A 57,671-nucleotide genomic window follows, 5' to 3' on the forward strand; every position below is an offset into this window, starting at 1 on the left:
CGTTTCTTGCGACTTTCATCGGCCAGGCGATCGGCCATTACGGTCCCGAACAAGGTGCCGGCTTCATCACCGCCACGATCGGCGCTCTGGTGGTGCTGTTCATCTGGAATCGGCTGGTCGCGGCGCGCGTGATCCCGGATATCGGAAACAGGTGACGCCGTAGGCGTCATCCCGGAGCGATGCGAAGCATCGAATCCGGGATCTCGAGATTCCGGGTTCGATGCTAACGCATCGCCCCGGAATGACGGAACAACGACAGGTTCAAAATCAAAATGCCCGGCCAGGCCTGGGCATTTTTCATTTGTGCAACGGCGCTCCGTCACTGAATCAGATGCATGCCGGCGTCCATGCGGACGAACTCACCGGTCATGTTGCTCGACGCCGGGCTCGCCAGGAAGCAGACCAGGTTGGCGATGTCTTCGGCCGTCGAGGCGACCTTCAGCGGCACGCGCGCCACCACGGCATCGCGCACCTGCTTGGCGCCGGCCTCGCCGCGGCCCTTGGTGAACCAGGGCGTATCTATATAGCCCGGACACACCGTGTTGACGCGGATCAACGGTGCCAACGCGCGCGCCAGCGACTGCGTCATGGTGTTGAGCGCGCCCTTGCTCGCGGCATAGGCGACCGACGAACCACCGCCGGAAATGCCGGCGACCGAGGAGACGTTCACTACCGCCGACGGACGGCTAGATGCCTTCGCGCCGGCTTCGAGCAGCGCGCGCGCGGCACGAACCATCTGGAACGGGCCGATGGTGTTGACGGCATAGATGCGCTGGAAATCTTCCGCGGTCAGGCCGTCGAGATCGTGATGCGGCACGTGCTTGGTGGTGCCCGCATTGTTGACGAGCACGTCGAGGCGGCCCCAGCCCTGCGCGGCGGCTGCGATCTTCTTGCAGTCCTCATCGCGCGAGACGTCGCCCTGCACCACCAGCACCTCGGCGCCCTGCTTGCGGCAGACTTCCGCGGTCGCCTCGGCTTCCGCCCTGCTGTTGGAATAATTGATGACGAGGCGCGCGCCCTGCGTGGCGAGGATTTGCGCGGTGGCGGCGCCGAGTCCCGATGCCGATCCCGTCACGATCGCGCACAAACCATCCTTGGACATCTGCATTTTCCTTGTTGTTGTGAGCCAGATGAACTCCGGCGGCGGCACACCATATCGCGTGGAACGACATCTGCAAGCCGCGCCAAATCCTCACGTATACGCGTTCGGCCCCTTTTGCAGGCTGGCCCACTGCGCCTCGTCATGGCCGCAGATGACCTTGACGCCGGACGCCTCGAGCCTGGCGATCTCGTCGAGCGACTTCAGGAACTGGTCGACGTCGAGGCTGTTCCTCGGCGAGGTCCGCTGGTCGAGATTGGCGCGCACACTGAGCGCGTCGGAGGCGAGCAGGAATTCGCCGCTGTTGTCGAGCTTGACCAGCGCGCCGGTCGTTCCCTTCGAGTGTCCGGGCAGCGGGACCAGCGTCAGCTGGCCGTCGCCGAACACATCCATCTGCTTATCGAAGATCTCCATCTTCAGCGGATGATCCCAATCCGCCTTGATGTATCCGCGATCGAACGCGTTATCGGCATTCGCGGCCTCGATCTCGAGTGCGTGGACGAAGATCGTCGCCTTCTTGAAGAAGGCGTTGCAGCCGCAATGGTCGGTGTGCAGGTGGGAGCAGATCACCACGTCGATGTCGTCAGGGCCGAGGCCAACGGCCTTCAGGCTCGTCAGCACATGATCATCCGCCGGCATGATCGGGCGCATGTATTTGGCCAGCGTGCCGAGCCGCCCTTCAGGATCGGTCGCGACATCGGGATGGCATCCGGTATCGAACAGCACGTTGCCCTGCGCATGCCGCAACAGCACGCAGGCGACCGGCAGATCGATCATCTCGCCGCGCGCCGCGTCAGGCAGATAGGTCCGCTTCGACATCTGGAGACGGCCACCCGACAACATATGCATCTTCATCTCGTTACCTCCGCTTTTGGCTTCAAACCACATATGAGTTTTATGGAAACTCATAATGGATTTGACAGCATATTATTCGTCCTTATAGCTTCCGCGCAACGTCGCGATCGCATGACAAATGCGCTCAACGAAGCACCCGGCTCCTTCGGATCGGCATCGTTGGCATCGATCAGCGGCCGTCAGAGGGAAGTTTCGCCACGATGTACACCGTGTTCAGCACGTTCGCTGCGACATCCGATGCGGCAGCGTTCAAGCCCTTTCTCTGCATTCCCGCGCGTGCCGACCGCGCATACTTTCCCGATGGCGCCGAACTGTCCTATGGCGACATTGCGCGGCAGGTCTGCGCATTGCGCGATCAGTACCGCGCAGCAGGCTTCGGCCACGGACACCGCGCCTGCCTGCTGCTGGAGAACCGCCCCGATTTCATCGTGCACTGGCTGGCGCTCAACGGCATCGGCGTCTCGATCGTTCCGATCAACCCGGCCTATCGCGCGGCGGAAATCGCGTACCTGATCGCGCATGCCGAGCCCGACCTGATCGTCACGCTGGCCGACCAGAAGGAATTGCAGAAGGCGCTGACCGGCGACGTTCCGCTGCTCATCGTCTCCGGTGACGATCTCGGCGCCGGCGTCGAGAAAGTCCCGCCGGCCAAGCGGCCACCACCCCGCGCCGGCGAGCCGGGAAGCGAGACCGAGGCTGCGCTGCTCTACACGTCAGGCACAACGGCGCGCCCGAAGGGATGCATCCTGACCAATGAATACGTGGTCTCGACCGGCCGCTGGTACGTAAGCCACGGCGGCGATGCGACGTATCATGCCGGAACGGAGCGCCTGTACAGCCCGCTGCCGCTGTTTCACATGGCCGGCCTGACGCTGACCCCGATCGCGATGATGCTGACCGGCGGCTGTCTGATCCTGCCGGAACGCTTCAACGCGAAACATGCCTGGCGCGACATCGTCGCGTGCCGGGCAACCGTGCTGCACTATCTCGGCGTGATCGTCGCGGCCCTGCTGGCGCAGCCGGAGACGCCGGACGAGAAGGCCCATGCGCTGCGCTTCTCGATGGGCGTCGGCGCCAATCCCGAGCAGCGCGCGCGAGCCCGCGAACGCTTCGGCATCCCCTTCGTCGAAGGCTGGGGCATGACGGAGACCGGACGCAGCCCGTTCAACACGGTCGAGCCGCGCCATCTCGAGACCAACACAATCGGCCGCAGCGTCCCCGGCCTCGAAATGATCATCCTCGATGCCGACGGCAATGCGCTGCCACCGGGCTCGGTCGGCGAACTCTGCGTGCGCCATTCGGAAGCGACGCCGCGGCGCGGCTTGTTCTCCGGCTATCTGAAGGACCCCGAGGCCACCGAGCAGGCCTGGCGCGGCGGCTGGTTTCACACCGGCGACAGCGGTTGGCAGCACGAGGACGGCGCCTTCGTGTTCGTCGACCGGCTGAAGCATCTGGTCCGGCGCGCCGGCGAAAACATCTCGGCGGCGGAGGTCGAGGCCGTGCTGACGACGTCGCCTCTGGTCAAGCAAGCCGCAGTCGTCGCCGCGCGCGATCCGATCCGCGACGAGGAAGTTGCGGCCTTCATCGTGATCAACGACGGCACCGATGCTTCACGCGAGCTCGCCCAGGACATCTTCCACTTCTGCCGCGAACGCCTGGCGGCGTTCAAGCTGCCGGCGTGGATCGCTTTCGTCGCCGAGTTGCCGCTGACCTCGACCAACAAGATCCAGAAGCACGTGCTGCTCGGCGCGGACAGGGATCCGCAGTCGCATCCGGGCATGATCGACCTGCGGCAAGACAAGACCAACGCCATAAGGCAATCGAACTAGAGGAAACCAAGGACAATGACATCGAGATACGGATGGATCGCCGCGAGCGCTGCAATCCTCTCAGTCGCCTTCGCCGCGCCATCCCACGCGCAGATCTCCGACGACGCGGTGAAGATCGGCGTGCTGACCGATCAGGCCGGCCTCTACGCCGACGCCGCCGGCCCCGGAGCGGTCGAAGCGGTCCGGATGGCGATCGCGGATTTCGGCGGCAAGGTGCTGGGCAAGCCGATCGCGATGGTCGATGCCGACCATCAGAACAAGGCGGACATCGGCGCCGGCATCGCGCGGCGCTGGTATGAGCAGGAGAATGTCGACGTCATCGTCGATTTCGCCAATTCCGCCGTCGCCTTCGCCGTGCTCGAGCTCACCAAGCAGAAGAACAAGGCGATGCTGGTGTCGTCGGCCGGCTCCTCCGATCTGACCGGAAAGGGCTGCTCGGCGAATTCGGTGCAGTGGACCTACAACACCTATGCGCTCGCCAACAGCACGGTTCGGGCGCTGGCCAAGTCGGGCGCGAAGAGCTGGTACTTCGTCACGGTCGACTACGCCTTCGGCCACGCCCTGCGCAACGACGCGGCCAGGACCGTGGAGAAGGTCGGCGGCAGCATCGCCGGCGAGGTGCGGCATCCGCTCAACAGCATGGACTTCTCGTCCTATCTGCTGCAGGCCCAAAGCTCGAAGGCTGACGTGATCGCCTTTGCCAACACCGGCGGCGATCTCGCCAACTCGATTCGGCAGGCGCAGGAATTCGGGATGGCACACACGCAGAAGCTCGCGGCCTTCCTGATGCAGACCAGCGACATCCACGCGATCGGTTTGCAGGCCGCCCAGGGGCTGCAGCTCGCGACCGCCTTTTATTGGGATCTCGACGACAAGACCCGCGACTTTGCCGCGCGCTTCATGGCCAGGACCAAGAAGCGGCCGACCATGGTGCAGGCCGGCCTCTACTCCGCGGTCATGAACTATCTCAAGGCGGTCGAGAAGTCGGGCACCGACGACGGCCCCAAGGTGATCGCGCAGATGAAGGACATGCCGATCGACGATTTCTTTGCCCGCAACGCATTCCTGCGCGAGGACGGCCAGCTCATCCACGATATGTATCTCGTGCAGGTGAAATCGCCGGCCGAATCGAAGGGCGCCTGGGATTACGAGAAGCTGGTTCAGGTGATTCCGGGCAAGGAGGCGTTTGCGACGCCGGAGGAGAGCGCCTGTCCGCTGCTGAAGAAATGACTGCGCGCACGAATCCACACACCACAGGCAAGAAACCACAGGCAAGGCTGGACATCCCATGACTGAGCTGCCGCTGCTGTTCACCCCGCTGCAACTGCGCGACCTCGAACTGAAGAACCGGATCATGGTCTCGCCGATGGCGACCTATTCGGCGCAGGAGGGGCGCGCCACCGATTGGCACACCGCGCATATCGGCAAGCTCGCCGCCGGCGGCGCCGGCCTCGTGTTCGTCGAGCAGAGCTCAGTGAACACCCAGGGGCGCATCACCCATGGATGCCTCGGCATCTGGGACGATGCACACATCGCGGACCACGCCGCCCTCGCCGCGCTGATCCACAGCTTCAACGCCAAGGCCGCGATCCAGATCGCCCATGGCGGCCGGAAAGGCTCCTCGCAGCGGCCGTGGGAAGGCGGCAACCCGCTCGGCGAAGCCGACATCAAGGCGCGCGGCGAAGGCCCGTGGCAGATCGCGGCCTCAAGCGGCATTCCCTTCGACGACGGCTGGCCGGCACCGCAGATGATGACGTCAGAGCAGATCGATGCTCTGGTGGACGACTATCGCCAGGCGTTTCGCCGTGCCAGGGCCGCCGGCTACGACGTCATCGAGCTGCACTGCGCGCACGGCTATCTGATGCACTCGTTCCTGTCGCCGCTGGCGAACAACCGCAACGACGAGTATGGCGGGTCGCGCGAGAACCGCATGCGCCTGCCGCTGCGGATCGCGGCGATCATGCGCGAGGAGTGGCCCAGCCATCTGCCGGCCTTCGTCCGCATCTCGTCGGTCGACGGCGTCGACATCGGCTGGTCGATCGAGGACTCGATCGCGTTTGCGACCGAGCTGAAGGCGATCGGGATCGATATGGTGGACTGCTCGTCCGGCGGCATGAAGCTGCCGCGCGGCAATTCGCTGGTGTCGCGCACCCCGGGCTTCCAGGTGCCGTTCGCCGAACGTATCCAGAAGGAGGCCGGCATGCCGACGGTGGCAGTCGGGCTGATCCGCGAGCCGGACTACGCGGAGGCCATTTTGCGTGATGGCAAGGCGACGCTTATTGCGCTCGGCCGCGAACTGCTGTGGAATCCGAACTGGCCCGCGCAGACGGCGCTTGCGCTCGGATGCGATCCGGAGTGGACGAGTTGGCCGGAGCAATATGGCTGGTGGCTGAAGCGGCGGGTGGCGCAGCAGGGACGATAGCGATGCCGGTGGCGAAGAAGGATGTAGCGAAGGCCGGCACGGCTGCCGGCGCGCGGACTTTCGACCGCCCCGATTTCCCCGGCGACACCTCGCGCGACCTGCCGAAGATGGACAATGCAGTCAAGTCGGCGCGGCGCGTGTTCGACGTGCTCGAATTCTTCGAGGAGCACCAGCGCGCCGCCTCCGCCATCGAGGTCGCGGCCGCGCTCAAGTTCCCGCAATCCAGCACCTCGGCGTTGATGCGGACGATGACGGCGTTCGGCTATCTCCACTATGACACCAGCCGCCGCACCTATATCCCGACGCCGCGGATCTCGATGCTGGGGCACTGGCTGAGCCCGGCGTTGTTCACGAAGGGACGCCTGGTCAATCTGATGGAAGAGCTCTCCGCGCGGACCGGAGAGACCATCATGCTCGCGGTGCGCAACGGGCTCAGCGCGCAGTATGTCCATATCATTCAGGCCAAGCTGCCGATGCGGCTGTATGTCAAGGCCGGAACGCTGCGGCCGCTGGCGCGATCCGCGTCGGGTTACGCGCTGCTGTCGGCCTATCCGGACAAGGAGGTGCGCCGCCTGGTGCGCCTGATCAACGCCAACGAGAGCCGGCCCGATCGTCAGGTCGACATCAAGGCGCTGCTGCTTGAGCTGAAGAAGGTCCGCGCCAAGGGGCACGCCTTCTCGCTCGGCCTGGTCACGCCGGGCGCGGGCGCCGTCGCCATGAACCTGCCGCCGATTGCGGAATCGAACGAACCGCTGGTGCTGTGCGTGGCCGGATTGAACGACGCGCTGGTCACCCAGGAGACCGAGTTCGCCGACCTGATGCGGAAGGCGATCGAGTTTCATCTGGCGGACTGAACTTATGTCGGCGGCCGGTTTGCGCGAGTGCGTGGCATACAAACGGGGACAATCGAAAGTTCACTATGCGGAATTCATGCGCCGCGTCGGGCTTCATGCCGTCCGCGCAAGTGGCCCTGCGGGCAGCGCTTGTCACGGCTATGGCTTTTCCGCATCATTGAGCGCAAGACAACATCGCAAGCAGGGCATGGCCGAACAGCCAGCCCGAGCCAATCAACACGAGGAACGCTGTGGCGGAGAGTGAAAACATCGTCGCCGAGACCGCGGAAAAGATTTTCGCCGATCTCGCGGATGCCCAAACCATCAATCACGACAAGCAGGGCGCGTGGAAGGCGCCGCTGTGGCAGGCGCTGACCGAAGCCGGCCTGCCGCTGTCCTGGGTGCCCGACGATCTCGGCGGCTCCGGCGCCAGCCTCGCCGAAGGATTCAGCGTCCTCAACGTCGCCGGGCGGCATGCGATCGCTGTTCCGCTGGCCGAAACAATGTTGGCCGGCTGGCTGCTGACGCAAGCCAGGATCAACTCCCCGGACGGCGAGATGACCGTGCTCCCCGCAAGCCCGAAGGACCGCGTGACGCTCAACGCCGATGGCTCGCTCTCCGGCCGTGCCCGCGGTGTGCCGTTTGCCAAGGACGCAAAACATTTCGCGGTGCTGGCAAGCGGCAATGGCGGCGTGTCGGTCGCGCTGGTCGATGCCGCGAAGTGCCGGATCGAATCCGGCGTCGGGCTCGGCGGCGATCACAACGACATTGTCACGCTCGACAAGGTGCAGCCGGTCACCACCAGGCCGGCGCCGAAGGGCTTTGACCAGACCACGCTGATGCTGATGGGCGGCGTGGTGCGGTCACTCCAGATCGCCGGCGCGCTGGAAGCGATGCTCGACATTTCGGTGCGCTATTCCAACGAGCGTGTCGCCTTCGAGAAGAAGATCTCGAAATTCCAGGCGGTGCAGCACAACCTCGCCCGGCTCGCCGGCGAAAACGCCGCGGCACTCGCCGCCGCGACCTCGGCGGCGGACACGATCGTGAACGCCAGGTCGCTGGACACTGATGCGGTGTTCCTGGAAGCCGCAGCGGCCAAGGTCCGCTGCTCGGAAGCGGCAGAGAAGGGCAGCGGCATCGCGCATCAGGTGCATGGCGCGATCGGCTTCACCATCGAGCACATCCTGCACCGCTATTCGCTGCGGGCGCTGGCCTGGCGCGACGATTTCGGCTCGGAGAGCTACTGGGCGGTCGAGCTCGGCAAGCTCGTCGCGAATCGTGGCGCCGATGAATTGTGGCCGCTGGTGGCTTCGCGCTGAGATCAGGCAGATAGATCAGGACTGGACATCATGACTGCAGCCCTTCGTTTCGATCCGATCCGCCTGCCGGAAAAGTGCGAGCAGCTCCGCAAGGAAGTGCGCGCCTTCCTCGCCGAGGAAATCGCCGCCGGCACCTTCGATCCCCACGCGCCGAACCGCGAGGACAATGACGCGCCGGAATTCTCCCGCCGCGTCGGCGCCAAGGGCTGGCTCGGCATGACCTGGCCGAAGAAATATGGCGGCCAGGAACGCTCGTTCCTCGAGCGCTACGTGGTGACCGAGGAGATGCGGGTGGCGAACGCGCCGACCCGGCGCTTCTTCGTCGCCGACCGCCAGAGCGGGCCGGTGCTGCTGAAATACGCGCCCGAGCACATCAAGATGGATATCCTGCCGCGCATCTGCCGCGGCGAGGTCTGCTTCGCCATCGGCATGAGCGAGCCGAACTCCGGGTCCGACCTGTTCGCGGCGAAGACCCGCGCGACCAAGACCGACGGCGGCTACCTGATCAACGGCACCAAGATCTGGACCTCGTCGGCGCACATCGCCGACTACATGATCGCGATCTTCCGCACCTCGCCGCCGACCAAGGAAAACCGCCGCCACGGCCTGACCCAGTTCCTGGTCAAGATGAAGCAGCCGGGCATCCAGGTGAATCCGATCGGCCAGATCACCGGGCAGTTCGAGTTCAACGAGGTCGTGTTCACCGACTACTTCGTGCCCGACGATCACGTGCTGGGCGAGGTCGACGGCGCCTGGAAGCAGGCAACGTCGGAGCTCGCCTATGAGCGAAGTGGTCCCGAGCGGTTTCTCGAGACTTATTACGTGCTCACCGAGCTCGTACGCGCGGTCGGCAAGAACCCGGACACCCGCAGCGCCGAGGGCATCGGACGCCTGGTGGCGCAGGTGCACACCATGCGCCGCATGTCGGTGTCGGTCGCCGGCATGCTGCAGGCCGGCAAGGAGCCGGTGGTGGAGGCGTCGATCGTCAAGGACATCGGTACGGTGTGGGAGCAGCAGCTGCCGCATCGCGTGCGCGATCTCGCCGCGTTCGTCGAGGAGACCGCGACCAACCGCGAGACGCTGGAAAAGCAGCTCGATTTCGCCATCAAGACCGCGCCCAAGCTGACGATCCAGGGCGGCACCACCGAAGTGCTGCGCGGCATCATCGCCCGCGGACTTGGTCTGCGCTAGCCGCGCGGGCTCGCCTGCGCTAATTCAACGAGGACAGATCATGACCAAGTACACTGATATCGGCGTCGAAACCCACGGCCATGTCGGCCTGATCGAAATTCGCAAGCCGCCGCTGAATTTCTTCGACGTCGCACTGATCAACCAGATCGCCGACGCGCTGGAGGAGTTCGACAACAATATCGAGATCCGCGCCTCGGTGCTCGCAGCCCAGGGCAAGGCGTTCTGCGCCGGTGCCAATTTCGGCGATCCGGCCCGCCAGGAGCAGGAGGAGCGCGCCAAGAGCGATCCGGCTTCCAACCTGCCGATCAACCATCTCTACGTTCAGGCGGTGCGCATCTTCCGCAACAAGAAGCCGATCGTCGCGGCGATCCATGGCGCCGCGATCGGCGGCGGCCTCGGCCTTGCCGTCTCGGCCGACTTCCGCGTCGCCTGTCCCGAGGCGCGCTTCTCGGCCAATTTCACCAAGCTCGGCTTCCATCCGGGCTTCGGCCTCACCGCAACGCTGCCGGAGCTGATCGGCAAGAACAATGCCGAGCTGATGTTCTACACCAGCCGCCGCGTCACCGGCGAAGAAGCCTATCGCTGGGGCCTCGCCAATGTGCTGGTGCCGCAGGATCAGGTACGGGCGGAAGCGATGAAGCTCGCGCAGGAGATCGCCGAGTGCTCGCCGCTCGGCCTGGTCTCGACCCGCGCCACCATGCGCGCCGGCCTTGCCGACCGCGTGCTCGCCGCAACCAACCATGAGCTCGCCGAGCAGACCAAGCTGCGCGCGACCGAAGACTTCAAGGAAGGCGTCAAGGCCACCGCCGAGCGTCGCGTCGCCAACTTCAAGGGGCGGTAGCCGCAAGCGCCGCTCTCTCCACGGGTCGTCCCGGCGAAAGCCGGGACCCATCCGCCGCGGCCCATGGAAGGGGCACAAGCGGCGTCGGCTTCTCTTACAACTCACTTCGGTGGTTATGGGTCCCGGCCTTCGCCGGGACGACACCGGGGAGATATCTAGCTAACCCCTCGGCACCACCAGCGCATCGACGATCGTGACGCCCTGCCCCTCGGGGTGCACCAGCACCGGATTGACCTCGATCTCGGCGATCTCGCCTCGGTGCTGCGCCGCCAGCACTGAAATCTGCGAGATCAATCGGGCGAGTGCCGCGACATCCGCCTTCGGCGTGCCGCGGAAGCCGTGCAGCAGCGGCGCGGCTTTCAGCGTCTCAAGCATCGTGCTCGCTTCAGCCACGCTCACCGGCGCGGGGCGATAGACCACGTCCTTGAACAGTTCGGTGGTGATGCCGCCGAGCCCCACCATCACCATCGGCCCGAAGGTCGCGTCCAGCATGGTGCCGATGATGATCTCGACGCCCTTCTTCGCCATCGGCCCGACCAGCACGCCCTGGATTTCAGCGCCCGGCCGCTGCTTTTGCGCCGTCTCCAGCATGTCGCGATAGGCCGTGAATGCCGCGCCCTTGGCGGCGATGTTGACGCGGACGCCGCCGACCTCGCTCTTGTGCGCGATCGCGGGCGACTGGATCTTCATGACCAGTGGAAATCCGGCGCGCTCGATCGCAGCGTCGAGCCCGTCGCGGTCGGTCACCAGCACCTCATCCGGCAGCGCAATGCCGGCCGCGCGCAGCAGCGATTTGCTGTCATATTCCGACAACGTCTTCGACGTGAGATGCATGGAGAGATCGTGCGCCGGCGACGCTGATGCCGAGATCTCCGGCGCAGGCTCGAAGGCGGCATAGTCCGCCAGCCGCCGCATTGCGACGCCGACATGGGTCAGTCCCAAGAGCACCACCACGCCCGACTTCGCCAGCTCCTGCCGCGCGAATTGCGACGGCAGCGTGTAGGAATAGAACACCAGCGGCTTGTTCTGCGCCGCGATCACCGGCTTCAGCTCGGCTTCCTTGAACGGCATCCGCGTCTCGCTCGACAGCGACAGCACGACCAGCGTCGCGTCCACTTCATCAGACGTGTCGAACAGCTCGATGCTCTTCTGCAGTCCGCCGGATGACACGCCCTGCGCGGTCACGTCGACCGGATTGCCCGCCGCTCCGTAGGACGGCATCCATTGCTTGATCTGGCTCTGGATCGCGGCTGAAAGCTCCGGCACGCGCAGGCCCTGCATCGAGACGGTATCGGCGCCCCAGATGCCGGCGCCACCTGACACCGTCAGCACCGCGACGCGATCGCCCTTCGGCAGCGGATTGGTGGTCAGAACCGCGGCAATGGTCACGGCCTCGTCGAGGTCGTTGGAGACGATGAAGCCGTATTTCGCGAACACCGCGTCATAGGCCGCCGACCAGCCGGCCATGCTCGCGGTGTGCGAGGCCGCCGCGCGCTCGCCGGCGCCGGAGCGGCCCACTTTAGTTACGATGACAGGCTTTTTGAGCTCTGCCGCGCGCTTCGCCGCCGCCAGGAACTTGTCGACGTCGCGGACACCCTCGATGAACAGCAGGATCACGTCGGTCGAGGCATCCTGCACCATGTAGTCGAGGAACTCGCCGGCGCCGAGATCGCTCTCATTGCCGGCGCTGACGACATAGCTGAGCGCAACCCCGAGCGCCTTGGCGCGATGATAGATCGCAAAGCCGATGCCGCCGCTCTGCGCGACGATGCCGATCCGCCGCTTGCCGGCGACCAGATCGGGGGCGTCCGGCTTGACGTCGACGGTCGGGCTGAAGGTCGCGGCGACCTTCTGCGCCTGGCTGTAAAACCCTTCGGCGTTCGGCCCACTGATCCGCATCCCGGTCCGCTTCGCCAGCGCGACGATCGCGTCCTGCATGTCAGCGCTGTCGCCACCTTCCTCGGCAAAGCCGGACGAGATGATGACCGCGTTCTTCACACCGGCCGCCGCGCATTGCTCCAGCGCCGGCAGCACCGCACGGGCGGGAATGACGATAACGGCAAGATCGATCGGCGCGCCGATCTCGGCGACCGATTTGAAGCATTTCAGCCCGTCAATCTCGTCATAGTTCGGATTGATCGGATAGAGCGCGCCGGGATAGCCGTTCTTGCGCAACATCGCGAGCAGCCGCCCGGGAATCTTCTCGTGATCGCGCGAGGCGCCGATCAGCGCGATGCTCTTTGGTGCGAAGAAGGTATCGAGCGGATGCGGCATGGGGGCGTGTTCCCGATTGTTGTTGTTGCGCGCCACGATATTGGATCGCTACAGCGAGCTCAATCATTCGCCCGTCATCCTGAGGAGGCCGCGCAGCGGCCGTCTCGAAGGATGAACGGCCACCAGCCGGGCCGTGCATCCTTCGAGACGCGCGTTCCGCGCTCCTCAGGACGACGGGAGAAAGATGCGTAGCCCGGATGCAGCGCAGCGCAATCCGGGAACGGTCTATCCGCGAAGAGCGCGGTCGCGGATTTCGCTTCGCTGCATCCGGGCTACGACGTCACGCCGTCAGCTTGAACGTCACGCCGCAGAGCTGGAACTCATCGCCCTTCACCGCACAGCCTTTGGCTTTCGCGGCCTCCAGCACCTTCGCCTTGTCGGCGACCTTGAACGTCAAGCCGCTCATGATCTCGCTGTCGCCCTTGACGAAGCGGAAGGTGCTGTTCGGCAGCTTCACCACGGTACCATCGGCGGGAATGCCGATGATCCTGCCCCAATGCGCCGCCAACGCCTCAGGCTCGGGGCTCTGCATCACGACCTCGGTCAACGACAGCGTCGTGTCCTTGCGGATCGACTTCTGCCAGTCCGGGCCGGCCGGCGGGTACGGTCCCAGGATGTCGTCGCTGCCGTCGGTGTGGTTGAACTCGATGAAGGCGGCGCGGCAGTCGCGCGGGTGCAGTTGCACGCCGTGATACGGCGCGTGCGTGATCACGTTGGCGGTGCGCACGCCCATCGCGTTGGCCTTGGCGCCGCGCGCGTCGGGATCCTCGCAAGTGAAGATCGCCATATAGCCGCCGCGGCCGCCGGTCTTCTCGATGAAGCGGCCGGCCGCCGTGCCCGGCCCCGGCTGGAACGGAGCGACGACCTCGAGCAGGATGGTATCGACCGGCAGCAGCGCGTTCTCGAGGCCGTATTTCGCGACATTGCCGTCGCGATAGCAGACGTCGAGGCCCATGATCGCGGAGATATCAGCGATGACGGGCGCAAGCTGCGGCGCCACCAGGCAGATCTGCCGCAGCCGCATGTACTCGGCCATGGTCTACTGCCCCTGGAAGGTGGGCTTGCGCTTCTCGACGAAGGCCTTGGCCGCCTCCTTGTGGTCGGTGGTCTCGCCGGCACGCGTGTGGTGGATCGCCTCGCCGTCGAAGCAGGCTTCCAGCGTCATGGTCTCGGCATTGTTGATGTTGCGCTTGATGTAGCCGAGCGCCACCGACGGGCCCTGCGCCAGCGAGCGCGCCAGTTCCAGCGTCTCGGCCTCGACATCGGCATCGGGCACCACCTTGGAAACCATGCCGAGGTTGTAGGCTTCCTGCGCCGACAGCACCGGCGACATCATGTAGAGCTCGCGCGCTTTGGCGCTGCCGAGCATCTTGGTCAGGAAATAGGTGCCGCCGTAGTCGCCGGAGAAGCCGACCTTGGCGAAGGCGGTGGTGACCTTGCAGGAGGCGCTGGCAATGCGGAGATCGCAGGACAGCGCGATCGAAAGCCCGGCGCCGGCCGCCGCGCCGTCGAGCTGCGCCACCACCGGCTTCGGCATCTGGTGCAGGATGCGCGAGACCTCCATGCCGCGGCGCAGATTGGCCATCTTGGCCTCGAACGGCAGCGGTGCGCGGCCTTCCGCCATCGACTTGACGTCGCCGCCGACGCAGAAGGTGCCGCCGGCGCCCCGGATCAGCACGGCACGCACCTCGGTATCGTCCTGCGCGCGCCGCGCCGCCTCGACGAGGCCGCGCGTCATGTCGGGATTGAGCGCGTTGCGCCGATCGGGACGGTTCATGGTGATGGTGAGCAGGCCCTTGTCGAGAGATTGGAGGACCATCTGATTATCGCTCATGGCGTTTTGCCTTTCGTTGTTGTTGGTTGTCGCAGCGTTATTTCTTCACCAGTGGGCAGCGCGACTCCGACAGCGGCTGGAAGGCCTGGTCGCCCGGCACGGTCGCCACCAGCTTGTAGTCGTCCCAGCGGCCCTTCGATTCCGACGGCTTCTTGACCTCGAACAAATACATGTCGTGCACCATACGGCCGTCCTCGCGGATCTTGCCGTTCTTGGTGAACATGTCGTTGATCGGGGTCTCCTTCATCACCTTCATGACGGCGGCCGCATCGGTGGTGCCGGCGGCCTTCACCGCCTTGAGATAGTGCGTCACCGAGGAATAGACGCCGGCCTGTGCCGAAGTCGGCACCCGCTTGGTGCGTTCCATGAAGCGCTTCGTGAAGGCGCGGCTGTCGTCGTTGAGATCCCAGTAGAAGGCTTCCGCCAGCAACAGGCCTTGCGCGGTATCGAGCCCGACGCTGTCGATGTCGGTGACGAAGGCCAATAGCGGCGACAGTTTCTGGCCGCTCTTGGTGAGGCCGAATTCCGCCGCCTGCTTGATCGCGTTGATGGTGTCGCCGCCGGCATTGGCAAGGCCGATCACCTTGGCCTTCGAGGCCTGCGCCTGCAGCAGGAAGGACGAGAAATCCGAGGTATTGATCGGATGCCGCACGCTGCCGAGCACCTTGCCGCCCGACTTTACCACGACATTGCTGGTATCCTTTTCCAGGTCCTGGCCGAACGCGTAGTCCGCGGTGAGGAAGAACCAAGTATCAAGACCGGATTTCACCGCGGCAAGGCCGGTCACGTTGGCCTGCGCGAAGGTGTCGAACACGTAGTGCACGGTATAGGGGCCGCAGGCCTCGTTGGAGAGGCGGATCGAGCCCGGACCGTTGAACATGATGATCTTGTTGCGCGCCTTGGCGATCTCGGCAGCCGCGAGCGCGGTCGCGGATGCTGCGACGTCGAAGATCATCTCGACGCCCTGGTTGTCGATCATGTCGCGGGCGATGTTGGCGGAGAGGTCGGCCTTGTTGAGATGGTCGCCGACCACGATCTCGACCTTGCGGCCGAGCACCTCGCCGCCGAAATCCTCCACCGCCATCTTGGCGGCGGTTTCACTGCCCGAGCCGGTGATGTCGGCATAGAGGCTCGACATATCGAGGATGCCGCCGAGCTTCAGCGGAGGCTTGTCCTGCGCCAGCGACGCATTCGCCGAGATCGCAAACGCACAGGCCAACACGCCGGCCAAAACTCGTCTCATTCCAATCCTCCCTTGCAGCGCGGACCTCGTTCCATCAGGTCCGTTTCGAGGGCCGGATCATGCCGCATGGCCTGCACTGCAGCAAGCCGCAGCGGCAGCAATCTGTTTTCCGCTAAGCGGAATGAAGCGCCGCGCCGGAGCTTCCGGCCGCGCTGCGATCAGAGATGAAAGTCGGGAACGGTCTGATGGGGCGTTCCCGCCGGCAAGCCGAGGAACAGGTACTGCATGCCATAATGTCCGGCGAATGCCGATGCCGTTGCATCCATGATGATGCGACCGCCCAGATCCAGATGCAATTCCGGCCGGGTAATGGCCCCGAGTGTGTAGGCCGGCACGATGGTCTCGTTGATATGCAGGGCGTCGAAGACGGCGGACACCGCCGAAAGCGAGGCCGCATTGCCGGCCAGGTCGACGACATCGGCGCCATTGGCGGCGAAGCTGGTCACCGCCAGCGAGCCGGCGCGATCGGTCGACGACACGATGTGATCGAACACCAGCTTCGAGGAATCGCCGAGCAGCACCGTTGCCGCGGCGTCGTAGATTGCGGTGCCGCCATCGTTCAGCGTCAGGCTCGGCGTGCCGCCATTGACGTGGACCGCCTCGTTGAAGCCTACCGTCAGCTGGACCAGCGAACCCGGCGTCGCGACGCCACCGGAGGGCGTCGCCGTGATTCCGGTGAGATGAGGCGCCGTGGTGTCGAGGGTGAAGGTCAGGTTGGAGGATGCGCTGACATTGCCGGCGGCGTCGACCTCCTGCACCGTGACGGAGTGCATACCATCAGTCGTAAAGACCGGCGCCGCCGTGGAGAAGCCCGACGCGCCGTCGGCCTTGTAGCGCAGCGTGTCGGCCGCATCGAACTTGGTGTAATCGATCAGCGGATTGCTGGTGATGTGGTCGGCGCTGGAGACGCCGGTGTCGCGGTGCAGTGCCAGCGTCGGCGCCGATGGCGCCTTGGTGTCGCCGGTGAAGCTGACCGCGTTGCTTGCTCCGCCGGCGTTGCCGGCGATGTCGGTGTAGCTAGCCCCTGCAACCGAAAGATTGGCCGACAGATGGTCGGTGACATCGGCCGTAAAGGTCGCGGTGTAGATATCGTGGCCCGCGCCGTTGATGCCGACATGGACGAGGCTGCCCAGCAGGCCGCCATGGACGCTGACGTCGCCGAGTCCGAAACCTGCGACCGCCTCGGAGAAGGTGAACGTCATCAGCGCGGCGTCGCCGGCGTGCAGCAGGGTGTGATCGGCCACCACCGATACCGTCGGCGGATGCGTGTCGCCGGCGATCGTCGCGGTATTGCTCGCCGCGCCGATATTGCCTGATACGTCGGCATAGCTTGCGGCGGTGACCCGGATCGAGCCCGCCACGACGTCGTTGATATCGGGCGTGAAGGTCGCGGTGTAGACGTCCTGGCCCGACACGTTGAGCCCGACATGGACCAGATTGCTGAGCGCACCACCGGCGACCGCCGTGTCGCCGAGCGCAAAGCCCGCGACCTGCTCGGAGAAGGTGAAGGTGACGGCCGAAGTCTGGCCGGAAAGCACCGTGCTCGGACTCGCGGCAACCGACACCGTCGGCGCCCTGGTATCGCCAGTGAAGCTGATGGTGCCGCTCGCCGCACCGGTATTGCCGGCAGTATCCATATAGCTCGCGGCGATGACCTGCACCGAACCGGCTGCAGTGTTGCTTTCGTCCGGCGTGAAAATTGCCGTGTAGATGTCCTGGCCCGATGCGTTGACGCCGACATGGACCAGATTGCCCAACGCCCCGCCATGCACCGTGACGTCACCGAGCGCGAAGCTCGCGATTTGCTCGGAGAACGTGAACGTCACCAGCGCGGTCTGGCCCGCCAGCAGCGCGTTACGGTCAGCCGAGATCGACACCGTCGGCGCCAGCGTATCGCCGCCGACCGTGGCGGTGTTGCTTGCCGCGCCGGCATTGCCGGCCACATCGCTGTAACCGGACGCATTCACCTTCACCGAGCCGGTCTCGGTGTCGCTGACATCGGGCGTGAAGGTCGCGGTGTAGACGTCCTGCCCAGCGCCGTTGAGCCCGACATGCACGAGATTGCTCAGCGCGCCGCCATGGACGGTGATGTCGCCAAGGGCGAAGCCCGACACCGCCTCCGAAAAGGTGAAGGTCGCGACGGAGAGGTCGCCGGCCAGCACCGTGTCGGGACTGAGCGTGACGGAGACCGTCGGCGCCAGCGTGTCACCGGTGAAGTTGATGGCGTTGCTGGCGGCGCCGGCGTTGCCGGCCGTATCGCTATAGCTCGATGCATTGACCTGCACCGAGCCTGCCTCGGCGTTGGTGACGTCGGGCGTGAAGGTCGCGGTGTAGATGTCCTGGCCGGCGCCGTTGACGCCGACATGGACAAGGCTGCCCAGCGCGCCGCCGCTGACGCTGACATCGCCGAGCCCAAAGCCCGCGACGGCCTCGGAGAAGGTGAAGGTCACGACCGCGGTCTGACCGGCGAGCAGCGTACCATGGTCAGCTGAAACCGACACGGTCGGCGCCTTGGTGTCGCCGGTGAAGTTGATCGTGTTGCTCGACGAGCCGGAATTGCCGGCCGTATCGCTATAGCTCGATGCATTGACCTGCACCGAGCCAGCCTCGGCATTGGTCACGTCGGGCGTGAAGGTCGCGGTGTAGACGTCGTGGCCGGCGCCATCGATGCCGACATGGGTGAGGTTGCCCAGCGAACCGCCCTGGACCGTGACATCATCCAATCCAAAGCCGCTGACGGCCTCGGAGAAGGTGAACGTGACAACCGCACTATCGCCGGCAACCAGCGTGGTGTGATCGACGGAGACCGCCACCGTCGGCGCCTTGGTATCACCGGTGAAGCTGATCGCGCTGCTTGCCGCGCCGGCGTTTCCGGCGCTGTCGGTATAGCTTGACGCGTTGACCTGCACCGAGCCCGCCTCGGCGTTGGTCACGTCGGGTGTGAAGGTTGCCGTGTATATGTCCTGGTGCGCGGCGTTGACGCCGACATGCACGAGGTTGCTCAGCGCGCCGCCGCTCACCGTCGTGTCCGTCAACGCGAAGCCGGTGACCGCCTCGGAGAAGGTGAAGGTGACGGTCGAGGTCTGCCCGGCCAGCAGCGCGGTCGAACTCGCCGCAACCGACACGGTCGGCGCGATCGCGTCGATCACGAGATGCAAATCGGTCGCCGCATGGGTCACGTCGGCGTCCTGGCCGCCGGGATCCCTGATCGTGCCGCCGTTGAGCGAGAGGCTCTGCACCTGCAAATCAGACGTGCTGTCGCCGTCCTGCACCGTGTAGCTGAACACCAGCGCCTGCGAGCCGCTGCCGCTGAGATAGGTCGCGGCCTTGCCGTCGCTGAGCAGCAGCTCGGGCGTGCCGGTCACGCTCACCGTGTTGCTGAAGTTGACGGTGATGGTCACGACCTTGCCGGCATTCAGGATCGTGAGGTGATCGGTGGTGTCGGCCGTGACCGAGGCGATGCTTGCATGCGACCGGATTTCCAGATGCGGAGAGGCCGAGCCGTCGGACGCCAGCATCAGCGAGCCGGCCGAGGCGCCGGCGCCAAAACTCAGGTTCAGCGAGGCGAGCGTCGTGCCGCTACCGCTCTTCACCAAGAGCACGCCGTTCGCATAGGACAGCGTCGCCGATGCGTCGTAGGCGATGTTGCCGAAGTCGATGGTGTCGCCGCCGGAAAGGCCGGTGATCGACGTGCCAAACGAGGTGCCGGAGAATGCCGCAGCATCGAGCACGAGTTTTTCGGTGCTGCCGTCGGTGAAGGCGATCGCGCCGGTTCCCGCCGCACCGCTCGCCGCCAGTTCGAGGATCGAGCCCTTGATGACGGTGCCGCCGGAATAGGTGTTGTGCGCCGACAGCACAAGCCGCCCGCCGCCGGTCACCTCGACATCACCAGGCGTCGCGCCGTCGGAGATCACGCCGCTCTGGGTAACGGTCTCGCCCGCGGCGACGTTGAAGACCGGATCGCCCGCGACGGTGATGTTGCGGGTCTGCGTGAAGCCGTCGGTGAAGCTGATGCCGGTGCCGTCGCCCAGCTTCAGCACGTTGGTGACCGCGCCGAGATTGACGTTGGCTGAGATCGACACCCTTGTGCCGGCGCCGCTGACGGTGGTGTTGCCGGTGTAGGTGTTGTTGCCGCCGAGGATGACGGTGCCGCCGCCGCTGATGGCGAGGCCGCCGATGCCCGCATTGGCACCGGTGCCGCCATTGCCGCTCTGGTCCGCGATGTCGTTGGCGACAGTCAGCGTCTGGCCGCTGCCGGGCGCGAAGCTGAGATCGTTGTTGCCCTGGATGAAAATGCCGGAGCCGAAACCCGAGCCGCTGGCCTGGCCGATGCCGTTGGTGCCGCCCTTGACGGCGCTGAAGCCGGAATCGTTCGACAGCGAGCCGCTCTTGATGGTCAGCGAACCGCCTTGCTGGACGAAAACGTCGCCGCCCGCGCCAAGGCCGCCACCGCCGCCGGGTGCGCCGTTGCCGCCGCCGAAACCGCCAACACCGCCGATGCCGCCGCCGCCACCGAACCCGCCATCGCCATTGTAGCCGCCGCCACCGCCGAAGCCGCCATTGCCACCATCGCCGCCGCCACCACCGAAGCCGCCATTGCCGCCATCAGCCCCGTTGCCGCCGCCGACACCGCCGCCCGGGCCATAGGGTGCGCGGACGCCGCTGCCGATCCACCCCGCCGCGCCGCCGCCACCGCCATTGGCGCCGCCTGCTCCGCCATACCAGTAAAGCTCGGTCCCGCCGCCGATCGAGATCAGGTAACCGTCGCTCCCTTTGCCGCCCCCAGCGCTGTTGGGGACAATGCCGGGCGAACCGCTTCTAAAGAGATCACTGTCCGCGCCCTGAGCGCCGAGGCCGATACCGCCACCGCCGCTGCTTCCGCCGCGTCCGCCCATCCCGCCGCCACCGCCGTAGCCGTAGCCGGAGCTGATACTGCCAGTGCCGCCGGCACCGCCGTTGCCGCCGATCGCGGCGCTGTTGTGGAAGGTGACGTTGTCGATGGTGGCGCTGCCGTTCGACGAGACGAACAGCGCGCCGCCGAGCCCGGCGCCACCGCCGCCACCGCCGCGGACGACGCCGCCGCCGGCGGCCACCGTGTTCTGGATGGTCAGGTTCTCGAGATTGACGCTACCCGCATAGACGAAGAAGCCGCGCTGCGCGTTGAGGCCGTCGATCGTATAGGTGCCGCCATGACCGTCGCTGCCGTTGATCGTGACGCTCGATCCGCTCAAGAGATTGAGCGCGTACAGCTCCGACGTCAGGCTGAAGTTCGCCGTAATGTTGATCGTGTAGTTGGCATTCAGCGCGGCGTTCTGCCCGCCGGAATCCATCTGCAGGATCGCCGCGTTGAGCTCGGCGACGTTGGAGACGTTGAAGACGCGCGTCGAGACGATCTGCACGATCGTCCCGCCGTTGGCGTCCTGCGAGAGCTGGAAACTGGCCCCGGCGCCGACGCCGGCAAGGGTCAGCGTATCGGTCGTGGTGCCGTTCGAGATCGAGAGCGTGTTGCCGGACAGGCTGACCGTGTTGAGAGACGGATTCTGGGTGTTGTACTGCAGCCCGGTCAGATCGATGAACTGGCCGGGATTGAAGTTCGCGATCGTGTTGGTGAACGCATTGCCGCTCAGCGCGGCATTGTCGATCTTCAGCGTGCCGGCGATGCCGGTCGTGAACGAGATGTTGCCGGCTCCGGCGGCGCCGGCCGCGGTGAGCCACACCGTGCCCGAATAGATCGTCGTGCTTCCGTAGGTGTTGGCGGCATGGCCAAGCACGAGCGTACCGCCGCCGTCGACGCCGAGATTGCCGCTGCCGGTAACGAGGGCCGTGTCGGAGACGGTCTTGCCGTTCGCGATCGACAGGATCGAATTGCCGCTGACCGAGAGCGTGTCGTCGAAAGTGCCGCTCGATGTCAGCGACAGATGCGCGCTGCTCAGACCGAACGTCCCGGTCAGCCCGGCGAGCTGCCCCATCCCGAACTGCAACGTGCCGGCGCCGGACAGCATGAACGTACCGGAGCCGCTGATCGAGCCGGTGTCGGCGATGGTGCCGGACGAGATGTCGAAGATGCCGCCATTGCTGGTGAGCTGAATATCGTGCGTGAAGGTGTAGCCGCCGGTCGTGGTCAGTGTGCCGCCGTTGAGGATCAGCGCGCCGGCCGAGCCGCCGATGTTGTTGTCGGCCGTGATCGAGACGATGTTGCCGCCGTCGATCTGGGTGCCGCCGACGTAAGTGCTGGCGCCAGTCAGCGTCAGCGTGCCGCCGCCGGAGACGACCAGCTTGCCGGTCGTGCCGCTGCCGCTGATGCCACGTTCGTCGGCGATCGTGTCAGCTATCGTGAGCGTCGTCGATATCGTCGGCCCACCTGCGAAGGGGGAGGAGATGGCGTGCGTCGGCGTGACCACCATCGTGCCCTGGATGAAGATGTCGCCATAGGCGGAGCCGTTGCCCGCACCATTGGCGCCGGTGCCGCCGATCTCGGTCGCATCCATCAAGGTGCCGCCGATGACGGTCAGCGTGCCGCCTTGTTGAACGAAGATGTCACCGCCGGCGCCAAGGCCGCCGCCACCGCCGCCGGCGAGCGAGCCGCTGCCCGCGCCGAAGCCGCCGGTGCCGGGTGTGCCGTTCGAACCGCCGCCGCCACCGCCGAAGCCGCCATTGCCGCCGGTATGCGCGTATCCGCTGCCGTTGCCGGAGCCGCCGCCACCGCCGGCGAAACCACCATTGCCGCCGCCATAAATGCCGCCGCCGCCACCGCCGCCCATGCCGCCGGCGCCGCCGAAGCCGATCAGGGTGCCCGAGGGGCCGCCGCCGACCGAGTTGGCGCCGCCGATGCCGCCGCCGCCACCACCGACACCGCCGCCACCACCGCCGCCACTCGCGCCACCGCCGGCATGTGCGCCGTAGCCTGAGCCGCCGTAATTGTCGGCGCCCTGTCCGCCGCCCGCCGCACCTTCGATCGTCGCCGGCGTGCCGCCCGCGGTCTGCGCCCCGGTCGAGGGATGCTGGCTGTCGGAGCCCGCCTCGCTGTAACCGTTGCCGCCGGTGCCGTGATAGCCGTAATAGTCCTGGCCACCGAAGCCGCCGCCACCACCGCCACCACCATTGCCGCTGCCGCCATCGGCACCGATGCCGCCGCCACCACCGCCACCGCCGGCCGGATCGACCGCGCCGCCATTGCCGCCTTTCGCGGTGTTGCTGCCGAAATTGACATTGTTCAGCGTGACGTTGGCGTTCTGTCCGACGAACAGGCCGCCGCCGAGACCCGCGCCGCCGCCGCCACCGCCGACCCCGCCATTGCCGCCGCTCGCAACCGCGTTGACGATTGTGAGGTTCTTGAACGTCACCGTGCCTGAGGTGACGACGAAGCCTTGGTAGCCGCGCGCGTCGATGACGTCGCTATAGTCCTGTCCGCCGAGCTGATTGTTGTAGTCGGAGTTGCCGTCGAAGGTCAGCGTTGAGCCGTTCATCAGATTGATGGCCGGCAGATCGTCCAGCAATTGCAGCGTGCGCGCGCCGGACGAGAGCGAGAAGTTGATGACGTAATCGGTGTTGGCCGCAGCCAGACCACCGCCGACGCTGATCGCCGAGATCGCGTTGTAGAGCTGGAGATAATCGTGGAGCGGATCGCTGGTCGTCAGCGTCAGAACAACGGGATTCGACACAAGGACCTCGGCAATATGCGTGAGCGACCGCAATCGGTCGCCTTTCAAAAAATCGCCGAATAGTTACCTTGCGCCGCAAATCATTGGCAACAATAACGAATTCTCATTCCGCGCACGGAGTTGAGATCATGAATGGGTAAGGTTGACGCGTGTGAGAGCCGCCCGGCGCACGATCGGACGGCAATTTTCGTCACGGCAAGGGCCGCCGAAGACGAGTTCGTCTCGCGACAAGCACGCATTGATGTGAAACACCAACTTCGCCTGTGCACGCGATGAGAAGCGCCGCAGAAAAATTGACCACCGAATCAACGATGGCATCCCTCGATGCGATTTCGCTTCGCTTGCGGTGGCTCTGAAGCGATCTTTCCGTCAGACTGTCCTTGTTGGCGACCACGATCCGAGCGGAGCGCGCCGAAGTGACGAGTGCCGCATGACACCTCCACGCGATAGAGCATGGCGTCGCCGTCCCCGGGGGGTGATGACAGCATGCGTCCTCGCGATCGGCGCGTGCATCGGACGCGCCGAAGCGGCTGGCTGCAATTTCGAGACTCAGGGCGAGGGTCGCGTCGCCGCCATCGTCGATGCGCGCAGCCTGCGGCTCGACGACGGCCGTGAGGTCAAGCTCGCCGGTATCGAGGTGGCCGACAAGGCGAAGACCATCGCTGCACTGACGGCGCTGCTGGTCGGCCGCGAGGTGACGCTGCGCGGACAGGACGACACGCCGGACCGCTATGGCCGGCAGCCGGCCTACGCATTCCTCGAAGGCAGTGAGAAGCCCGTGCAAAGCGAGCTGCTGCGCCAGGGCCTCGCTGTGGCGTCATCCGAGGTCGCCGACAAGGACTGTGCGGCGGCGCTGATGGCGGCCGAGGCCGAGGCCAGGGCCGCCCGATCGGGAACCTGGGCCGAGGCCACCGTCATAAAAAACGCCGAAAGTTCCGCCGATATTTTGACCGGGATCGGGCGTTTTACAGTGGTCGAGGGCAGGGTTTTGTCCGTGCGTCAGGCGGGCGCGACGACCTACCTGAATTTCGGTCGAAACTGGACTCAGGACTTTGCTGCGACTATTTCAAGGCGCATAGTCCCTGCGTTCGAGGCGGCCGGGCTTGCGCCCAAGTCTCTGGAAAATCGTAAGATTCGTGTACGAGGCTGGGTGGAAGCACGACGTGGGCCGCGAATCGAACTGCTCCGGGTGGGGCAGCTTGAAGTGCTCGGCGGGAACTAGAGGCCCAGGGGACTCAAGAAACCCAGGGGCCCTGCCCCGGTCTTTTTACGGGACAATTTGTGAGTTTTTGACGTGATTGAGCGCGCAGGACGGCGTGAAGAGGGGACTGGCCGCCGCCTTTTGGCTGCGCCGGCGCTCGTCTGCGCCGCCCTGACGCTGTCGGCCTGCGGCAATGTCGGCCGGTTCGAGCAGGCCGCGCCCACGGCAGCGGCGGCGCCGGTAAAGCCGAACCGCGTGGTGTCGCAGACGCCCACGAGCGAACGCGAGCATGAGCGCATCCTGTCGTCCTATGGCGGCGCCTATGACGACCCGAAGCTCGAGGCCCTGATCAGCAAGACCGTCGAGCGGCTGGTCGCCGCCTCCGAACGGCCCGACCAGGCCTACAAGGTCACGATCCTCAATTCCGGCGCGGTCAACGCCTTCGCGCTGCCGACCGGCCAGCTCTACGTCACGCGCGGCCTGATTGCGCTCGCCAGCGACACCTCCGAGCTCTCCTCGGTGCTGAGCCACGAGATGGCGCATGTGCTGGCCAAGCACGCGGCGATGCGCGAGGACCAGGCCCGCCAGGCGGCGGTGGTGACGCGCGTCGTCACCGACATGAGCACCGATCCCGATCTCACCGCGCTGGCGCTCGCCAAGACCAAACTGACGATGGCGAGCTTCTCGCGCCAGCAGGAGTTCGAGGCCGACGGCATCGGCGTCGGGATCGCCGCTCGCGCGCATTTCGATCCCTACGGCGCGGCGCGCTTCCTGACCGCGATGGAGCGCAATGCCGCGCTCAAGATCGGCAAGACCGCGCTCGATCCGCGCGCGCAGGACTTCACCTCGTCGCATCCGGCGACGCCCGAGCGCATCAACAACGCGCAGACCACCGCACGGCAATACTCATCGCCCGAGAGCAACGAGCGCGACCGCGAGACCTATCTCGCCGCGATCGACAACATCGTCTATGGCGAGGATCCCAGCGAAGGCTTCGTGCGCGGCCGCCGCTTCCTGCATCCCAAGCTCGGCTTCACCTTCACCGCACCCGATAATTTCACGCTCGACAACACCGCGCAGGCGGTGATCGGCGTGCGCGAGGGCGGCAGCCAGGCGATGCGCTTCGACGTGGTGCGGGTGCCGGCCGAACAGTCGCTCGGCGATTACCTGAATTCGGGCTGGATGGAAGGCGTCGAGAAGTCCTCGACCGAGGACCTCAACATCAACGGCTTTCCAGCGGCCTCGGCCACCGCCCATGGCGACCAGTGGCAGTTCAAGGTCTATGCGTTGCGCTTCGGCAGCGACGTCTACCGCTTCATCTTCGCCGCCAAGCAGAAGTCCACCGAGAGCGAGCGTAACGCGCGCGAGACCGTCAATTCGTTCCGCCGCCTGACGCTCGACGAAATCCAGGCCGCGCGCCCGCTGCGCATCAAGGTTATCAACGTGCAGCCCGGCGACACCGTGGAATCGCTGTCGCACCGCATGTCCGGCGTCGACCACCCGTCCGAGCGCTTCCGCGTGCTCAACGGCCTCGACGCCCATGCCCAGGTGAAGCCGCGCGACCGCGTCAAGATCGTGGTGGATTGAGACAGAAAGAAAACGTGACCCGTAGCCCGGATGAAGCGAAGCGCAATCCGGGACGTGTATCCGTGGAAGGAAAGTCCCGGATTACGCTGCGCTCCATCCGGGCTACTAGGAATACTACTTCGCCTTCTCCTTGAGGAAGGCAATGATGTCGGCGCGATCCTTCGGATCCTGAACCTCGTAGAACATCTTGGTTCCCGGAACCATCGTGTCCGGACCGGTGAGCCATTTGTCGAGATTCTCCTCGGTCCACACGATCTTCGAGTTCTTCAGCGCCGGCGAGTAGTCGTAGCCTGCGACGGAGCCGGCGAGGCGGCCGACGACACCCTTGTGCATCGGGCCGACGTCGTTCTTCTCGATCGAGTGGCAATCGCCGCAGCCCTGGTACAGCGTGGCGCCGCGCGCCGCATCTCCCGCGGCACGGGCGCTGTTCAGGGCGAGCAGAATCGCGATGGCCGCCATCGCGGCAATTTTGGCTTGCCGCGGCGCCAGCACGCCTGCGATCGAACGAATGGTCATTCCCGGGGCTCTCCTGTTTGCCACCACAACGGGAGCAGCCATGCCGCGATTCTATTCCCTGAAATGTCGCGCGCTCGCACCGCCGACGACTGACGAAGATTTTTGAGCCAACCGGGAATTTCCCCGCGCGCCGCCGATCTCTATCGAAAGCTGCCACCTCCGCAGCGGCGCCGGGCTATTGGAGCATCCCCAGTGTTTCAGAATCGGTTCGGCGCCGTCGCTCGACTTGCCGAACTCGGGTGCGTGCTTGCTGCGCTCACACTCGCAGCAGCCACCGCCGCGCGCGCGGACGGCTGTCCCAAGCCGGGCGACGAAATCGCGACCGACCGGCCCGACGTCACCAATTCGAGTATCGTCGTGCCGGTCGGGAGCTTGCAGAACGAGAACGGCATCAACCTGACCGGCCGCAGCAGTGGTCGCAGTATCGACGGCAGCAACAGCCGCTGGCGGCTCGGGATTGCGCCTTGCCTCGAAGTGCTGGTCGACCTGCCGAGCTATGTCGGCTCTGTGAAGTCGCCCGGCGTCTCGGGCTTTTCCGACGTCGCGCCGGGGATCAAATGGCAGATCAGTCCGCTGCCGGGGAAGCTCGACCTCTCGATCACGGCCGGCGTCGCGCTGCCGACGGGCGCTGCCGAGATCGCCGGGCGCGGCGCGCAGCCCTATCTCCAACTGCCATGGTCATGGGCGCTGCATGACGGCTGGGGCGTCAGCGGCATGTTCACGGAATTCTTCCGCCCTGCCGAGCTGACCGGCCGGCACATGTCGGAAGCGACCTTCGTGATCGAGAAGAAGCTGACCGAGCGGATCAGCGTGTTCACCGAATATGTCGGCGACTATCCCGACGGCACGCGGCCGACCCAGCTCATCAACTCCGGCGGCCTGTACCAGATCACGCCGACCCAGCAGGTCGACTTCCATGTGGCGTTCGGGCTCAACCGCAATTCGCCGAACTACATCGTAGGCGTGGGGTATTCGTTCCGCGTCGACGGGCTGTTTCGCTAGCCCAGGATTCGTAGCCCGGATGTAGCGCAGCGCAATCCGGGGCAGAACTATCCGCGGTAGAGTCGCCCCGGATTTCGCTTCGCTACATCCGGGCTACAGGATCAACCCTCGGCTTCGCGCAATCCGCTCAGCCACAGCGCCAGCAGCGTCCACACCGCGCCCGACAACAGGTAGGCGCCGGCCGAGATCAGGCCGAAATGCGTCGCCAGCAGCAGCGCCGCGAGCGGCGCAAAGCCGGCACCGAACAGCCAGGCTAAATCCGAGGTCAGTGCCGAGGCCGTGTAGCGATAGTTGCGCGCGAAGCTCGAGGCGATCGCGCCCGACGACTGGCCGAACGACAGGCCGAGCAGTACGAAGCCGAGCACCATGTACACCGTTTCGCCGAACGCGCCGGCATCGAGCAGCTGCGGGGCAAAGCCGCTATAGACCGCGATCGCGACCGCAGACCCGAGCAGCAGCGGCTTGCGGCCGACGCGGTCGGCGATCATGCCGGAGGCGATGATCGCGACGACGCCGACCATGGCGCCGATCATCTCGATGATCAGGAAGCGCACCGGGCTTTCCTTGGTGAACAGGAACACCCAGGACAGCGGAAACACCGTGACCATGTGGAACAGCGCAAAGCTCGCCAGCGGCGCGAAGGCGCCGAGCAGGATGTTGCGGCCCTCCTGCGCGATGGTCTCGCCGACCCGCGCCGGCTCCAGATCGCGGCTTTCGAACAGCTCGGAATATTCATCCGTCGCCACCATGCGCAGCCGCGCGAACAGCGCCACCACGTTGATCGCGAAGGCGACGAAGAACGGATAGCGCCAGCCCCAGTCGAAGAAATCATCCGCCGAGAGGTTGCCGGCGAAGAAGGCGAACAGCGCGCTCGCCACGATCAGCCCGAGCGGCGCGCCGAGCTGCGGCACCATCGCGTACCAGCCGCGGCGGTTTGCCGGCGAATTCATCGCCAGCAGCGAGGCAAGGCCGTCCCAGGCGCCGCCCCAGGCGATGCCCTGCAGCACGCGCGCGGCGGCCAACAGCCAGATCGCCGCGACGCCGATCGTGTCGTAGCCGGGCAGGAACGCGAGCGCCACCGTGGCGGTGCCGAGCAGGAACAGCGCGATGACGAGCTTGGCGCCCTTGCCGTGGCGGCGGTCGACCGCCATGAAGATCACGGTGCCGAGCGGCCGCGCGGCGAACGCCAGCGCAAAAATGCCGAAAGAATAGAGCGTGCCGGTCAGTTCATTGACGAACGGAAACACCAGCTTCGGGAACACGATGACCGAGGCGATCGCATAGACGAAGAAGTCGAAGAATTCCGACGTGCGTCCGATGATGACGCCGATGGCGATTTCGCCGGGTTTCGCCTGCCCGTGACCTGATGCGGTCGGGGTGCCGTGAGCCATTGCTGGGGCTTGTGCCATCGCCGGAGAACCGTCCTTTTCAGCATGATCCAACCGGTTTTCCGAATAGACCGTGCTCAAACAAGAAGTGAGGCCACGGGCAGATTGCCACGCGGTCCACCTCACCTTCTGACCCTCCATCCCGCAGTGCAACATTGGACAAATTGTCCAATGTGAACTTTGCTGCATCGCAGCTACCCCTTGGCGGAACTCATAAAATTCAAGTGGGGTGAGCCGTGCGCGCCTTGAAATTATTGGCCTTATTGCCGTTCGCGGCGCTCCTTGGCGGGTGCGATTTCGTCGTCCTGGCGCCTGCCGGCGACATCGCCGTCCAGCAGCGCGACCTCGTCGTCATCTCGACCGTGCTGATGCTCATCATCGTGCTTCCGGTGATGGCGCTGACCGTGTTCTTCGCCTGGCGCTACCGCCAGTCCAACACCGCGGCCCCCTATGAGCCGGAGTGGGATCACTCCACCCAGCTCGAGCTCGTGATCTGGTCGGCGCCGCTGCTGATCATCATTTGCCTCGGCGCGCTGACCTGGATGGGCACCCATCTGCTCGATCCCTACCGCTCGCTCGGCCGCATCGCCGCCGACAAGCCGATCGAGAGCAAGGACGCCCCGCTCAATGTCGAGGTGGTCGCGCTCGACTGGAAGTGGCTGTTCATCTACCCGGACTACGGCGTCGCTGCCGTCAACGAGCTCGCAGCTCCGGTCGACCGCCCGATCCGCTTCCGCATCACGGCGTCCTCCGTGATGAACTCGTTCTATATCCCCGCGCTTGCCGGCCAGATCTACGCCATGCCCGGCATGGAGACCAAGCTGCACGCGGTCGCCAACAAGGAAGGCACCTATCGCGGCTTCTCCGCCAACTACAGCGGCGCCGGCTTCTCCGGCATGCACTTCGACTTTAAGAGCCTGTCTGGCGCCGATTTCGACAAGTGGATCGCCACCGCCAAGACCAGCGCCAATATGCTCGGCCGCACCGACTATCTGCAGCTCGAGCGTCCGAGCCAGAACGATCCGGTCCGGCTCTACCGCTCGGTCGACCGCGATCTCTACAAGGCGGTCCTCAACATGTGCGTCGAGCCCGGCAAGATGTGCATGAGCGAGATGATGGCGATCGACGCCAAGGGCGGCCTGGGCCGCGAAGGCTTCAACAACACGCTGCCGCTGACCTACGACAAATACGCCCGACGCGGCGCGCCGCTCAGCTCTGAGCCGACCTTCGTCGCCGGCATCTGCTCGATGGACGAGATCAAGGACGCGCCGTCGCACGAGATCACCGCGCCGCTCGACCTGACGCCGCTGCGCGGCTTCGGGCTGAAGCGCCCGCCGTTCTCGCCCGCGCATCCCTCGTCGACATCCTTGCTGCTCGGTCAGCGTCCGAAATCAGAGTCCTGAGGAGGACCGCATGAATCCCGATCTCGTCAAGATGATCTTCGGCCGCCTCAATCTGGAGGCGCTGCCGATCCATGAGCCGATCCTGGTCGGCACGTTTGCGGTGGTGGCGACCGGCGGCCTCGCGCTGTTTGCGATCGTCACCTACTTCCGGCTCTGGACCTATCTGTGGCGCGAGTGGTTCACCACCGTGGACCACAAGCGCATCGGCATCATGTACATGATCCTCGGCATCGTGATGCTGCTGCGCGGCTTCGCGGACGCGCTGATGATGCGGCTGCAGCAGGCGATCGCCTTTGGCGGCTCCGACGGTTATCTGCCGGCCCATCACTACGACCAGATCTTCACCGCGCACGGCGTGATCATGATCTTCTTCGTGGCGATGCCGCTGGTCACCGGCCTAATGAACTATGTGGTGCCGCTGCAGATCGGCGCCCGCGACGTCTCCTTCCCGTTCCTCAACAATTTCAGCTTCTGGATGACGGTCGGCGGCGCCGTGCTGGTGATGATGTCGCTGTTCGTCGGCGAATTCGCCCGCACCGGCTGGCTCGCCTACCCGCCGCTGTCGAACATCGGCTACAGTCCCGATGTCGGCGTCGACTATTACATATGGGGACTACAGGTCGCCGGCGTCGGCACGACGCTATCGGGCATCAACCTGATCTGCACCATCGTCAAGCTGCGCGCGCCGGGCATGACGATGATGAAGATGCCGGTGTTCACCTGGACCTCGCTCTGCACCAACGTCCTGATCGTCGCCTCCTTCCCGGTACTGACGGCGGTGCTGGCGCTGCTGTCGCTCGACCGTTACGTCGGCACCAACTTCTTCACGAACGACTTCGGCGGCAACCCGATGATGTACGTGAACCTGATCTGGATCTGGGGCCACCCCGAGGTCTATATCCTGGTGCTGCCGGCGTTCGGCATCTTCTCCGAGGTGACCGCGACATTCTCCGGCAAGCGGCTGTTCGGCTACACCTCGATGGTCTACGCCACCGTCGTCATCACCATCCTGTCTTACCTGGTCTGGCTGCACCACTTCTTCACGATGGGCTCCGGCGCCAGCGTGAACTCGTTCTTCGGCATCACCACCATGATCATCTCGATCCCGACGGGCGCGAAGATGTTCAACTGGCTGTTCACGATGTATCGCGGCCGCATCCGCTTCGAGCTGCCGATGATGTGGACGGTGGCATTCATGCTGACCTTCGTGATCGGCGGCATGACCGGCGTGCTGCTGGCGGTGCCGCCGGCCGATTTCGTGCTGCATAACAGCCTGTTCCTGATCGCGCATTTCCACAACGTGATCATCGGCGGCGTGCTGTTCGGCCTGTTCGCCGGCATCAACTACTGGTTCCCGAAGGCGTTCGGCTTCAGGCTCGATCCGTTCTGGGGCAAGCTGTCGTTCTGGTTCTGGGTCTCGGGCTTCTACTTCGCCTTCATGCCGCTCTACGTGCTCGGCCTGATGGGCGTGACCCGAAGGCTCCGCGTGTTCGACGATCCCTCTTTGCAGATCTGGTTCATCATCGCGGGCTTCGGCGCGTTCCTGATCCTGCTCGGCATCGTCGCGATGCTGGTGCAGTTCGCGGTCAGCATTCTGCGCCGCGAGCAACTGAAGGACACCACCGGCGATCCCTGGAACGCGCGGACGCTGGAATGGGCGACCTCGTCGCCGCCGCCGGACTACAACTTCGCCTTCACGCCCGTGGTCTACGACAACGACGCCTGGTGGGACATGAAGCGCCGCGGCTACAGGCGCCCGCTGACCGGCTTCAAGCCGATCCACATGCCGTCCAACACCGGCACCGGCATCATCCTCGCCGGCCTCGCGACGGTAATGGGGTTCGGCCTGATCTGGTACATCTGGTGGCTCGCCGCCGTCAGCTTCATTGCGCTGCTCGCGGTCGCGATCGGCCACACCTTCAACTATCACCGCGACTTCCACATCCAGACGGATGAGGTGGTGCGGACTGAAGACGCGCGAACACGCGTGCTCGCCGCGGGAGCCCAGACATGAGCGTAGCAACAACCGTCTCCACCCAGGACTCCGAGCCGATCTTTCACGTTGTGGACGAGCACGATCATCCGGAAGGCGCCAGCACCATGCTGGGCTTCTGGATCTACCTGATGAGCGATTGCCTCATCTTCGCGATGCTGTTCGCGACCTATGGCGTGCTCGGCGGCAATTATGCCGCCGGTCCATCGCCGAAGGACTTGTTCGACCTCAAGCTGGTCGCGCTCAACACCACGATGCTGCTGCTCTCCTCGATCACCTATGGCTTCGCCATGCTGACGATGGAGAAATCGAGGATCGGCGCGACGCAAGCCTGGCTCGCCATCACCGGGCTGTTCGGCCTCGCCTTCCTCGGCATCGAGCTCACCGAGTTCGCGCATATGATCCACGAGGGCGCGACGCCCCAGCGCAGCGCCTTCCTGTCGTCATTCTTCACCCTGGTCGGCACCCACGGCCTGCACGTCACCTTCGGCCTGATCTGGCTGGTGACGCTGATGGTGCAGACCGCCCGCTTCGGCCTCACCGAAGCCAACCGGCGCCGGCTGATGTGCCTCTCGATGTTCTGGCACTTCCTCGACGTGGTCTGGATCGGCGTCTTCACCTTCGTCTATCTCCTGGGAATGCTGCGATGACAACAAAAGCTCACGCCAAAGCTCATACGCTCGAAGCCAATGCCAGCCACGGACATGGCGATCACGGCGGCGCGGCTCACGGCTCGCTGCAGAGCTATCTGATCGGCTTCGGTCTCTCCGTCGTCCTCACCGCGGTGCCGTTCTGGCTGGTGATGACCGGCGCCATCGCCGACAAGCAGGTCACCGCGCTGATCGTGCTGGTGCTCGCCGCGGTGCAGATCGTCGTGCACATGGTGTACTTCCTGCACATGAACACGCGGTCCGAGAACGGCTGGACCATGATGGCGATGATCTTCACCGTGGTCATGGTGGTGATCGCGCTGACCGGCTCGCTGTGGGTCATGCATCATCTCAACATCAACATGATGCCGCTGCACGACATGAGCCAGATGCCGTGACGATGCGGTCTGCCAGACCCTCGCTGTTGCTGCTCACGCTCGGCATGCTGGGCGTGGTGCTGCTGAGCGCGCTCGGTATCTGGCAGATCGAACGCCGGACCTGGAAGCTGGCGCTGATCGAGCGGGTCGAGCAGCGCATGCATGCCGCGCCGGTCGCGCCACCGCCCCCATCGTCATGGCCGGCGGTCACGGCCGCGAGCGATGAATACCGCCGCGTCACCCTACGCGGCACGTTCCTCAACGCCGACGAAACGCTGGTGCAGGCCGTCACGGCCGAAGGTCCCGGCTTCTGGGTACTGACCCCGCTGCAAGCCGCCGACGGAACCACCGTGCTGGTCAACCGCGGCTTTGTTCCCGCTGATAAACGCGATCCCGCGACACGGCGCGATGGCGAGCCGCAGGGCGCCGTCAGCGTCACCGGACTGCTGCGGATGTCGGAGCCGAAGGGCGGCTTCCTGCGCAGCAACGATGCTTCGACCGGCCGCTGGTATTCCCGCGACGTCGCCGCCATCGCCGCCGCGCACGGACTGTCGCATGTAGCCCCCTTCTTCATCGACGCCGATGCGACGCCAAATCCGGGCGGCGCCCCGATCGGCGGGCTCACGATCGTGCGGTTTCCGAACAACCACCTGATTTACGCGCTGACATGGTTCGCACTGGCCCTTATGCTGGCGGGCGCGCTCCTGCGCGTCATCAGCGGCAGGAGCCGCGCCGGCGCCTCCGATCCAAGGTGGGGTTCACGGCGCGCCGCCGTGCGCCGCTTGATCGGCGCAGCCCGCAATCTGTCTCGCGACACAGGCCCAGATGCTCGAGCGCACATCGGATCTGCATGACGACAAGGCCGCGACCGGCGCGGCGGTGATGCCGTCCGCCGCGGGCGCGGCTGCTGGCATGCCGTTCGATCTCGCCGCGCCCGCCGACATCGCGACCAATCGCAAGAACATGGCCCTCCTGGTCCAGCTACGCTGGATCGCCGTGATCGGCCAGATCGCCACCATCAGCTTCGTGCAGTTCTGGATGGGCGTCGCGCTGCCGCTGCTGCCCTTGGCGGCCGTAATCTCCGGGCTGGTGGCGCTCAATGTCGTCAGCCTGCTGTGGCTGCGCTACCGCGCCGACATCAACAACCGCGAGCTGCTGGTCGCGCTAGCGCTCGACGTCGCGGCGCTGACTGCCCTGCTCTATCTCAGCGGCGGCGCCACCAACCCGTTCACCTCGCTCTATCTGCTGCAGGTGACGCTTGGCGCGGTGCTGCTCGATGCGCCCTCGACCTGGTCGCTGGTGGCGCTGGTCTGCATGAACTTCGCCTGGCTGACCAGCTATTACCGGCCGCTGGAGCTGCCGCAGCAAGGCTTCGCCGATGCCTTCAACCTCTATATCGCCGGCACCTTCATTGGCCTCGTGCTCGACGCCGTGCTGCTCGTGGTGTTCATGACCCGGATCAACCGCAATCTGCGCGATCGCGACCTGCGCCTCGCGGCGCTGCGCCAGCACGCCGCCGAGCAGGATCACATCGTCCGGATCGGCCTCCTGGCCTCCGGCGCCGCGCATGAGCTCGGCACGCCGCTCGCCTCGCTCTCGGTCATCCTCGGCGACTGGCGCCGGATGCCCGCGCTCGCCTCCGACCCTGAAATGTCGCAGGACCTCGGCGAGATGGAGATCTCGGTGCAGCGCTGCAAGTCGATCGTGACGGGCATCCTGCTCTCGGCGGGCGAGGCCCGCGGCGAAGGCTCCTCGCCGACCACGGTCGCGGCGTTCCTGACGGCATTGGTGGAGGAATGGCGGACGACGCGGCCCTCGGCCACGCTGTATTTCCGCAACGCCTTCGGCGCTGATCTCGCGATCGTGTCCGACATCGCGCTCAAGCAGGCGATCTTCAACGTGCTCGACAACGCCGCCGAGGTGTCGCGCGACTGGATCGAGCTGACCGCCGAGCGCAATGCCGACACGCTGGTGCTGTCGGTGACCGATCGCGGCCCGGGCTTCTCGCGCGAGATGCTGGCGCATATCGGCAAGCCGTATCAATCGACCAAGGGCAGCCCCGGCAGCGGCCTCGGCCTGTTCCTGGTGGTCAACGTGGTGCGCAAGCTGGGCGGCGTGGTGACGGCGCGCAACCGGCCGGACATCGGCGCCGCGGTCAGGCTCGAGCTGCCGCTCTCGACGCTCGCGATCGGAGACCATCTTGACGGATGAACGCCAGCTCCTGATCGTCGAGGACGATGCGGGTTTCGCCCGCACGCTGAAGCGCTCGTTTGAGCGCCGCGGCTATGATGTGGCGGTGTCGGCCTCGCTCGACGAGGTCCGCCAGCTGCTCGAGCAGCAATCGCCCGGCTATGCGGTCGTCGACCTGAAGCTCGCCGGCGGTGCATCGGGCCTTGCCTGCGTCGAGGCGTTGCACGCGCATGACCCTGAGATGCTGATCGTCGTGCTGACCGGCTTTGCCAGCATCGCGACCGCGGTCGAGGCGATCAAGCTCGGCGCTTGCCACTATCTGGCCAAGCCGTCGAACACCGATGACATCGAGGCCGCGTTCCAGAAGGCCGCCGGCAACGCCGCCATTGAGGTCGGCGCGCGGCCGACCTCGATCAAGACGCTGGAATGGGAGCGCATCCACCAGACCCTGATGGAGACCGACTTCAACATCTCCGAAGCCGCCCGCCGACTCGGCATGCATCGCCGGACATTGGCGCGCAAGCTGGAGAAGCAACGGGTGAAGTAGCACAGGCTAGCGTAGCCCGGATCGAGCTGCGTAGCCCGGATGGAGCGAAGCGCAATCCGGGATCGAACCATCCGCGGTCAAAGTGCCCCCGGATTTCGCTGCGCTTCATCCGGGCTACGGATCCGCGACGCCGTTGCCGTTCGCTTCGCCGCGGATGTATAGCAGCGGCATGAGCAGTGCCGACAACCTCTTCCAGCCCAGCACGGATGACGCCGACGACGCGGCCACGATCGCGGCGGCGATCCGCTGCATCGACGAATTCACCGACCACTTCAACGCCCGCGATCTCGCCGGCATGGATGCGCTGCTGCACTTCCCGCACGTCATCCTCTCCGGCGAGCAGCTCGTAATCTGGGACGGCCCGGGTCAGCTGCCAGCGTCGTTCTTCGAGGATCTGGCGCGCACCACGGGATGGGCAAGGAGCACCTATCAGCGCAAGGAGGCGGTGCTGGTCAGTCCGCGCAAGGTGCACCTGCTGGTCGAATACAGCCGCGACCGCGCCGACGGATCGATTGCCAGCCGTCACCGCAATCTGTGGATCGTGACGTCCGAGAACCACCGCTGGGGCATCAAGCAGCGCTCGTATTGAGCACACGGCGCGGCAGCAATGGCAGCGTCGCCAGCAGAAGCTGCCCGCTCGGCGCCAAAGCAAAAAGCCCGGTCTTGCGACCGGGCTTTTGTTTTCAATCCGTCGAACCCTTTCAGGCGGCTTCGTCCTCGACGGCGGTATCGTCGCCATCGGTATCGGCATCCTCGCCGTCGGCATCACCCTCGCCTTCACCCTCGGCTTCTGCCTTGGCGCCGCGGCGCGGGCTCTTGGCGAGCTGGCCTTCGATCTCCTTGATCGCCTCGGTCTCGGTCGAGTGCTGCACGACCGCGATCTCGCGCGACAGGCGGTCGAGCGCCGCTTCATAGAGCTGGCGTTCGCTATAGGACTGCTCGGGCTGCGATTCCGAACGATAGAGGTCGCGGACCACCTCGGCGATCGCGACGATGTCGCCCGAGTTGATCTTCGCTTCGTATTCCTGGGCGCGGCGCGACCACATGGTGCGCTTGACGCGGGCGCGGCCCTTCAGCGTCTCCAGCGCCTTCTTGACCAGCGCCGGCTCCGACAGCTTGCGCATGCCGACATTGGCGACCTTCGCCGTCGGGACGCGCAGCGTCATCTTGTCCTTCATGAAATTGATCACGAACAGCTCGAGCTTGGCGCCCGCGATCTCCTGCTCCTCGATCGCCAGGATCTGGCCGACGCCGTGAGCGGGATAGACCACGAATTCATTGGCCTTGAAGCCCTGACGCTGCGTCACGACCTTCTTCGGCTCCTCGACGCGCGGCGCGGCGGCCGGCTTGGCGGCAGCCTTCGGAGCAGCGGCGGGGACGGCAGCCTTCGGGGCGGCCGGCTTCGGCGCAGCAGCCGTCTTGGTCGCGGCAGGCTTGGGGGCGACCTTGGCAGCAACGGGCTTCGCAGCTGCCGCTTTCGCGGCAGTCTTGGCAGTCTTTTCTGGCATCACGCTTCTTTTGTTCTTTGAGGACTTTGCAGCCGCCGCCTTCTTGGCCCCCTTCACGGACGCCTTGGCACGGCCCTTGGTTGCGCTGCGAGCAACGACAGCGGCTTTTTTCGTCGTCTTTGAAGCACTCTTTTTACGCGTTTTCTGTGACACAGCCTGCGCGCGGAAACTGCCACGCCCCTGTTCGAGTTTGCGGGAACCTCGAAGCCACAAGGTACGCATGGCAGGGGGTTCTTGGCCTGTAATGTGTCAGATATAGCACATTTTCCGCAAAAATCAATGGTTTACGCCCGATTCCGGGCATAACAGGGGCCGTTCAGGTCATATGTCCGTCATTAGGGTTAAATCGGCGGCCGAACGGAGGGCCGCGGCGGAGCAGAGCCCGACCTTACCACAGTATTCTCTGGCGAATCAGTCGCCGCTGCCGGGATTCGGAGAAAAATATTTCTCGAACTTGCCTTCCTTGCCTTCCCACTCCTTGGCGTCTTCCGGCGAGTCCTTCTTCTGGGTGATGTTCGGCCAGCTCTTGGCGTAGTCGCGGTTGACCTCGAGCCACTTTTCCAAGCCCGGCTCGGTGTCCGGCTTGATGGCGTCCGCCGGGCATTCCGGCTCGCACACGCCGCAATCGATGCATTCGTCGGGATGGATGACCAGCATGTTCTCGCCCTCGTAGAAGCAATCGACGGGGCAGACCTCGACGCAGTCGGTATATTTGCACTTGATGCAGGCTTCAGTGACGACGTAGGTCATCCAAAACTCCGGAACGATCGATTTTTCTGGGGTTGCGTAGCGCAGGAATACCGGGGCCGCAAGGGAAGCGGCCCTCGAAAAACGCCAGTATTCTCACGCTCCTGCCACCCAAATTGAGATAGCAAGCGCTAGATAACTACTCCCTACCGGCCTGCAAATTGCCGGCCTGCAAATCCTCGTACAGCACCCGCGCCGAGCTGGCATCGCCGCGCCGCTCGGCAAAGCCGATCACCTTGAGCACGCGGACGCTGTTGTCGAGCGCGACGGTGACGACGTCGCCCGCCTTCACCGCATGGCCCGGCGATTTCTCGCGCGCGCCGTTGATCCGGACATGCCCCGATACGACGAGTTCAGCGGCACTGGTGCGGGCCTTCACCAGGCGCGCATGCCACAGCCATTTGTCGAGGCGCTGTCGATCCAAACTAGACCAAGCGTTAAACCAAGGGTTGGACTATTCCTTCCGGCCGGCGAGCTGCTCTTTCAGGGCAGCGAGCTTGGCGAATGGCGAATTCGGATCGATCGGCCGGTCGCGCTCGCGCGGCGCGCTCGAGGCGTAGGGCCGATGCGACGGGCCGCCCTCGCGCTTGTCGCGGCCGCCCTTGCCGAAATCGCGGCCGCCGCGATCACGATCGCCGCGCTCGCCCTTGCGGTCGCCGCCGAACTTGTTGTCGCGGCGACGCTCATTGTCGCGATCGCGACCCTTGCCTTCGAAGCGCTCGCGACGCTGGCCCTTGTCGTCCCTGTTGTCGCGGGCCTGCGCGCCCTCGGCGGGCGCCGCAGCCGGATCCGCGGGCGCGCCTGGACGCGGCGCGCGGAAATCCTGATGACGGCGCGGACGGCGATGCTGTTCGCGCTTGCTGTCGCCCTCGCCGCCGCCTTCAGCGGCCTGCGCGCCCTCGGCGGGCTTGCCCTGGTGACGGCCGCGGTTGCGATCGTGGCCGCGATGATGCGGACGGCGCTCGTCGGAGCGGCCACCGGGACGCCAGACTTCGACCAGTTGCGGCTCGGCCGGCGTCTCCGCGGCGGCGACAGCGGCTTCAGCCGGTGCTGCCTCAGCACTCGCGGTCTCCGCGGGGGCCTCGGTGGCGGTCTCGGAGGGTGTCTCTGCAGTGGCTTCCACGGCAGGCGCGGGCTCGGATACCGCTTCCGAAGCGGGCGCCTCAGCAGCGGGCTCTTCGGCGACAGCGGCGGGCTCCGCGGCAACTTCTGCCACGGGTTCGGGCTTGGTCTCGACGACGACCGGCGTCGCCTCGCTGGACACCACCTCGGCAAAGCCCACATCGGGCAGCAGCGCGGCCGACGGTGCGGGATCGCCGGACACCGGCTGATCCGTGGCAGCCTCCGGCGCTTCGGCCACAACCTCGGCGGTGGCACCGACCGGCGCATCCACGGCGGCGTCAGAGGTCGCCTCGACCGGCAGCGTCTCGGCGGCGACCGTCTCGGTGGTCTCGGCTACGGCCTCCGTGGCCTCGGCTACGGCCTCCGTGGTCTCGGCGACGGCCTCCGTGGTCTCGGCCGGCGCGACCTCGACGGGCTTCGGCGGCAGCGGCGGACGGCGGTCCATGCGGTAGCCGAGCGCGCGCAGGATCGAGGCAAAATCCTCGCCCGCGGAGCCGGTCAGCGAGGTCATCGCCTGCGTCACGACAAAGCCGCGGCCGTCGAACGCACCCGCAGGCTTCTCGCCCGGCGAGGTCTCGCGCCAGGCCAAAGCGGGGCGGATCAGGTCGGCGAGCCGCTCCAGGATGTCGACGCGCACCGCGCGCTCGCCGCACTGGCGATAGCCGAGCACGCGATAGGCATCGCGCGGCAACGCCTTGTCGACCGGGAACGACGTGCGGCCGCTGGAGGCGAGGTGCTGCACATTCGACAATGCCGCCATATCGGCATTGCTCTGCTTCTCGGCCCACAGCAGCGAGGCCAGCGAGCGCGCCGCGGGCTTCAAGAGCTGCGGGAAATAGATGTGGTAGGCGCCGAACCGCACGCCGTATTTGCGCAGGGCCGCGCGCGAGGGCTGGTCGAGATCCTTCATCTCGGCCGCGATCTTCGCGCGTTCGAGCACGCCGAGCGCCTCGACCAGCTGGAAGGCGATGCCGCGGGCGATGCCCTGCAGATCCTCGGCCTTGGACAGTTCGAACAGCGGCCCGAGCAGCTTTTCGATATGCGTCTTGAGCCAGAGATCGAGCCGGGTCTGCACCGCTTCCCGCGAGGCGCCGGTCAGCCGCTCGTCGGAGATGATGCGCAGCCGCGGATGCAGCGCGTCCTCGGCGGCCACCAGCTTGGCAACCGCATCGCCGGTCCAGCGGATGGTGCCGTCGGAGGTCAGCACGAACTGCTCGTCGGGGGCTGCGCCCAGCTTCTCGGCGCGCGCATCGATCTCGCGCGCCAGCACCTGCTGGGCGGCGGCTTGCAGCGCCTTGGCGTCGCTGCCGGCCTCGGCCGCATCAGGTGCGAAGGTGAAACCATCGAGCCGGCCGATCACGTGGCCTTCCACGATCACTTCACCGGTCTTGCCAATTTCCGTATTCAAAACTGAGTTCTCCCGCAGGCGGCGCATCAATACACTGGTCCGCCTGTCAACGAAACGCTCCGTGAGCCGTTCATGCAGCGCATCGGATAATTTATTTTCGAGCTCGCGCGTGATCCCCTGCCAGTGGTCCGGGTCGTAGAGCCAGTCCGGCCGGTTGGCAACAAAGGTCCAGGTCCTGATCTGCGCGATCCGGCCCGATAGCGTGTCGATATCGCCGTCGGTCCGGTTGGCCTGGTCGACCTGGGCGGCAAACCATGCGTCAGGGATACGCCCCTTTTGCATCAGGAAGCCATACAGCGTGGTCACGAGTTCGGCATGGGCGGCCGGCGACAGCTTCCGGTAGTCTGGAACCTGGCAGGCCTCCCACAGACGCTCCACCGCGGCCGCCCCATGCGCGAGATTGCGCACCTCGGCGTCGCGCGCGACATGCTCGAGCACGCGCAGGTCCTCGGCCACCGGGGCCCGCGTCAGTGCCTCATGATTGGGCGATAGCGCCAGCGACACCTGCAACGCGCCGAGCGAGGCGAAGTCCAACTTCGCGTTGCGCCATTGCAGCACCTTGACGGCATCGAAGGTGTGGTTCTGCAGCGCGTTGACGAGCTCCGGCTCGAACGGCGCGCAGCGGCCGGTGGTGCCGAAGGTGCCGTTGCGCGTCGCGCGGCCGGCGCGGCCGGCTATCTGCGCGAATTCGGCCGGCGTCAGGCGGCGGAACTGGTAGCCGTCATACTTGCGGTCGGAAGCGAAGGCGACATGATCGACGTCGAGATTAAGCCCCATGCCGACCGCATCGGTGGCGACGAGGTAATCGACGTCGCCGTTCTGGAACATCGCGACCTGCGCATTGCGCGTGCGTGGCGAGAGCGAGCCCAGCACCACGGCCGCGCCGCCATGCTGGCGGCGGATCAATTCGGCGATCGCGTAGACTTCGTCGGCGGAGAACGCGACGATTGCCGTTCTGCGCGGCTGCCGCGTGATCTTGCGGTCGCCGGCGAATTCGAGTTGCGACAGGCGCGGCCGCGTGATGATCGAGGCACCCGGCAACAGCCGCTCGATCATCGGCCGCATCGTCGCCGCACCCAGCAGCAGCGTCTCGTCGCGGCCGCGGCGGTTGAGGATGCGATCGGTGAACACATGCCCGCGCTCGAGATCGGCCGCGATCTGGATCTCGTCGACCGCGAGAAACGATACATCGAGATCGCGCGGCATCGCCTCGACGGTCGAGACCCAGAAGCGCGGCGCCTTCGGCTTGATCTTCTCCTCGCCCGTGACCAGCGCGACGTTGTCGACGCCGGCGCGGTCCGCGATCTTGTTGTAGACCTCGCGCGCCAAGAGCCGCAGCGGCAGCCCGATCAAGCCGGACGAATGCGCCAGCATGCGCTCGATGGCCAGATGCGTCTTGCCGGTGTTGGTCGGCCCGAGCACCGCGGTGACGCCTGCACCGGGCACGCGGTCATTTCCGAACGAAGTTGAGAAAGCCATATTTTGCAGGTGTTTCTTGAATTTGTTGGGGCGCTCTCTGATCCGTCATCCCAGGTACAACGGCGAATTCGCCGTTGTACCTGCGAGGAGCGCGTCAGCGCGTCTCGAAGGATGCACGGCCGAGATCGACCCGTTTGCGGCGATCTTGATGAGACAGCAGGGCCGTCGCCCTTCGAGACGGCCGCTGCGCGGCCTCCTCAGGGTGACGGTGAGGGATTGACGCTCTGGTCTTCACTCCTTCACGCGTCCTTTCACAAAATCTGTCTCACAATGCGACGCTTTCCGCGCCTACCTTAAGCTCTGGAACGAGTCTAGAACGAATCGCGGCCGAATCGCTGACTCGATTTGGGACCTGAAACGTTCACCGCAACATCTCGGGTAGGCTGACGGCGGCGGCACTAGATCAAGTTTGAGAGGGCTCCACAAGCACAGGATATGCGGACTGAATTCCTTAAGTTCCAGGGGCGTCCGAGTCGAATCAGAAGCGGACAAGAGTCAACTGGATTCCGGTGGCGTTCGTTGCATTCCGCGCGCCGCATAGCGCCTCCGAAGTAACCTCTCCCCTTGTGGGAGAGGTTGGCGCCGCAGGCGCCGGGTGAGGGGTCTGTCTCCGCGGAGCGAACCCCTCATCCCTCCTTCTCCCACAAGGGGAGAAGGTGAAGAACCGCCCTACTCGTCATGCCCGGGCTTGACCCGGGCATCCATCAACCAAGAAAGACCTCTCGAAACGGATGGATTGCCGGGTCAAGCCCGGCAATGACGAGGTTGCGTTGTCTGTTACTGCGTCTTCGCCACGCGCGGCGGCGCGGCTGTGGTGACGAACGAGGTGGCTTCCAGCATGGCCTGGCCGAGCGGGGTCGGGATCGTCATGCGGAACGGCACCAGAAAGCGGGTGCCGGCGATCGGCACGAAGGCGATCTCGATGTTGCGCTGGGCGGCGAGATATTTGATCACCGGGCGATCCGGGATGTAGCCCGAGATCGGCACGAAATAGAGCGCACAGACCAGCGCCGGGCCGTGATAGCCGCGCTCGGCCTTGACGATCTCGACCCGCTTGAAATCGAGCTTGAGGTCGTAGCGCATGCGGCCGTCGAAGATGCCGGCGCCGCTGCGGCAAATATCCGGGCTCATCAGTTCGGCATTGCCGGGCGCGCGCAAGAACGAGCCGGTCATCGGATCGAACACGTTCTTCTTCTGCGCATCCGTCACCGGCAGACGGTCGGGATCCACCGGCGGCTCCGGCTCGATCGCGGATTCCTTGATACCGCCATTGGCGAGCACCATCCGGATCGTCTCCGACTTCTTCGAGGTGGTGGTGGTCGCGGTGTAGGAGGAGGCCGCCAGCGCCCCGTTGACGACGCGGCCCTGCGAGGCGCCCGCGCCGGAGCCGCCGGAAAACGCCTTCAAGAGGCCCGCGGTGCCGCCCTGGGCCGAGGCCGAGAAGGTATCGTCGCCGATTTCGATGGTCCAGCTGCCCTTGCCGACCGGGATACCGGCCAGGGTCGCCTCATACTGGGCGTCGAGCCGCCCCTGCGCGCTGGCGCGCTCGGCGCAGAACAGCAGCAATGCGCCCGCGCACAGGCCAAGCAGCCGGCCGAGCGGGGGCAAAATGGCAATGGCGGTGGTCACTTAACCTACCTGACGGTCCTGCTATCGGCGCTCTATCCGTTGTCCATTTCGGCGTTCAATTCGGCCGGACAACAAGGCGCATCTTGTATGGAACCTAGACTTGCAGCCGAATACGCCCTTTATATGGTTGCCATATCCGCCGTTAAGTGGCTGGAAGACCTTATGAACCGGCAATTCCGGTGCCCCGCATGCGGCGATATAATCTTGACGCTCGGGTATTCTCCCCCTATACACCCGCGGTTCCTGGAAAATGGACGCGAATTCAAAACCCCCGCGCGGGCCGTGTGATTGCACGCCCTTCGAGCGGCGGGGATGCAATAAGGATTTTGTAAGATGTCCCGGCGCTGCGAACTGACGGCCAAGGGCCCCCAGACGGGCCACAAGGTGAGCCACTCGAACATCAAGACCAAGCGGCGCTTCCTGCCGAACCTGGCCAACATCACCTTCATCTCCGAAGCGCTCGGCCGCAACGTGCGCCTGCGCGTCTCGACCAATGCGCTGAAGAGCGTCGACCACAATGGCGGCCTCGACGCCTACCTGCTCAAGGCCAAGGCCGACGTGCTCTCGCCCCGCGCCCTCGAACTGAAGCGCGCGATCGAGAAGAAGGTCGGCAAGCCCGCGCCGGTGAAGAAGGCGAGCTGAGCGAAGCCGCACACGCGGAATTCGCGGAGAGAGTTTTGAACGGCCGGGTCGGATGACCCGGCCGTTTTTGTTTTGGCCAACAAACTGGCTACCGAGATGGTCGCTCTGGTTGCATGCGTCGCACATTCATGCGTGAACGCTGGACCAATTTCGGAAAGCGACACGCGGGCTCTCGCGTCAAGCGACGCGTCAGTGCATTTCATCGACTTGGTATCAAAGCAATAGAATTGAAATGAGACCGCGATCGAGGCGCGATGGCGAAGTGGAATCTTCTTTGCGCAATGACGAACAAAGTAAAATCATCCATTGCTCTGCGTAAGGAGAGATGGATTGCTTCGTCGCTTCGCCAAGGCCTCCACCTTTGCTAAAGCGTCGCAATGACGGCGCCACCACGGTTGCGACAGTTCGCTGACAGCTGCTGCCAATGACAGCGGTGTCATCTCTTCCATCACGCGCACATCACACGAATCTTCTGCCTGATCGATCGAGAGCGCGTGAAGAAACGCTTAACGCGCGCGCCCCGACCCACAAAGAAAGCCTATAAATAAAGGCAAAAGCGGCTTCTCGCGTGGGCTTGTCGCGCCGCAGCCTTGGCGAAGGCGGACGTTAATCACAACCTCACGCGATCGATCACGAGCGCATGAGGCGCATGCAAAACGCCACGATCTCTTCCAACTATTAGTGTGCAAACAAGCCGTCCGACACGAATGCGATTCGACGCGGTACGCCGCATCGTCTCGAAGACCGTGAGGGACATCACGGCCAGCACAACTGATTGTGAGGCATGTGCGCCGCACTCTTGGGAAGAAGCCTGGCCGTTCCTATGTCACGTCCAAAGAACGACCCCGATAAAGGAATTGCTCGATGCAAGTTCGCGCAGCCGATCCGCGCGGAAGACTGGTGCCTGCGATTGCAACCGCCGCCGTGGCGGTGCTCGCCACGGCCGCCCTCGTCATCCTCGAATTCAACCCGCCCCGCAATGTGCAGGCCGCGGCCGAGCCCGGTATGATCACCTCCGCCGCCGCCAGCAGAGCCGGCGCCACCGTGCTGCCGACCGATCCGGTCACGACCGGCAGCGTGCGGGTGCGCTAAAAGTTATTCCCTCGCCCGCTCTTGCGGGGAGAGGGTTAGGGTGAGGGGCTTCTCTCCACACGTTAGGTCGCCGTTAGACCTGTACCCCCTCACCCGGATCGCATTGCGCTACGCTACATGCGATCCGACCTCTCCCCGCAAGCGGGGCGAGGTTAAGGAAGCGGCATTCCGCTCCACGGCAGGCCACCGCACATTGGCCGATTTGGCCACCCCACCGCATTTTCGCATCCCTGCCCCGGCGTCTCACCACAAGCCCAACGTGCGGCCGCTCACGTAAGCTCTCCCTCGCGAACAAAACAAAAAAGCCACAGGGAGGCTCACGATGATCTGGAAGGCCGTCACGGCAGCCGTCGCGCTTGCGCTCGCGACACAGACGCACGCCGCCGAGAAGAAATATGGCACGGGCGCCAGCGACACCGAGATCAAGCTCGGACAGACCTCGCCATTCTCCGGCGCGGCGTCGGCCTACAGCGTGATCGCGAAGACGCAGGCCGCCTACTTCAAAATGATCAACGACCAGGGCGGCGTGAACGGGCGCAAGATCAACCTGATCACGCTCGACGACGGCTACTCGCCGCCGAAGACGGTGGAGCAGACCCGCAAGCTGGTGGAGCAGGAGGAGGTCGCCGCGATCCTCAATCCGCTGGGCACGCCGACGGGCCTTGCCGTGCGCAAATATCTCAACGACAAGAAAGTGCCGCAGCTGTTCGTCGGCGCCGGCGCCACGCTGTGGGGCGACTACGCGCATTATCCGTGGACGATCGGCTTCCAGCCGTCCTACCAGGCCGAGACCGCGGTCTACGCCAAGTATGTGCTGACCAACAAGCCGGACGCCAAGATCGCGCTGTTCTACCAGAACGACGACGCCGGCAAGGATTACGGCAACGGCTTCAAGAAGGGGCTCGGGCCGGAGAACACCGCGAAGATGGTGGTGGCGGAGACGACCTATGAATCGACCGATCCGACGGTCGACAGCCAGATCGTGAAGCTGAAATCATCCGGCGCCAACGTGCTGTTCATGCACGCGATCCCCAAACAGGCGGCGCAGGCGATCAAGAAGATCGGCGAGATCGGCTGGAAGCCGGACTTGTTCTTCCTCGCGGCGACCTCGACCTCGGTATCCTCGGTGCTGAAGCCGGCCGGCTTCGAATATTCCAGGGACATCATCTCGTCCTACTCGCTGAAGGATCCGAACGATCCGCAATGGAAAGCGGACCCGGACGTGATCGCCTGGCAGGACTTCATGAAGAAGTATTTTCCGGACGGCAATCTGCAGGACCAGCTGATCGTCTACGGCTATGTGGTGGCGGAGGCGACGGTGCAGGTGCTGAAGCAATGCGGCGACGACCTCACGCATGAGAACATCATGAAGCAGGCTGCGAGCCTCGACGTCGCGCTTCCGATGTTCCTGCCCGGCATCAAGGTGAAGACCTCGCCGACCGACTACTTCCCGGTCGAAGCGATGCGGCTGCAGAAGTTCAACGGCGAGACCTGGCAGCTGTTCGGCGACACGATCGGGAATGATTGAGGGGGTTAAACGCAAATCCATCCACATCGTCGTCCCGGCGAAGGCCGGGACCCATTACCCCGGCTGGATGGCGTGGCGCGACGCTGGGGCCGCAGCCCGCTGCAATAACAGGCTGCGGTGGTTATGGGTCCCGGCCTCCGCCGGGACGACGAGGAGGTTAGAGTCCGTTCGCCAACAAAGGCCGGACGACGCGGAGATTAGACGCCCCGCTCCAGCAACACCCGAAAATCCGCCCGCGCGCGCTGCGCTTCGGCGTGTGCGGCCTCTGACGCATCGCCGAGACCAAAGTAGCCGTGAATCAGGCCCTCGCCGGAATGATAGGTCACAGGCACGCCGGCCGCCTGCAACGCCTCGGCATAAGCGTGCCCCTCGTCGCGCAGCGGGTCGAACCAGGCTGTGGTGACGACCGCCGGTGCCACGCCCGCGAGGCTCTTCGCGCGCAGCGGCGAGACGCGCCAGTCGGCGCCCTCAGCCTTGTCGGCGAGATAGTGCCCGCAGAACCACTGCATCGTCGCCCGCGTCAGGAAGTAGCCGTCCGCATTCTCGGCGCGCGACGGAAATTTGGCGTTCTCGGCCGCGTCGGCAAAATTGCCGACCACATCGGTGACGGGATAGACCAGCAATTGCCCGGCGAGCCTGATGCCGGCGTCGCGGCAGGCGAGCGCGGTGGTAGCGGCGAGATTGCCGCCGGCGGAATCGCCGGCAACGCCGACGCGGGAAGGATCGCCGCCGAATTCGTCGATGCGCGCGACCACGTCGCGGATCGCGGCGAACGCATCCTCGAACGCGCCGGGAAAGCGGGTTTCCGGCGGGCGGCGGTAATCGACCGAGATCACGACAGCGCCGGTGTCGATCACAAGGTTGCGGGCCTGGCGATCATGCGTCTCGAGATCGCCGGCGACCCAGCCGCCGCCGTGGAAGAAGATCACGGTCGGCGCCGTGCCGCGGCCGTTGCGATAGAGCCGCGCGCCGAGCTTGCCGGCGGCGCCAGCGACCTCGATATCGCGTGCCACGTCGACCGGCGGCGGCGGCACCGCCTTGCGCGCCTCCGCCAGCGCCCGGAGCGAATCGCGACAGCTCTGCGGCGTCATGGTTTCGGGATCGCGCAGCGGCAGCAGCGGGATGATCTTCTCAATGACGGGATCGAGCGGAAGCGGCATGGGAGTCCTTCAGTGCGAGTGCGTGGAGTTCAGGTGAGTTGCTTGGAAAGCGTGCCGGCCTCGATCGCTGCGATCTGCAGCGCGATGAAGCGGCTGTAGATGCGGGCCTGCGAGAACGCGCCACCGGCGAACCAGAGGCCGGGCTGCGGCGTGCGCGTCCACATGTTGCGCAGCTCCTGGGTCGCATCGTCAAAACCCCAGACGCGGCCGACGCGCTCGGCGACGTCCTCGCCGAACAGTTTGGCGAGCAGGTGATCGTGGCCCTTGTAGCCGGTGGCGAGCACGAACAGTTCGGCGCCGAGCGACGTGCCGTCCTTCAGCGCAAGGCCGGCGGCGGTGATATCAGCGATGTCGGCGGCCTGGATCAGGCGGATCTTGCCGTCGGCGATCAGCTCGGAGCAGCCGACATTGAAGTAGTAGCCGCCGCCGCGGGAGCGGAATTTCAGCGGCCAGCCGGTGCCGTTCTCGCCGAACTCGAGCCGGAAGCCGGCGCGCTCCAGCCGCGACAGCAAGGGCGCATCGAGCCGCTTCACCTCGTCGGTGATGATCTTGTGCGCGATCTTCATCACCGGCAGCGGCACGCCGGAATTGAGGATGTCGCGCACCTCGATCGGCGGGCCGTCGCCGAGATAGGTCTTGTCGTAGAGCTGCGCCGGCTCGACATTGACCACCATGGTCGGGCTGCGCTGCACCATGGTGACGTCGGCGCTCGCGGCGTGCAGCTCCTGGCAGATGTCATGCGCGCTGGTGCCGGTGCCGAACACGACGACCGAACGCCCGGCCCATTCGCGCCCGGCCGCGAACGCGCTGGAGTGCAGCACCTTCCCTTCGAAATTCTCGATGCCGTCGATCCGGGGAATGTTCGGCGTGCCGCTGACGCTGGTCGCAAGCACGACGTGCTTCGGATGCAGCGTGCGCGAGCCATCGCTCCGCTGCAGCGTCACCGTCCAGCTTTGCGTCATATCGTCATAGCGCGCGCCCTCGAACGAGGTCTCAGTCCAGAAGTCGAGCTCCATGATGTCGACATAGCTTTCCAGCCAGTTCGCGATCTTGTCCTTCGGGATGTAGTCCGGAAAGCTCGGCGGGAACGGCAGGTAGCGAAACAGATTGACCGGCGTCTTGTTGTGCAGCTTGAGCCCGCGATAGCGCAGCCGCCAATTGTCGCCGATACGCCGCTCGCGATCGACGATCAGGGCATCGAGCCCGATCCGCTTGCACTCGACCGCGGCCGCAATGCCGGCATGGCCGCCGCCGACAATCAGTACGTCGGGCTCGCGGTCGGCATAGGCGCGCGAGGCCTGCCGCTGCTCCAGCCAGTCGGGTGCGGCGAAATCGCGCGCGTGGGATTGCTCGGCGGCGCGATCGGTGCGCGCCTCGCAGATGCGGTTGAAGTCGAGCATCGTGGAGAACGTCCACGCCGCGGAATTTCCGTCAGCATCGTGGAGCAGCCGCACCGCGCCGCTGCCGGGGCCGTTCGACGTGTCGAAGGTGAAGACGGCCTCAATCACCTCGCGTCCGGCCACCACGGCCCGCCGCGGTATCAAGGCACGGTCATCGAGACGAAATCCGCTCGCGCCGACCGCTTCAGCGCGCGTCAGCAGTTCGGCAACGACGCGCTGTCGTCCGCTGAAGGTCGCAAACCGCCAGGAGATGCCGAAGATATTGCGCCAGTGGCTCTCGGGCGCAAACAGCGCGGCGAGTGCCTCGGCGGAGCGGCTCGCGAACGCCGCATCCAGCGCGCCGATCCATTGCTCGGCCAGGAGTTCAGGCGCGTCCTCGGTAGCCGGGTTCAGTTTGTCCAGCATGATCGTGCTTTCTCGGGAGCAGTTGCCGTCTATCTGACAACATGCTCCCGAAAAGCACAACCATCATGCCAAGCCTCATGCAACGTGTTGCGCCAGCTGCGCGGGCTCGGCCTCGCCCTCATCGCCGGCCGGCTCGACCTGCGGCGCAGGTGCCGCGGCGAGTTCCGCTGCTATTTCCTTGGCCAGCGCAGTGGCGCCGACATAGTCGGTCTTGCCGGTGCCGAGCAGCGGCACCTTGTCGACGATGCGGATATCGGCCGGCACCGCGAGGTCGGAGGCGCCGACGCTCTTGGCCTGGCGCTGCATCGCGGCGCGGTCGGCGTCCTTCTGCGTGGTGAGCAGCACGATGCGTTCGCCCTTGCGCTGATCGGGCAGCGTGACCGCAACCGACATTGCCTGCGGCCAGATCGCAGCCGCGATCGCCTCCACCGCCGACAGCGAAACCATCTCGCCGGCGATCTTGGCAAAGCGCTTGGCACGGCCCTTGATCGCGATGAAGCCCTGCGCGTCGACCGTGACGATGTCGCCGGTGTCGTGCCAGCCATCGGGCAGCGGCTCGAGCACGCCGGGATTTTCGGCGCGGAGGTAACCGATCATCACGTTCGGGCCCTTCACCGACAGCCGGCCGCCGTCCTCGATGCCGGGAACCGGATCGAGACGGTACTGCATCAGCGGCGAGATGCGGCCGACGGTGCCCTGGCGATTGGCCATCGGCGTGTTCATCGCCAGCACCGGCGCGGTCTCGGTGACGCCATAGCCCTCGAGGATGCGGATGCCGTAGCGCTCCATGTAGATCTGCCGCGTGCGCTCCTTCACCGCCTCTGCACCCGCGATGACGAGCCGTAGCGTGCGGAAGTCATAGGCATGCGCCGAGCGGGCGTAGCCGGTGAGGAAGGTGTCGGTGCCGAACAGGATCGTCGCGCCGGTCTGGTAGATCAGCTCGGGCACGATCCGGTAGTGCAGCGGCGACGGATACATGAAGATCGGGATGCCGCCGAGGATCGGCATCATCATGCCGCCGGTCAAACCGAACGAGTGGAACACCGGCAGCACGTTGAACACCTTGTCGTTGGCATTGGCATCGACCCGTGCCAGCGCCTGCGCCGCGTTGGCGAGGATGTTGCGATGGGACAGCACGACGCCCTTCGGTGTGCCTTCCGAGCCCGAGGTAAACAGGATGACCGCGGGATCGTTGGCCTTGCGGGCGACGCGCGGCGCGATGCCGGCGCGGAAGCCCGCGATCTTGTCGGCGAGGCCGATGCCGGCCCTGACATCCTCGAGATAGACGACGCGCGCCTGGCCGGCGAGCGCCGCGATCAGCTTGTCGAGCTTGCCCTTCTCGATGAAGGCCTGCGAGGTCAGCACGGTCTTCACCTGCGCCGCCTTCATCGCCGCCAGCACATTGACTGGACCTGCCGAGAAGTTGAGCATCGCCGGCACCCGGCCGATGGTCTGCAGCGCCATGAACACGACGGCAACGCCGGCCGAGTTCGGCAGCAGCACCCCGACATTCTCGCCGACCGCGGTGCCCTGCTCGAGCTTGCGGCTCAGCACCTGGGCGCCGAGGATCAGCTTGCGGTAGGTCAGCTTGGTGCCGAGCGCGTCCTCGATGATCGGCTTGCCGGTGTCGCGGTCGCGATAGGCGTGGCCGAGGCCCTCGAACAGCGTGTGGTCGAGCATCGCGTTCTGAACCATGGCGTTGATCATCACGTCCTGCAGCGCGGCGCCGGCGGCATTGCGGCGCGCCTTGCCCTTCAGCGATTCGTCGACCGGCAGCTTCACCGGCGGCAGGATCGAGATCGTCACCTTGGGGAACCAGGAGCGCTTGATCTCGCCATTCTTGAGATAGCTGAGATGCGAACGCTGCGCGCCCTCGATGCGGACCGGGACGACGACCGCATCGGCCTTGTCGGCGATCATCGCGGTGCCGTCATAGACCTTCATCAGCGAACCCGAGACCGTGATGCGCCCTTCCGGGAAGATCACCACCGGCTCGCCGGCGGCGACCAGCTTGATCAGGTCGCGCGCGGCCAGCGGCTTCGACGGGTCCATCGTGTAGTGCTTGATCATCTTCAGGAACGGCTTGGCCCACCACGCCTTGGAGATGCCGGTGTCGACCGCGAAGCTCGCATCGATCGGCAAGGTGGCGTGCAGCAGCGGGCCGTCGACCAGGCTGACATGGTTGGGCGCGATCAGCATCCGCGTACCCGATGGCGGCAGATTCTCCATGCCGCGCACCTCGACGCGGAACAGCGCCCGGAACAGCAGCGCGCCGAAGTCGCGCACGCCCTCCTTGCCCCACTTGCTCAGCACGAACCAGACGGTGCCGAAGCTCGCGACGGCGAGGCCGAAGAAAATCCAGGCGATCGGCAGGCCGATATATTGCAGGGCGCCGACGAACACCGCGCCGGCGACCATGAAGCCGGCCTGCAGGATATTGCCGGCGGCGATGATGCGAGCGCGCTCGGACGGCGCGGTCCAGGCCTGCACGGCGGCAAACGACGGCACCACGAACAGGCCGCCGCCGAAGGCGAACAGGAAGAAGTCGGCCAGCATGCGGAAGCCGCCGAACGAGGTCGCGAACGCAACCGCGGTGACATCCTTGCCGAGCGAGGTGGTGGCGATCGCCCAGGCGAGGTCGAGGCCGACCACGCCCATCACGATGGCGCCGATCGGCACCAGCGCGAGGTTCGGGCGGACATGGCTCAGCTGCGCCGCGAACAGCGAGCCGGCGGCGATGCCGATCGCGAACACGGCGAGGCACAGCGTGACCACGCCCTCGGTGCCGCCGACGCCTTCCTTGATCAGCGCGGGCAGCAGCGACAGCACGATCGCGCCGACCATCCAGAACCAGGACACGATCACCATGCCGTCCCACAGCCGCGGCTCGGCATAGAGTGACTTCAACAGGCGCACGGTCGAGGTCCAGGGATTCTTGGTGATCGGCAGATCGGGCGCCGACGGCTGCGTCACCGGAATCCGTGACGCAAAGCCCCAGGACAGCACCGACAGGCCGACCACGGCGGCGCAGATCCAGCCCATGTGGCTGGCGCCGGCGACGAACATGCCGCCCGCGATGGTGCCGATCAGGATCGCCATGAAGGTTGCGCCCTCGACCAGCGCATTGCCGGTCGCGAGTTCGGACACCGACAGCTGGTCGGGCAGAACGGCATATTTCACCGGGCCGAACAGCGCCGCGACGATGCCGAACAGCGCCAGCGCGATGAACAGCAGCGGAATCGAATGGGTGAAGAAGCCGGCGGCGGCAAAGGCCGCGGCGAAGATCTCGAAGAACTTCAGCCGGCGGGCGACGACGGACTTGATGTAGCGGTCGGCAAGCTCGCCGCCGAGCGCCGACAGCACGAAGAACGGAGCGATGAACACCGCCCCCGCGAGCTGAACCAGCGCCGGCCCCTGCTCGTTGGCGACGCCATACAGCAGCATGATGACGAGCGCGTTCTTCAGCACGTTGTCGTTCAACGCCGAGCAGAACTGCGACCAGAACAGCGGCGCGAAGCGGCGGGACGTCATCAATTCCTTGATCATGACCGGTTCCTTGGGTTAGCGCGCACGGCGCTGGCAGGTCTGCGAATTCGGTTGGCGGAGAATGGTGAGCGTGGAGAAAATGACGGGGATGCCGCAGCCTTTAGTCTTTTCCGCAACGTATCGGTTCGAAGGCGCGCAAAATCGGGCGCACCGGGACGTCGCGACATTGCCCGCCAGAGATGTACGAGACCTTATCCAGACCTGGGGTTGATCGACGCCGGACCGGCTCGCAGAGGACATGGTGAGCGCTTTGTTGAGGTTTCGCCGACAATTGCGGGCCGCGCACTTCAGGTCAGTTCACTCAAGCCGCCGAACGGCGACCATCGGCAGTTGCGCGGCTTGCAGCGGCGTCCGCTCGCAGCCGCCTGGCGCGGCGCGCGCCGATCCGCGCGCCGCTGCTCCAGGACGCTTGCGACGTCGCAGGCGCGGGCGATCCGCTCGATCGGCGCGGTCGCCAGAGTGAGGACGGCGCGGCCGAAGCCCTTCACGAGCTCGATCGCGTCATCGACAAGGGTGGTGGTCAATTGAAGTGCTAGGGTCTGCATCTGAGTGGCCTCCTATGCCAACTTGAGCAACGCTCAAATTAGTAGTATGAAAATGAACATTGTTCAAGAAGAATCGCGACGAGACCGAAAAAAACTTCAGCGGCGAGCCTTGCTGATCAAGATCGCGCGCCGGTCAATCGCCACTAAGGGATTGAGATCACTCAAGGTTCGTGATGTCGCCGAGGCCGCCGGCTGCTCCATCGGCAGTGTCTATAATGAGTTCGGCGACTTCGACGGGTTGATCCTGACGGTGAACCGGGAGACCGTTCACGCGCTGACCACGCGGCTCAAGGCGGTCCCGGCCGACGATCCCCTGCACCAGCTGCATGGACTTGCCGACGCCTATCTCGGCTTCGCCACCGAGCACGCCAATCTGCTGCGCTCGCTGTTCGAGCACCGGATGGAGGACGACCGGCCGTTTCCGGAAGATATCCTCACGATGGTGATGGATGCGTTTGCGCTGATGCATGCGCCGCTGCTCCGGCTGCTGCCCGATCGCGATCCCGGCGACGTCGCGCTGCTGTCGCGGATGATGTTCTCCGCGGTCCACGGCATCATCTCGCTCGGCCTCGAGGAGCGCATGGTCGCGGTCCCGCCCGAGATGCTGCGCGAGCGGCTCGCGCAGTTCGTCGACACGCATCTGGCGGGGCTCGGTGTTTCGCGGCGCACGTAATCACATCGGGTGCGCCTCGATCAGGTTTGACTGCGTGCAATGCGGCCTGGATGGGCAAGGGTCCAGAGCGGTTCGAGGAACACGACACCCGTACCTCCCTCGCGGAAGACGAGCTTGAACTCGATCCGTCCATCCGCGGTGATGGAGGCGGAATGCAGTCCGGTATTGCCGTCATAGCGCAAGACGTCGTCGAGGACATATCCGGTGAAGCCACCGGAAAAGCCGGGCCCGGGTACGCGGCTGTGCGGCATCGCCGGCCCGTTCACGAGATAGCCGGTCGCGACACCGTCCCGATCGACATTGGTGACGATCATCATGAATTGGCGATGCGAATTGATCCATCCCTGGTCGCTCACCCACACGCCGAGAAAGCGGCGGACATTGTCCGGCACGTCGCTTGCCGGCGCGCGAACGCGATAGGCGGGAAGCGGCAGCTGCTTCTCGGCGGCCAGCGCGGTGATCCGCTCGACATCCTGCTCCGGCACGATGCCGTGATCCTGCGGCACAAGCCAGTGCGCCAATTCGGCCAGAGGATGCCACATCCCGTTGGCGAGCGGCGGCACGGATGCGAATGATGCGAAGGCGATCACCGACAGGCCGGCGATCAGCAACCATCGGGGAAGCGCGGCCAAGCGTGCCGCGATGCCGCGGGGAGCGGACGTTCGGCGCGAGACGTTCTGCGATCCATGATCGTGCGGCGGCGGCACCGGCCTGGCGTCGAGGCGATAGCCGCGGCGAGACACCGTCTTGATGATGCGGTGGTCATCATCGCGCAGCTTCAGGCGCAGCTCGCGGATGCACTGGACGAGCGAGTCGTCCGAAACCGCGACGTTACCCCAGACCGCCTCGTGCAGATCCTGCTTGGATGCCAGCCGCCCGGCATTGCCGGCGAGATAGCCGAGCACCGCGAATGATTTCGGCCTGAGATCGAGATCGACGCCATCCACGCGGGCTACGCCGCGGGCGAGATCAAGCTCAAAGGAATCAAATATCAAAACGGAATCAGTCGCCGGGTCCATAGAGGTCACTCCATGCCCACAGACGGCACCAATCGGGAAAATTTAGCAGTAAATTCGCCGTTCTGTCACTTCTTCATCAGGACTTCCCCGGCGCGAAGCCGATAGTCGCGAACCGGCCCGGCATCATCTCCGGGCTCGCGGGAGGTTGGCCATGTCGAGCACCCGGTTTGCCATGTTGGTCGGGGCCGTTCTGGCGCTTGCGGCGGTGCGACCGGGACCCACCCAGGCGCAGGACGTCGTAAGGGTCGGGCTGGTGATGCCATTGACCGGCGTCCTGGGGCCGGTCGGCAAGCAGGCGGTCGGCGGGGCGCGGCTCTACATGGCGCAGCACGGCGACATGGTCGCCGGCCGCAAGATCGAATTGATCGTCCGGGACGATGCCAGCCTGCCCGACAATGCCAAGCGCATTGCGCAGGAGCTGATCGTCAACGACGAGGTCGCGATCCTCGGCGGCGGACTGACGCCGAGCGTGCTGGCGCTCGCGCCGCTGGCCAATGAAAGCAAGACGGCGACCGTTGTCATGGTATCGGGCACCTCGATCGTGACCGAACGGTCACCTTACTTCGTGCGCACCAGCTGGACGCACGCCCAGCAGGCCAGCGTGCTGGCGGATTGGGCGGCGAGGAACGGATCGAAACGGGCCACCATCATCGCGTCCGACTGGGCACCTGGGCGCGAAGCCGCCGGCGTATTTTCGGCGAGCTTCATCGCGGCAGGTGGAACGATCGTCGAAGCGCTGAAAGTGCCGCTGGTGAACCCCGATTTCGCGCCGTTCCTGCAGCGCGCGCGAGATGGCAATCCCGACACCCTGTTCATTTTTGTCCCGACAAGCCAGGCCGGCATCCTGGCCAAGCAGTTTGTCGAGCGCGGGCTCGACAAGAGCGGGATCCAGCTGATCGGCCCCGGCGACATCGCCGACGACGAGGACCTGCCGGGTATGAGCGATGCGATGATCGGCATGATCACGGCGGGGTTCTACTCCGCCGCGCATCCATCCGACCTGAACCGCGACTATGTCGCGGCGTTTCGCAAGGCCAACGCGAATGTTCGACCGAACTTCATCAGCGTCAGCGCCTATGACGGCATGCATCTGATCTACGAGGCGCTGAAGGTGACCGGCGGCAAGACCAATGGCGATGCGCTGGTCGAAGCCATGAAGGGCATGGCCTGGGAAAGCCCGCGCGGCCCGATGTCGATCGACCCGAAGACGCGCGAAGTCGTCCACGACATCTACATTCGCAGGGTCGAGAAGGTCGGCGGCGAGCTCTACAGCGTCGAGCAGGAGACGTTCAAGGCGGTCAAGGACCCCGCCAAGGTCGCGAACCGATGAGGGAGGCGGAGTAGCAGCTGATCCGGCTTGGCGTAGGCCTTTGCGGTGTCCCGGCGTAGCGGGTGACGGCCGACACAGGACTTGCGTTCAGACCATCCCCCCTGCAACACGACCGATCCCGAGCCAGGAAACCAGCCTCGTCCAACGCCACTCCGACGCTTCAAGCACGCGCGCGCGCGATCG

44 protein-coding genes (2 of these 44 only partly in view) are annotated in these 57,671 nt (G+C 65.4%); 24 read left to right on the forward strand and 20 right to left on the reverse strand.

Annotated elements, in window-relative coordinates; genetic code table 11:
* Positions 1-155: the 3' portion of a GlsB/YeaQ/YmgE family stress response membrane protein gene (locus QA635_RS40290; RefSeq protein WP_024582682.1), read on the forward strand. Its footprint begins 124 nt before the window's first position; 155 of the gene's 279 nt are visible here — the last part of the coding sequence; its start codon lies beyond the left edge, outside the window; the stop codon is at positions 153-155.
* A 164-nt stretch (positions 156-319) separates the two neighbouring features.
* On the opposite strand, the gene QA635_RS40295 is transcribed toward QA635_RS40290, so the two are convergent.
* On the reverse strand, positions 320-1,102 hold the full coding sequence (locus QA635_RS40295) for an SDR family NAD(P)-dependent oxidoreductase (protein ID WP_283065595.1): 783 nt from the start codon (positions 1,100-1,102) through the stop codon (positions 320-322).
* 90 nt (positions 1,103-1,192) lie between these two features.
* Entirely contained in the window at positions 1,193-1,954 is a 762-nt protein-coding gene (locus QA635_RS40300) for an N-acyl homoserine lactonase family protein (RefSeq protein WP_283065597.1), read from the reverse strand.
* A gap of 200 nt (positions 1,955-2,154) precedes the next feature.
* Here QA635_RS40300 and QA635_RS40305 point away from each other — a divergent pair, with 200 nt between their 5' ends.
* The 7 genes from QA635_RS40305 to QA635_RS40335 all read left to right on the forward strand — a co-directional run bounded on the left by QA635_RS40305 (position 2,155) and on the right by QA635_RS40335 (position 10,389).
* Positions 2,155-3,783, forward strand: a complete 1,629-nt coding sequence (locus QA635_RS40305; RefSeq protein ID WP_283065599.1) for an AMP-binding protein — start codon at positions 2,155-2,157, stop codon at positions 3,781-3,783.
* A 15-nt stretch (positions 3,784-3,798) separates the two neighbouring features.
* The gene (locus tag QA635_RS40310; protein ID WP_283065601.1) at positions 3,799-5,013 is read left to right on the forward strand and encodes an ABC transporter substrate-binding protein; all 1,215 of its coding nucleotides are present in this window, start codon (positions 3,799-3,801) and stop codon (positions 5,011-5,013) included.
* A gap of 58 nt (positions 5,014-5,071) precedes the next feature.
* Positions 5,072-6,205, forward strand: coding sequence for an NADH:flavin oxidoreductase/NADH oxidase (locus tag QA635_RS40315; protein WP_283065603.1), 1,134 nt, complete (start codon positions 5,072-5,074; stop codon positions 6,203-6,205).
* A gap of 2 nt (positions 6,206-6,207) precedes the next feature.
* The gene (locus tag QA635_RS40320; RefSeq protein ID WP_283065605.1) at positions 6,208-7,059 is read left to right on the forward strand and encodes an IclR family transcriptional regulator; all 852 of its coding nucleotides are present in this window, start codon (positions 6,208-6,210) and stop codon (positions 7,057-7,059) included.
* Positions 7,060-7,289: 230 nt separating this feature from the next.
* On the forward strand, positions 7,290-8,357 hold the full coding sequence (locus tag QA635_RS40325) for an acyl-CoA dehydrogenase family protein (RefSeq protein WP_283065607.1): 1,068 nt from the start codon (positions 7,290-7,292) through the stop codon (positions 8,355-8,357).
* 30 nt (positions 8,358-8,387) lie between these two features.
* Positions 8,388-9,548, forward strand: a complete 1,161-nt coding sequence (locus QA635_RS40330) for an acyl-CoA dehydrogenase family protein (protein WP_018269158.1) — start codon at positions 8,388-8,390, stop codon at positions 9,546-9,548.
* A 40-nt stretch (positions 9,549-9,588) separates the two neighbouring features.
* Positions 9,589-10,389, forward strand: coding sequence for an enoyl-CoA hydratase/isomerase family protein (locus tag QA635_RS40335; RefSeq protein ID WP_028341859.1), 801 nt, complete (start codon positions 9,589-9,591; stop codon positions 10,387-10,389).
* A gap of 159 nt (positions 10,390-10,548) precedes the next feature.
* Here QA635_RS40335 and QA635_RS40340 read toward each other — a convergent pair whose 3' ends face one another.
* The 5 genes from QA635_RS40340 to QA635_RS40360 all read right to left on the reverse strand — a co-directional run bounded on the left by QA635_RS40340 (position 10,549) and on the right by QA635_RS40360 (position 23,401).
* Positions 10,549-12,663: an acetate--CoA ligase family protein gene (locus tag QA635_RS40340; RefSeq protein WP_283065614.1), complete on the reverse strand. Its 2,115-nt coding sequence runs from the start codon at positions 12,661-12,663 to the stop codon at positions 10,549-10,551.
* A gap of 280 nt (positions 12,664-12,943) precedes the next feature.
* Entirely contained in the window at positions 12,944-13,699 is a 756-nt protein-coding gene (locus tag QA635_RS40345; protein ID WP_283065616.1) for a VOC family protein, read from the reverse strand.
* Between the two features lie 3 nt (positions 13,700-13,702).
* Complete coding sequence (locus QA635_RS40350; RefSeq protein ID WP_283065617.1) at positions 13,703-14,497, reverse strand: enoyl-CoA hydratase; 795 nt, start codon at positions 14,495-14,497, stop codon at positions 13,703-13,705.
* A gap of 37 nt (positions 14,498-14,534) precedes the next feature.
* Complete coding sequence (locus QA635_RS40355; protein ID WP_092083161.1) at positions 14,535-15,740, reverse strand: ABC transporter substrate-binding protein; 1,206 nt, start codon at positions 15,738-15,740, stop codon at positions 14,535-14,537.
* A 158-nt stretch (positions 15,741-15,898) separates the two neighbouring features.
* Complete coding sequence (locus QA635_RS40360; protein ID WP_283065619.1) at positions 15,899-23,401, reverse strand: Ig-like domain-containing protein; 7,503 nt, start codon at positions 23,399-23,401, stop codon at positions 15,899-15,901.
* Positions 23,402-23,879: 478 nt separating this feature from the next.
* Between QA635_RS40360 and QA635_RS40365 the strand changes: the two genes are divergently transcribed.
* A complete protein-coding gene (locus tag QA635_RS40365) occupies positions 23,880-24,623 on the forward strand; it encodes a thermonuclease family protein (protein ID WP_225163201.1) in 744 nt (247 codons plus the stop codon).
* 72 nt (positions 24,624-24,695) lie between these two features.
* Entirely contained in the window at positions 24,696-26,189 is a 1,494-nt protein-coding gene (locus QA635_RS40370) for a M48 family metalloprotease (RefSeq protein ID WP_283065622.1), read from the forward strand.
* Positions 26,190-26,303: 114 nt separating this feature from the next.
* Here the strand turns inward: QA635_RS40370 and QA635_RS40375 are convergent, their stop codons facing one another.
* Complete coding sequence (locus tag QA635_RS40375; protein WP_283065624.1) at positions 26,304-26,705, reverse strand: c-type cytochrome; 402 nt, start codon at positions 26,703-26,705, stop codon at positions 26,304-26,306.
* A 192-nt stretch (positions 26,706-26,897) separates the two neighbouring features.
* Here QA635_RS40375 and QA635_RS40380 point away from each other — a divergent pair, with 192 nt between their 5' ends.
* Positions 26,898-27,707: a transporter gene (locus QA635_RS40380; protein ID WP_283065626.1), complete on the forward strand. Its 810-nt coding sequence runs from the start codon at positions 26,898-26,900 to the stop codon at positions 27,705-27,707.
* 101 nt (positions 27,708-27,808) lie between these two features.
* Here the strand turns inward: QA635_RS40380 and QA635_RS40385 are convergent, their stop codons facing one another.
* Positions 27,809-29,098, reverse strand: a complete 1,290-nt coding sequence (locus QA635_RS40385) for an MFS transporter (RefSeq protein WP_283065627.1) — start codon at positions 29,096-29,098, stop codon at positions 27,809-27,811.
* Positions 29,099-29,331: 233 nt separating this feature from the next.
* On the opposite strand from QA635_RS40385, the gene cyoA reads away from it, so the two are divergent.
* The 8 genes from cyoA to QA635_RS40425 all read left to right on the forward strand — a co-directional run bounded on the left by cyoA (position 29,332) and on the right by QA635_RS40425 (position 36,844).
* Positions 29,332-30,498, forward strand: a complete 1,167-nt coding sequence (gene cyoA / locus QA635_RS40390) for a ubiquinol oxidase subunit II (RefSeq protein WP_283065629.1) — start codon at positions 29,332-29,334, stop codon at positions 30,496-30,498.
* A gap of 10 nt (positions 30,499-30,508) precedes the next feature.
* Complete coding sequence (gene cyoB, locus QA635_RS40395; RefSeq protein ID WP_283065630.1) at positions 30,509-32,512, forward strand: cytochrome o ubiquinol oxidase subunit I; 2,004 nt, start codon at positions 30,509-30,511, stop codon at positions 32,510-32,512.
* Entirely contained in the window at positions 32,509-33,141 is a 633-nt protein-coding gene (gene cyoC, locus QA635_RS40400) for a cytochrome o ubiquinol oxidase subunit III (protein ID WP_283065631.1), read from the forward strand. Before cyoB ends, cyoC begins: the two co-directional genes overlap by 4 nt.
* Positions 33,138-33,539, forward strand: a complete 402-nt coding sequence (gene cyoD, locus QA635_RS40405) for a cytochrome o ubiquinol oxidase subunit IV (protein WP_076824778.1) — start codon at positions 33,138-33,140, stop codon at positions 33,537-33,539. The genes cyoC and cyoD overlap by 4 nt, the downstream gene beginning before the upstream one ends.
* A gap of 26 nt (positions 33,540-33,565) precedes the next feature.
* Complete coding sequence (locus QA635_RS40410; protein WP_425249110.1) at positions 33,566-34,372, forward strand: SURF1 family protein; 807 nt, start codon at positions 33,566-33,568, stop codon at positions 34,370-34,372.
* A complete protein-coding gene (locus QA635_RS40415) occupies positions 34,344-35,729 on the forward strand; it encodes an ATP-binding protein (protein ID WP_283065635.1) in 1,386 nt (461 codons plus the stop codon). Before QA635_RS40410 ends, QA635_RS40415 begins: the two co-directional genes overlap by 29 nt.
* A complete protein-coding gene (locus QA635_RS40420) occupies positions 35,719-36,255 on the forward strand; it encodes a response regulator transcription factor (RefSeq protein WP_028336203.1) in 537 nt (178 codons plus the stop codon). Before QA635_RS40415 ends, QA635_RS40420 begins: the two co-directional genes overlap by 11 nt.
* 169 nt (positions 36,256-36,424) lie before the next feature.
* Positions 36,425-36,844, forward strand: a complete 420-nt coding sequence (locus QA635_RS40425) for a hypothetical protein (protein WP_283065637.1) — start codon at positions 36,425-36,427, stop codon at positions 36,842-36,844.
* Positions 36,845-36,956: 112 nt separating this feature from the next.
* On the opposite strand, the gene QA635_RS40430 is transcribed toward QA635_RS40425, so the two are convergent.
* The 5 genes from QA635_RS40430 to QA635_RS40450 all read right to left on the reverse strand — a co-directional run bounded on the left by QA635_RS40430 (position 36,957) and on the right by QA635_RS40450 (position 44,127).
* Positions 36,957-37,763, reverse strand: coding sequence for a CarD family transcriptional regulator (locus tag QA635_RS40430; RefSeq protein WP_283065639.1), 807 nt, complete (start codon positions 37,761-37,763; stop codon positions 36,957-36,959).
* A 411-nt stretch (positions 37,764-38,174) separates the two neighbouring features.
* A complete protein-coding gene (fdxA, locus tag QA635_RS40435; protein WP_016844914.1) occupies positions 38,175-38,513 on the reverse strand; it encodes a ferredoxin FdxA in 339 nt (112 codons plus the stop codon).
* Between the two features lie 136 nt (positions 38,514-38,649).
* Complete coding sequence (locus QA635_RS40440; RefSeq protein ID WP_283065643.1) at positions 38,650-38,934, reverse strand: RNA-binding S4 domain-containing protein; 285 nt, start codon at positions 38,932-38,934, stop codon at positions 38,650-38,652.
* Between the two features lie 30 nt (positions 38,935-38,964).
* The gene (locus tag QA635_RS40445) at positions 38,965-42,519 is read right to left on the reverse strand and encodes a helicase-related protein (RefSeq protein ID WP_283065645.1); all 3,555 of its coding nucleotides are present in this window, start codon (positions 42,517-42,519) and stop codon (positions 38,965-38,967) included.
* Between the two features lie 777 nt (positions 42,520-43,296).
* On the reverse strand, positions 43,297-44,127 hold the full coding sequence (locus QA635_RS40450; RefSeq protein WP_283072100.1) for a DUF3108 domain-containing protein: 831 nt from the start codon (positions 44,125-44,127) through the stop codon (positions 43,297-43,299).
* Positions 44,128-44,481: 354 nt separating this feature from the next.
* On the opposite strand from QA635_RS40450, the gene rpmB reads away from it, so the two are divergent.
* From rpmB to QA635_RS40465, 3 genes are all read left to right on the forward strand, one after another.
* Complete coding sequence (gene rpmB / locus QA635_RS40455; RefSeq protein ID WP_016843498.1) at positions 44,482-44,790, forward strand: 50S ribosomal protein L28; 309 nt, start codon at positions 44,482-44,484, stop codon at positions 44,788-44,790.
* Between the two features lie 864 nt (positions 44,791-45,654).
* Positions 45,655-45,882, forward strand: coding sequence for a hypothetical protein (locus tag QA635_RS40460; RefSeq protein ID WP_028336196.1), 228 nt, complete (start codon positions 45,655-45,657; stop codon positions 45,880-45,882).
* Positions 45,883-46,204: 322 nt separating this feature from the next.
* A complete protein-coding gene (locus tag QA635_RS40465) occupies positions 46,205-47,410 on the forward strand; it encodes an ABC transporter substrate-binding protein (RefSeq protein WP_283065649.1) in 1,206 nt (401 codons plus the stop codon).
* 197 nt (positions 47,411-47,607) lie between these two features.
* On the opposite strand, the gene QA635_RS40470 is transcribed toward QA635_RS40465, so the two are convergent.
* From QA635_RS40470 to QA635_RS40485, 4 genes are all read right to left on the reverse strand, one after another.
* Positions 47,608-48,570 carry an alpha/beta hydrolase gene (locus tag QA635_RS40470; RefSeq protein ID WP_283065651.1) on the reverse strand — a complete coding sequence of 321 codons (963 nt, stop codon included), beginning with the start codon at positions 48,568-48,570 and terminating at the stop codon, positions 47,608-47,610.
* Between the two features lie 29 nt (positions 48,571-48,599).
* On the reverse strand, positions 48,600-50,375 hold the full coding sequence (locus tag QA635_RS40475; RefSeq protein WP_283065653.1) for an NAD(P)-binding domain-containing protein: 1,776 nt from the start codon (positions 50,373-50,375) through the stop codon (positions 48,600-48,602).
* Between the two features lie 75 nt (positions 50,376-50,450).
* Positions 50,451-53,921 (reverse strand): acyl-[ACP]--phospholipid O-acyltransferase, encoded by a 3,471-nt coding sequence (locus tag QA635_RS40480; protein ID WP_283065655.1) that lies wholly within the window; start codon positions 53,919-53,921, stop codon positions 50,451-50,453.
* 287 nt (positions 53,922-54,208) lie between these two features.
* Positions 54,209-54,466: a hypothetical protein gene (locus tag QA635_RS40485; protein WP_283065657.1), complete on the reverse strand. Its 258-nt coding sequence runs from the start codon at positions 54,464-54,466 to the stop codon at positions 54,209-54,211.
* 52 nt (positions 54,467-54,518) lie between these two features.
* Between QA635_RS40485 and QA635_RS40490 the strand changes: the two genes are divergently transcribed.
* The gene (locus tag QA635_RS40490) at positions 54,519-55,139 is read left to right on the forward strand and encodes a TetR/AcrR family transcriptional regulator (protein ID WP_283072101.1); all 621 of its coding nucleotides are present in this window, start codon (positions 54,519-54,521) and stop codon (positions 55,137-55,139) included.
* A 20-nt stretch (positions 55,140-55,159) separates the two neighbouring features.
* Here the strand turns inward: QA635_RS40490 and QA635_RS40495 are convergent, their stop codons facing one another.
* The gene (locus QA635_RS40495; protein ID WP_283065659.1) at positions 55,160-56,158 is read right to left on the reverse strand and encodes a winged helix-turn-helix domain-containing protein; all 999 of its coding nucleotides are present in this window, start codon (positions 56,156-56,158) and stop codon (positions 55,160-55,162) included.
* A gap of 151 nt (positions 56,159-56,309) precedes the next feature.
* On the opposite strand from QA635_RS40495, the gene QA635_RS40500 reads away from it, so the two are divergent.
* Positions 56,310-57,488 carry an ABC transporter substrate-binding protein gene (locus QA635_RS40500; protein ID WP_283065661.1) on the forward strand — a complete coding sequence of 393 codons (1,179 nt, stop codon included), beginning with the start codon at positions 56,310-56,312 and terminating at the stop codon, positions 57,486-57,488.
* Between the two features lie 160 nt (positions 57,489-57,648).
* Here QA635_RS40500 and QA635_RS40505 read toward each other — a convergent pair whose 3' ends face one another.
* Positions 57,649-57,671: the end of a hypothetical protein gene (locus QA635_RS40505; protein ID WP_283065663.1), read on the reverse strand. The gene runs 397 nt beyond the window's last position; 23 of the gene's 420 nt are visible here — the last part of the coding sequence; its start codon lies off the right edge, out of view; the stop codon is at positions 57,649-57,651.

The organism is Bradyrhizobium brasilense (assembly GCF_029714345.1).
GTDB lineage: Bacteria > Pseudomonadota > Alphaproteobacteria > Rhizobiales > Xanthobacteraceae > Bradyrhizobium > Bradyrhizobium australafricanum.

What these genes read in the sequence shown, in the direction of transcription:
- QA635_RS40295 (WP_283065595.1), bottom strand. Translation starts at nt 1,102, where the DNA reads ATGTCCAAGGATGGTTTGTGCGCGATCGTGACGGGATCGGCATCGGGA.
- QA635_RS40300 (WP_283065597.1), bottom strand. Translation starts at nt 1,954, where the DNA reads ATGAAGATGCATATGTTGTCGGGTGGCCGTCTCCAGATGTCGAAGCGG.
- QA635_RS40305 (WP_283065599.1), top strand. Translation starts at nt 2,155, where the DNA reads ATGTACACCGTGTTCAGCACGTTCGCTGCGACATCCGATGCGGCAGCG.
- QA635_RS40310 (WP_283065601.1), top strand. Translation starts at nt 3,799, where the DNA reads ATGACATCGAGATACGGATGGATCGCCGCGAGCGCTGCAATCCTCTCA.
- QA635_RS40315 (WP_283065603.1), top strand. Translation starts at nt 5,072, where the DNA reads ATGACTGAGCTGCCGCTGCTGTTCACCCCGCTGCAACTGCGCGACCTC.
- QA635_RS40320 (WP_283065605.1), top strand. Translation starts at nt 6,208, where the DNA reads ATGCCGGTGGCGAAGAAGGATGTAGCGAAGGCCGGCACGGCTGCCGGC.
- QA635_RS40330 (WP_018269158.1), top strand. Translation starts at nt 8,388, where the DNA reads ATGACTGCAGCCCTTCGTTTCGATCCGATCCGCCTGCCGGAAAAGTGC.
- QA635_RS40335 (WP_028341859.1), top strand. Translation starts at nt 9,589, where the DNA reads ATGACCAAGTACACTGATATCGGCGTCGAAACCCACGGCCATGTCGGC.
- QA635_RS40340 (WP_283065614.1), bottom strand. Translation starts at nt 12,663, where the DNA reads ATGCCGCATCCGCTCGATACCTTCTTCGCACCAAAGAGCATCGCGCTG.
- QA635_RS40345 (WP_283065616.1), bottom strand. Translation starts at nt 13,699, where the DNA reads ATGGCCGAGTACATGCGGCTGCGGCAGATCTGCCTGGTGGCGCCGCAG.
- QA635_RS40350 (WP_283065617.1), bottom strand. Translation starts at nt 14,497, where the DNA reads ATGAGCGATAATCAGATGGTCCTCCAATCTCTCGACAAGGGCCTGCTC.
- QA635_RS40355 (WP_092083161.1), bottom strand. Translation starts at nt 15,740, where the DNA reads ATGAGACGAGTTTTGGCCGGCGTGTTGGCCTGTGCGTTTGCGATCTCG.
- QA635_RS40365 (WP_225163201.1), top strand. Translation starts at nt 23,880, where the DNA reads ATGACAGCATGCGTCCTCGCGATCGGCGCGTGCATCGGACGCGCCGAA.
- QA635_RS40375 (WP_283065624.1), bottom strand. Translation starts at nt 26,705, where the DNA reads ATGACCATTCGTTCGATCGCAGGCGTGCTGGCGCCGCGGCAAGCCAAA.
- QA635_RS40385 (WP_283065627.1), bottom strand. Translation starts at nt 29,098, where the DNA reads ATGGCTCACGGCACCCCGACCGCATCAGGTCACGGGCAGGCGAAACCC.
- cyoB (WP_283065630.1), top strand. Translation starts at nt 30,509, where the DNA reads ATGAATCCCGATCTCGTCAAGATGATCTTCGGCCGCCTCAATCTGGAG.
- cyoC (WP_283065631.1), top strand. Translation starts at nt 32,509, where the DNA reads ATGAGCGTAGCAACAACCGTCTCCACCCAGGACTCCGAGCCGATCTTT.
- cyoD (WP_076824778.1), top strand. Translation starts at nt 33,138, where the DNA reads ATGACAACAAAAGCTCACGCCAAAGCTCATACGCTCGAAGCCAATGCC.
- QA635_RS40415 (WP_283065635.1), top strand. Translation starts at nt 34,344, where the DNA reads ATGCTCGAGCGCACATCGGATCTGCATGACGACAAGGCCGCGACCGGC.
- QA635_RS40425 (WP_283065637.1), top strand. Translation starts at nt 36,425, where the DNA reads ATGAGCAGTGCCGACAACCTCTTCCAGCCCAGCACGGATGACGCCGAC.
- QA635_RS40430 (WP_283065639.1), bottom strand. Translation starts at nt 37,763, where the DNA reads ATGCCAGAAAAGACTGCCAAGACTGCCGCGAAAGCGGCAGCTGCGAAG.
- fdxA (WP_016844914.1), bottom strand. Translation starts at nt 38,513, where the DNA reads ATGACCTACGTCGTCACTGAAGCCTGCATCAAGTGCAAATATACCGAC.
- QA635_RS40445 (WP_283065645.1), bottom strand. Translation starts at nt 42,519, where the DNA reads ATGGCTTTCTCAACTTCGTTCGGAAATGACCGCGTGCCCGGTGCAGGC.
- rpmB (WP_016843498.1), top strand. Translation starts at nt 44,482, where the DNA reads ATGTCCCGGCGCTGCGAACTGACGGCCAAGGGCCCCCAGACGGGCCAC.
- QA635_RS40460 (WP_028336196.1), top strand. Translation starts at nt 45,655, where the DNA reads ATGCAAGTTCGCGCAGCCGATCCGCGCGGAAGACTGGTGCCTGCGATT.
- QA635_RS40465 (WP_283065649.1), top strand. Translation starts at nt 46,205, where the DNA reads ATGATCTGGAAGGCCGTCACGGCAGCCGTCGCGCTTGCGCTCGCGACA.
- QA635_RS40470 (WP_283065651.1), bottom strand. Translation starts at nt 48,570, where the DNA reads ATGCCGCTTCCGCTCGATCCCGTCATTGAGAAGATCATCCCGCTGCTG.
- QA635_RS40475 (WP_283065653.1), bottom strand. Translation starts at nt 50,375, where the DNA reads ATGCTGGACAAACTGAACCCGGCTACCGAGGACGCGCCTGAACTCCTG.
- QA635_RS40480 (WP_283065655.1), bottom strand. Translation starts at nt 53,921, where the DNA reads ATGATCAAGGAATTGATGACGTCCCGCCGCTTCGCGCCGCTGTTCTGG.
- QA635_RS40485 (WP_283065657.1), bottom strand. Translation starts at nt 54,466, where the DNA reads ATGCAGACCCTAGCACTTCAATTGACCACCACCCTTGTCGATGACGCG.
- QA635_RS40490 (WP_283072101.1), top strand. Translation starts at nt 54,519, where the DNA reads ATGAACATTGTTCAAGAAGAATCGCGACGAGACCGAAAAAAACTTCAG.
- QA635_RS40495 (WP_283065659.1), bottom strand. Translation starts at nt 56,158, where the DNA reads ATGGACCCGGCGACTGATTCCGTTTTGATATTTGATTCCTTTGAGCTT.
- QA635_RS40500 (WP_283065661.1), top strand. Translation starts at nt 56,310, where the DNA reads ATGTCGAGCACCCGGTTTGCCATGTTGGTCGGGGCCGTTCTGGCGCTT.